Below are 55,816 nucleotides of genomic sequence, written 5' to 3' on the forward strand. Positions count from 1 at the left end.
GCATCCGACAGGGTCGCACGATGCGGCATCCGACAGGGTCGCACGATGCGGCATCCGACAGGGTCGCACGATGCGCCTCACGCCCCATATCGGGGCGAAGGGTTTCGCACCCGCGCCCCGGACGGTAAAGCCGCACCGGACCAGCCCGAGGAATTGTCTCGCGATGACCGGCACCACCCGCACCAGCGCCGACCTCGATCCGCGCCGCCGCCGCACCCTGTATCGCTCCTGGCACCGGGGCACCCGGGAGATGGACCTGATCATGGGCCGCTTCGCCGATGCCGAGATCGGCACGCTCACGGAGGAGGAGCTCGACGATTTCGAGCTCCTGATCGAGGTGCCGGACCGCGACCTGTTCCGCTGGATCACCGACGAGGTCGAGGCGCCGTCGAACTACGACACGCCGGTCTATCGCCGGATGAAGGCGTTCCATCAGCATGGGGCGCCTGTGGATCTGTGAGGCGCCACGCCCAACCCTCCCCCCTCTGCGGGGGAGGGTGCCCCGCGGATGCGGGGCGGGAGAGGGGCAGCGCGACGCTGATCCAGGTGGCGCCCTTCATGACGGTCGCGGCCTCTCCGGAAGCGGGGTCCCCTCTCCCGCCCCACTCCGTGTGGCACCCTCCTCGCAGAGGGGGGAGGGTTCAAGTCCGCGCCTTGTCCTGAGGCGCTGCGCGACACGCGAAACTAAATCCCCTGCGCGAGCAGGCCCCGCTGAAGACTTGAACAACAAGACCCGATGGCCAAGCCTGCTCCCAAGCCCCCCGCCCCACCCGCCGCTGTGAAAAAGCCTCCGGCCGCCCGCTTCGCCCTGCCGAAATCCGCGGCGCTGACCAAGGCCGCGGAGGCGCTGAAGGCCGGCGACAGCGCGACGCTGGCGCGCGTGCCGGACGGGTTCGACGCCCTGGTGGTGGCCGATCTCGCCCGCGCCCTGTCGCAGGTGTCGGAGGGGCCGGCGGTGCTGGTCCACGTCGCCCGCGACGGCACCCGTTCGGCGGCCTTCGCCAGCGCGCTCGCCTTCGTCGCCCCCGAGATCGAGGTGATGAGCGTCCCGGCCTGGGACTGCCAGCCCTACGACCGGATCTCGCCGAATCCGGCCATCGCCGCGCAGCGCATGACGGCGCTCTCGCGGCTCGCCCGCACGCGCTCCTCGGCCGAGAAGCCGCGCATCCTCACCACCACGGTCAACGCCCTGGTGCAAAGGGTGCCGCCGAAGTCGCGCATCGCTGTCGAGACCTTCTCCGCCGCGCCGGGCAACGCCCTCGACACCGACCAGATCGTCGCCTGGCTCGAAGCGAACGGCTTCCTGCGCACCGGCACCGTGCGCGACACCGGCGAGTACGCCGTGCGCGGCGGCATCATCGACCTGTCGCCGCCCGGGCTGCCGAACCCGGTCCGCCTCGACTTCTTCGGCGACACCCTCGAGTCGATCCGCGCCTTCGATCCCGAGACCCAGCGCACCATCGGGCAACTGCGCTCCCTCGACCTCGTGCCGATGAGCGAGGTGCAGCTCACCACCGAGACGATCCGGCGCTTCCGCCAGGGCTACGTCACGACCTTCGGCGCCGCGACCCGCGACGACCGGCTCTACGAGACGATCAGCGAGGGGCGGCGCTATGCCGGCCTCGAGCACTGGATGCCGCTGTTCTACGACCACCTCGACACGCTGTTCGACTACGTCGCCGGCGTGCCGCTGATCCTCGACCATCAGGTCGACGACGCGGTGGCCGAGCGCCTGTCCCAGGTCCAGGAATATTACGACGCCCGCTGCGAGGCCTTGAGGGAGCGCCAGAGCGGCACCGCGCCCTACAAGCCGCTCAAGCCCGACGCGCTCTACCTCTCGCCGAACGAGTGGGCGAAGCGCATCGACGGGGCCACGGTCGCCCGCCTCGCCCCCTTCGACGTGCCGGAGGTGACCGGCCGCCGGCTGATCGATGGCGAGGGCGTACCCGGCCGCAGCTTCGCGCCGGAGCGGGCCCAGGAGGGCGTCAACGTCTTCGACGCGGCGGTGACTCACGTCCGCGACCTGCAGGGCGCGGGTCACCACGTCGTCCTGGCGGCGTGGTCGGAGGGGTCGCGCGACCGGCTCTGCGGCGTGCTGACCGAGCACGGCCTGCCGAAGCCGAAGACCATCACGCGGCTCTCCGACATCCTGGCGATGAAGCGCGGCCAGGATATCGGCGTCGCGGTCTGGGGCCTGGAGGCGGGCTTCTCCGCCGGCCAGCTCGCCGTGGTGGCCGAGGGCGACATCCTCGGCGACCGGCTGGTCCGGCCGAAGCGCAAGGCCAAGCGCCCCCAGGACGTGATCCTGGAGGTGCAGGCGCTGGCGCCGGGCGACCTTGTGGTCCACGCCGATCACGGCATCGGCCGCTTCGTCGGCCTCAAGACCGTGACGGCGGCGGGCGCACCCCACGACTGCCTGGAGATCCAGTACAGCGGCGGCCTGCTGCTGCTGCCGGTCGAGAATATCGAGCTCCTGACCCGCTACGGCTCGGAGGATGCCGAGGTCGCCCTCGACAAGCTCGGCGGCGGGGCCTGGCAGGCGCGCAAGGCCAAGCTGAAGCGCCGGATCATGGAGATGGCCGGCGCCCTCATCAAGGTCGCGGCCGAGCGCTTCCTGAAGTCGGCGCCGAAGATGGCGCCGCCGGAAGGCACCTACGGCGAGTTCGCCGCCCGCTTCCCCTACGAGGAAACCGAGGACCAGGAGGCGGCGATCGCCGCCACCCTCGGCGATCTCACCTCCGGCCGGCCGATGGACCGTCTGGTCTGCGGCGATGTCGGCTTCGGCAAGACCGAGGTGGCGCTCCGCGCCGCCTTCGTCACCGCCCTGTCCGGCAAGCAGGTGGCGGTCGTGGTGCCGACCACGCTTCTCGCGCGCCAGCACGCCCGCACCTTCGAGGCCCGGTTCAAGGGCCTGCCGGTCAATGTCGCCCAGGCCTCGCGCTTCGTCGGCAACGCCGATTTGAAGAAGGTCCGCGAGGGCTTGGCCGACGGCTCGATCGACATCGTGGTCGGCACCCACGCGCTGCTCGCGAAGACCATCGCCTTCAAGGATCTCGGCCTCATCATCGTCGACGAGGAGCAGCATTTCGGCGTCGCCCACAAGGAGCGGCTGAAGGCGCTGAAGGCGGAAGTCCACGTGCTGACGCTCTCGGCGACGCCGATCCCGCGCACGCTCCAGCTCGCCATGACCGGGGTGCGCGAGCTCTCGATCATCGCGACGCCACCGGTGGATCGGCTCGCGGTGCGCACCTTCGTGATGCCGTTCGACCCGCTCTCGATCCGCGAGGCGCTGCTGCGCGAGCGCTACCGGGGTGGACAAGCCTTCTACGTCGTGCCGCGCATCGAGCACCTGGAGGAGGTCAAGCGCTTCCTCGACCGCGAGGTGCCCGAGGCCAAGGTGGCGGTGGCCCATGGCCAGATGGCGGCGGGCCAGCTCGAGGACGTGATGACGGCCTTCTACGAGGGCCAGTACGACATCCTGCTCGCCACCACGATCGTCGAATCGGGCCTCGACATCCCGACCGCCAACACGCTGATCGTCCACCGCGCCGACATGTTCGGCCTCGCCCAGCTCTACCAGCTGCGCGGCCGCGTCGGCCGCTCCAAGGCCCGGGCCTACGCCCTGTTCACGACCCCGGAGGGCAAGACCCTGACGGTGCAGGCGGAGCGCCGCCTCTCGGTGCTGCAATCCCTCGACACGCTGGGGGCTGGCTTCCAGCTCGCCAGCCACGACCTCGACATCCGCGGCGCCGGCAACCTGCTCGGCGACGAGCAATCCGGCCACGTCAAGGAGGTCGGCTACGAGCTCTACCAGCAGATGCTGGAGAGCGCGGTCGCGGCGCTCAAGTCCGGCAACGCGCTCCCGACCGACGAGCAATGGTCGCCGACCATCGCGCTCGGCGCCCCCGTCACGATGCCGGAGGAATACGTCTCCGATCTCTCGGTGCGCCTCGGCCTCTACCGCCGCCTCGCGACGCTGGAGAGCGACGGAGAACTGGAGAGCTTCGGCGCCGAGCTGATCGACCGCTTCGGCCCGATGCCGCCGGAGGTCGAGCAGCTCCTGAAGATCGTGACGATCAAGATCCTGTGCCGCGAGACCAACGTCGAGAAGGTCGAGGCAGGCCCGAAGGGCATCGTCATGCACTTCCGCGACCGTGCCTTCGCCAACCCGGCCAAGCTCGCCGGCTACATCGCCGACCAGCGCTCCTTCGCCAAGGTGCGGCCGGACATGAGCGTGGTATTCATCCGCGACCTCGCGACGGTGGCCGAGCGGCTGAAGGAGACCACCGCGATCCTGCGGGATCTGGTGAAGCTGATCACGAAGAAGAAGGCGGCGTGACGAAAAAAGGGGACGGCCCCGCGGCCGTCCCCTTTTGGCGGATCGCGGGCAATGCCTGCGTCAGGCGGCCTGCAGTGTCCGCAGGCCCGAGAACCCGATCAGCTTGCGGGCATCCTCGTCCCAGAGGGCAAGCCCGAGGCAGCGCAGGCTGTCGCGCAAAGTCAGCCGGCCGACCTCGCCGAGCGTCGCGTGGCCGTCCAGGCATTCCTGGAGGCGGTAGTTCGGGATGCGGCTGTTCACGTGGTGGATGTGGTGCAGGCCGACATTGCCGGTGAACCACTGCAGCACCGCCGGCAGGACGTAGTACGAGCTGCCGCCGAGCGCCGCGCGGTGGAAGTCCCAGGCCTCCGGCCCCTCCCAGACGGTCTCCTCGTACTGGTGCTGGACGTAGAACAGCCAGCCGCCGATCCAGGCGGCGACGCTGACGACCGGCAGTAGCACCCAGAGCACCGGCCCGATCCCGCCGCTCGCGACGGCGAGAACCGCCACCATCGCGGCGAGCGCGAGGTCGAGAGCCAGCACGTCCCGCCACGCGGTCCGCCAGGGCAGGCCGCTGCCGAAGGGAAACCGGTGCAGCACCAGGAAGTTGAGCGGCGAACCGAGGACGATCAGGATGAACGGGTTGCGGTAGAGCCGGTAGCGCAGCCGCTGCCAGCGCGACAGGGCGAGGTATTCGCGCACGGTCAGCGTGTGGATATCGCCCGTGCCGCGGCGGCTGAGATCGCCGGTGGAGGCGTGGTGGAGGGCATGCGCCCGCTTCCAGCTGTCGTAGGGGGTCACGGTCAGGAGGCTCAAGAGCCGGCCGAGCGCGTCGTTGGCGGTGCGCGAGGGCAGGAACGAGCCGTGTCCGCAATCGTGCTGGATGATGAACAGCCGGACTAGCAGACCGCCGGCCGGGACGGCGAGCGGAAGAACCCAGAGTTCATGGCCCTGCGCCGCCGCCCAGAGCATGAGTGCGCAGACGGCGAGGTACGGCAGGAGGGTGTTGGCCACCTGGCGGAGGGCGAGCCGCGGAACGGGGTCCCGATAGGCCGCGCAGTGGCGGGCGACCTCGCGCGCGAGCGCCGCGACGTCGATCCGGGACGCCTCGGTCTCGGTCCGGCTCGGGGCCGCAGGGTTCGTCGTGCTGTCTGTCACGGTGGGTCGGCAATCCTGTCTGCTGGTCGGTCGCGCGATGGATCTCGACCCGGTGCGACATCCGCGCGTGGCGGACGGAAGGCCGCCGACGGCGCCGAACCCGGGTGGGGCGATCCACGATCGAGGACGAGGGGGCAGAGGCCGGCCGGAAGGGCCGGGCCGCTGCCGGGTGGGACGCCCCCATAGCATCAATCGCGCGGGCAGGGGGACAGGACCGCGCGACGAACGCCGCGGCATGGTCGTCCCTGCCCGGCCGGTCGCAGGCGGACGAGGCGGACGCCCGCCCTCAGAACCGCGCGATCACCTGCACCCGCACCGTTCGCGAGGCACCGGGCGTGATGTTGTTGTTGGCATCCGCCGTCGCGATGTAGCGCCGGTCGAACAGGTTCTCGATGTTGACCTGCGCCCGCACCCCCTCGGTCACCTGGTAGAACAGGCCGAGGTCGAAGCGGGTGACGCTCGGCAGGCGCACGGTGTTGTCGGACGACGCGAAGGTGTGGGTCTGGTTGATGACGCCGATACCGACCGCGAAGTCCGGCGTGATCGCGAACTTGTTCCACAGGGTGATGGCATTGAACGGTACGAGGGCCACCGTGTTGCCGGCCCGGATCGCGGTCGAGCCGGAGCTGAAGTTGCTGACGATGCGGGCGTCGGTAAAGGCGTAGCCGCCGGCGATCTGCCACCTTTCGGTGACGAAGCCGTTGGCGCCGATCTCGGCGCCCTTGGTGTTGGTCTGCCCGGTGGTGAGGAAGTAGCCGGGCCGGTTCGGGTCGGCGAAGCGCTGGTTATAGCGGTCGAGGTCGTAGAGCGCTGCCGTGAGCTGGAGCACCGGCGAGACGTCCCACTTCGCGCCGACCTCGCGGTTCTCGAACCGCTCCGGCACCGCGATCGACAGGCCCGGGGTCAGGGAGGAGAACTGGTCGCCGGCCGAGGGCAGGTAGGAGACGCTGTAGCTGCCGTAGAACGAGAGGGTCTCCCACGGCTTGACCACGAAGCCGGCCCGCGGCGAAACGAGGTCGTCGACCCGCGCGGTGGTGATCTGCGTGCCACGGTCGGTCGCGGCGAAGTCGAAATGGTCGTAGCGCAGGCCGGCGATCAGCTGCAGGTGCGGCGAGATCTCGATCTGGTCCTGCACGTAGGCCGCGGCGAGGCCGAGGTCGTAGCGGCTGTTGTTGCCGCCGTTGTAGCGGAAATTCACCGGCACCCGCGAGACCGGCGAGAGCGGGTTCACCACCAGCGCGGTCGGGCCCGTGGTCGAGAAGAAGCCGTCCTGCCGGAAGGCGAGGCCGGTCTGGTAGCCGAGCTCGAACCCGCCGAGCAGGGTATGGCCGAGCGGGCCGGTGGCGAACTTGTAAGTGAAGTCGTTCTGGCTGAAGTAGTTCGTGCGCGGCGTAGCGTTGTTGTAGGCGCTCAGGCTCATGCTGGTGCCGGCGGCGTTGACGGCGCTGCCGGGAAAGACGTTCTGGTAGAACTTGTCGTAGTCGGCGAAGCGCAACTGACTGTGCATCTGCACGCCGGATTCGAAGCGGTGGTCGAGGGTCGCGGTGGCGATGTTCGCGTCGACCCGGGCGTAGCTGAGGTCCGGGTTGCCGAAGAAGGTCCGGGTGTTGTCGCGGTAGCGGTAGGGTCGGCCGAACTGCGAGGGGATGCCGCGGTCGGTGACGCGGTCGTCGTGAAAATACTCGTAGGAGAGCTTGAGCGTGGTGTCGGGCCCGAGCACCAGCGTCCCGGTCGGATTGATGCCGTAGCGGCGGATATGGCCGAAGTCGCGGTAGGTGCCGGTATCCTCGACGACGCCGTTGAGGCGGAAGAACGCGCTGTCCGAGAACCGGTCGCCGATGTCGAGAGAGAGGCGCTTGTTGTCGAAGGCGCCGCCTTGCGCGACGATCTCGCGGACCGGCACGCCGTCGGCCTCCTTCAGCACCCGGTTGATGACCCCACCGCCGCCGCCGCGACCGAAGATCATCGCGTTCGGACCTTTCAGCACCTCGATCCGCTCGATGTTGTAGAGATCGCGAAAATACTGCACGTCGTCGCGGATGCCGTTGACGTAGAAATCGGCGTTGGAGCGCTGGCCGCGGATCACCACGTCGTCGCGATTGCCCTCGCCCTGGTGGGGGATCACGCCGGGCACGTAGCGGATCGCCTCCGTCAGGCTCTGGAAGCCCTGGTCGCGGATCTGCTCGCGCGTCACCACGGTGACCGATTGCGGCGTGTCGATCAGGGGCGTGTCGGTGCGGGTCGCCGATGCGGTGCGCCGGGTGAGGTAGCCGACCGTGTCGCCGCGCCCGGCATTCCTCGCTCCGGCGACGTCGATCGTCTCGAGGGCGACCTCGCCCTCGGGCGGGGCGGGCTGCTGCGCGAGGGCGGCGACAGGCGCCAGCATCGTGGTGGCAAGCAACAGGGTGGCGCGGGCAGGCGCGGCCGGCTTCGTCATGGCGGATCGTCCGAGAGATAGAGCTGCGGCCTCGCGAGGGGCGCCCTGTTCTCGCGAGACCTTGCCGCCTTGGCAGCCGCACACTCCCTGCGCAACGGCGTGACTATCGGAAACAAACAGTTCTTGTTTTTATCTGTTATAAGATGAAGTCGTGATCCGGCGGCGAAGCGCTTGGCCGTGCTGCGTTAGCGCCCGCGCCTTGCAATCGTTCGAAGAAGCTTGGCCGTCGCGAACCGGCCTGGATGTTGCCGAAATGCATCATGTCGGCACCGTCGTCGTATCCGGCGGATTGCAGGGTGTGTCCCGGACGTGGGGGTTCAGGCGTCCAGGCGGTCCCGCGCCGGCATCGTCGCCGGACCGGTCGGGGTGGGCCCGACCTGCGCGGCCCGCAGGCCCGCCGCCATGGCCTGCAGGCGGGTCTGCGGGTCCTCGGGCTGGATCACGCCGGCCGACATCACCAGCTTGGCGGCGTCGTCGACGCTGATCGACAACTCGATCACCTCGGCGCGGGGCAGGTAGAAGAAGAAGCCGGTGGTCGGGTTCGGGGCGCAGGGCAGGAACACGCCGACATGGTCGTGCCCGGATCCGAGCGCCGTCTGCACGTCGGGTCCGGCCGGGGCCGACAGGAACACGATCGACCACGTGCCCTTCACCGGGAACTCGACGAGGCCGACGGTGCGGAACGAGGTCCCGCTGGTGGAAAAAAGCGTCTCGAACACCTGCCGCAGGCCGCGATACAGCCCGGAGATGACCGGGGTGCGGGCGAGCAGCACCTCGCCGAACTCCACCACCGAACGGCCGACGAGGTTGGCGGTGAGCGCGCCGAGGGTGGTCAACGCCACGAAGGCGATGACGAGGCCGAGGCCCGGCACGCTGAACGGCAGGTAATGGTCCGGCAGGTAGGCCGAGGGCACCAGCGGCTTGACCCAGCCGTCGATCAGGCTGATGCACCACCAGGTGATGTAGATCGTGATCGCCAGGGGGCCGGCGACGATGACGCCGGTGAAGAAGTAGTTCCGCAGGCGGCCGCGGACGCTGACCCGCTTGCGGGTCGCCGACGGGTCCGGATCGGGGATCAACGGCGAGGTTTCCGACACGATCTGCGATTCTCGACCCGGGCAGGCGCCCCCTGCCCTCGAAGAGGTAGCGGTTTGCTGCGCTGCGCTCAAGGCGGGGAAGACCCTTTGTCGGTCCGGCCTTCGTCGGATCCCGCCGCCCTGCGGGCGGTCCTGGCCCGGGCGCTCGCCGATCCGGCGGTGACCTGGAGCCTCGGCGGCTACGGGGCGGGCGCCACCTTCCGGCGCGATCCCGGCGAGGCGGCGGAGCCCCCGCGCGACGGGCGCCCCGGCCTCGTCACGCCCCGCGGCGCCCTGATCCTGGAGGGGGCCGGCACCCTCGTGCCGGTGGCCTACGAGACGGCGCTCGGCGGCGAATCCTGGAGCCAGGCCCTCGCGCTGTGCCGGCCGCTTCCCGACTTGCCGCCCTGCCCCGCCCCCTTCGTGAGCGAGTGCGGCCCCGACGAGGATGCGGCGCGGCCCGAGGATCGCGATCGCGTGCTGTTCTGCCTCGGGCTGCCCTCGCGCCAGGTCCGGCTCCTCGCCCGGGTGCGCGGTGCCGCCATCCCCGTCTTGCGCGCGGCCTGCGGCCGCCCGGCCGACGCCGCCCTCTGGGAGCGCCTGCCGGCGCTCGGGGCGACGCTGGTGGCGGCATCGCACCGCGCCCGCATCGAGGTCGCCCTGCCCGACGCGCATCCGGGACCGCGGGCGCAATGGTTCGACAAGCTCCTGCGCCAGGGCCGGCTGCACGCCGCCACCGCCCCGATCCCGGCGGGCTTCGCCCCGGTGATCCACCTGCACCCGCCCCATCCGCTGACGGAGGGCGGCTACGACCGCGAGCGCCACGCCGCGTTCCAGGACTGGCTGGCGCGCTGGGGCGATCCGGCGCTGGTCGCGCTCAAGGCCCGCATCCTCGCCGGGGAGACGATGGCCTTGCCCGGGACGCGGGCGGCGCGGGCCGCGGTCCGGGTGGGACTGGCGCAGCGGCGATGTCTCGCCGCGGACCGGCCTGCGCCGGCCGCTCCCTGAACGCGAGAAGGCGGGACGCTCGCACGCCCCGCCTCCCCTTCTCGATCGGTTCGAACTCAGTTGCTCGGCAAGTTCAGTTGCTCGCCAAGTTCAGTTACTCGCCAGGTGCGGGACCGGATCGACCGGGGTGGCGCCCTTCCGGATCTCGAAGTGGAGCTGCGGCGAGGTGACGTTGCCCGATGCGCCGGACTTGGCGATGGTCTGGCCGCGCTTCACCTTCTCGCCCGGCCGCACGTCGATCTCGCCGTTATGGGCGTAGGCCGAGACGTAGCCGTTGGAATGGCGCACCAGGACCAGCTTGCCGTAGCCCTTCACGTCGCTGCCGGCATAGGCCACGGTGCCCTCCTCGGCGGCCTTCACCGGGGTACCCTCGGGCACCGCGATGTTGATGCCCTCGTTGCCGCTCGAGCCGTAGCCCGAGATCACCCGGCCGCGGGCTGGCCAGCGGAAGCTCGATTGCGGATCGGGCGCGGGCGCCGCCGGGGCGACGGCCGGAGCCGGGGCCGGCTCGGGCGCCTTCTCGGGCAGGGCCGCGACCTTCACCGGCTTGACCGGCTCGGGCTTCGGCGCGGGCTTCACCTCGGCGACCTTCTTGACCTCGGGCTTCGGCGCCTCGGCGACCTTCGGCTCCGGCTTCTTGACCTCCGGCTTGGCCTCGGCCTTGATCTCGATCTTCCGTGGCTCGGGCTTGACCGCCTCGGCGACCTTCTTAGGCTCGGGCTTCGCCTTCTCGACGGCCTTCGGCTCGGGCTTCCTGTGCTCGGCCTTCTGCGGCTTGGCCGCGACGGTCTCGTCCCCGTCGTCGTCCTGCTGGCGCGCGGCCACCTTGGCGACGGGTTTCGGTTCGGGCTTGACGGCAACCTTCGGCTCGGGCCGCTGCGGCTTAGCCACGACCTTCTCGCCGTCCTCATCGCGCGGCTCGGGCTTGCGATGGTTCAGCTTGGCGGCGCGCTCGGCGGCGGCGGGTGCTACCGGCTTCGCCTCGGCCTGGCCGGGGCGGGTATGGGCCTTCCGGGCCGATTCCGCCTGTTGCTCGCGGCGTGCGGCCTCCTGCTCGCGGCGTGCGGCGTCCGCCTCGCGGCGCGCGGCCTCCTGCTCACGACGCGTGGCCTCCTGCTCGCGGCGCGCGACCTCCGGGTCGCGGCGCACGGGCTCGGGGCGGGGCGCGACCTCGGCGACCCGGCGCACCGGCTCGGCCGGGCGCGTCTCGGCGACTGGCACCCGCGGCGCGGGCGCCGCCGGGACCGTCCGGGCGCTCATCGCGGGGGCGCCGCCGGCATGGTAGACCGGGATCACGATCTGGCGGCCGGCGGTGACCTGCGAGGCGCTCGACAGGCCGTTGGCCTGGAGGATCGCCGCCGAGGGCACGCCGAAGCGGGTCGACATCTGGTTCAGGCTGTCGTTGGCGCCGACCGTGATGGTGGTGCCGCCGGCGGCCGACCAGCCGGCCGGACCGCCGGTGACCGGGGCCGCCGCGGCGACGCGCGGCGTCTGCACCGGGGTCGAGACCTGACGGTTCGAGAGCGGCGCGGCGGCCAGCGGGGCCGAGAGCGGCCGCGACTGGATCGGCGTCGAGCGCACCGCCGGCGCCACCGCCCCGCCCTCGGGCAGGCTGCCGGTGGCCCCCGGATCCCCGCTCGCACTCGATGAGAACGGGTTCGAGAACGGGTCGAGCCGCACCGCATCGGTGCTGCAGGCCGCCGAAGCACCCCCGATCAGCCCGATGAGGGCGAAGCGCGACAGCGCCCGCATCCCCTTGCCTGTCCCGCGTTCCGGCATCGACGCACCCGTACATCCACGCAACCGTATGATGCGGATTCAAAGCGGATTCAGGTTAAGCTTCCGTTGCGGGGCGGTTGTTTGCCTTCACGCTGAAGGCTGGATTCCGGCCTAGGCGGGGTGGAGCGGCGGCCCGGTCAGAGGCTGGCCGCGAGGCCGGGCGTCAGCGGGCCGATGCGGAGCGGCGTCTCGCGCACCTGCCGCCACGGGCCGTCCGCCTCCTGCGCGATGGCCACCAGACGGGGCCCGGCCGGCGTGCCGAGCGCACCGACGAGGCGCCCGCCCGGGTTCAGGCGCGCGATGAGGGCCTGGGGCAGGTCGGCGAGCCGGCCGTTGACGAGGATACGGTCGAAGCTGCCGGCCTCCTCGGGCGGTGCGCAGCCGTCGGCGAGCCCGACCATCGCGGCGCCGAAGCCGAGCGCGTCGAGGCGCGAGCGGGCGTTGCGGGCCAGCGTCGCGTAGCGCTCCAGGCTGACCACCTCGGCGGCGCCGAGACGCAGCAGCAGGGCCGTGGCGTAGCCCGAGCCGGTGCCGACTTCGAGCACCCGCGCGCCTTGCGGGTTGAGCGCCGCCAGCATCGTGGCGATGACGCTCGGCGCCGTCATGGTCTGGCCGCAGGGCAGCGGCAGGGCGAGATCGCGGCGGGCGAGATCGCGGAAGGCGAGCGGCGCGAAGGCCTCCCGCGGCACCCGCTCCATCGCGCCGAGCACCGCGGCGTCGCGCACCCCGCGGGCGCGCAGGCCCAGCACGAAGGCCGCGGTCTCGACCGCGCCGGACGCCGCCTCGGAATCCTCCCGGCCGGACCCGTCCGGCGCCTCTTCCTCGCTCACGCCAGGGCCTGGGCGAAGCGCGTCAGCGTCGGCTCGTCGGTGAGGTCGAGACGCAAGGGGGTCACCGAGATCTTCCCGTCGGCGATCGCCTTCAGGTCGGTGCCGTGGCCCGGCTCGAACCGCGCCTTGGCGAAGGCGAGCCAGAAATACGGGTTGCCGCGCCCGTCGACCCGCTCGTCGATCGACAGCAGGGCCTGGTTGCGCACCCCTTGCGCCGCCACCGCGATGCCCTGGACGTCGTCGGGCTCGCAATCCGGAAAGTTGACGTTGACCAGGATGCCCGGCTCGATTCCAGCCTCCAGGATGCGCCGCACCACCGACGCCCCGTGCTTCGCCGCCGTGTGCCACTTCACGTTGGCGCGCCCGCCGGCGCCGTAGGCCTGGCTCAGCGCCACCGCCTTCACGCCGAGGATCGTCGCCTCCATGGCGCCCGCGATGGTGCCCGAATAGGTCACGTCCTCGGCGACGTTCTGGCCGCGGTTGACGCCCGAGAGCACGAGGTCGGGCCCGTGCTCCTTCAGGATGTGGCGGATGCCCATGATGATGCAGTCGGAGGGCGTGCCCTTCACCGCGAAGCGCTTCTCGCCGGCCTGGCGCAGGCGCAGGGGATCGTTGAGCGACAGCGAGTGCGACACGCCGCTCTGGTCGGTCTCGGGGGCGACGACCCAGACGTCGTCGGAGAGTTGCCCGGCGATCTCCTCCAGGCAGCGCAGGCCCGGCGCGTGGATGCCGTCGTCGTTGGTGACGAGAATGCGCATCACCGGTGTCCTTCGATGCGGTTGAGCCCGCCCATGTAGGGCGCGAGGGCCGACGGGATCGTGACGCTGCCGTCGGGGTTCTGGTAGTTCTCCATCACGGCGATCAGCGCGCGGCCGACCGCGACGCCCGAGCCGTTGAGGGTGTGGACATAGGCGACGCCCTTGCCCTCCCGCGGGCGGTAGCGCGCCTCCATCCGGCGGGCCTGGAAGTCGCCGCAGACCGAGCAGGACGAGATCTCGCGATAGGTCTTCTGCCCCGGCAGCCAGGCCTCGATGTCGTAGGTCTTGGCCGAGGCGAAGCCCATGTCGCCGGTGCAGAGCGTGACGACCCGGAACGGGATGTCAAGGCGCTTGAGCACGGCTTCCGCGCAGGCCAGCATCCGCTCGTGCTCCTCGGTCGAGCGCTCCGGCGCGGTGACCGAGACGAGCTCGACCTTGCTGAACTGGTGCTGGCGCAGCATGCCGCGGGTGTCGCGCCCCGCCGCCCCGGCCTCGGCCCTGAAGCAGGGCGTGAGGGCGGTGAAGCGGAGCGGCAGCTCGTCCTCGGCGAGGATCGATTCGCGCACGAGGTTGGTGAGCGGGACTTCCGCCGTCGGGATCAGCCAGCGGTTCGGCGCGCCGCTCTCCTGCGCAGTCTCGGGCGAGCCCTGGACCGCCGCGAACTGGTCGTCGCGGAACTTCGGCAGCTGCGCCGTACCGAACATCGCCTCGTCGCGCACGAGCAGCGGCGGCACCACCTCGGTATAGCCGTGCTCAGCCGTGTGCAGGTCGAGCATGAACTGGCCGAGCGCCCGCTCCAGCCGGGCGATCTGGCCCTTCAGCACCACGAAGCGCGAGCCGGAGAGCTTCGAGGCGGTCTCGAAGTCCATCAGGCCCATGGCCTCGCCGAGCTCGAAATGCTGGCGGCCTTCCTGGGAGAGCCCGCGACCCTCGAAGCGGCTCTTCTCGACGTTGTCGTGCTCGTCGCGGCCCTCCGGCACGTCCGGACCCGGAATGTTCGGGATCGCCGCCAGGCGCTCGGCGAGCGCCTTGCCGGCAGTGTCGGCGGCGGCGTCGAGGGCCGGCGCCTCCTCCTTCAGCCGCGCGACCTCGGCCATCAGCGCTTGGGCCCGCGCCTCGTCCTTGGCCTTCTTGGCCGCGCCGATCTCCTTCGACAGGGCGTTGCGCTTCTCCTGGGCCGCTTGCGCCGCCGAGATCGCCGACTTGCGCTCGTCGTCGAGGCCGATCAGCGCCGAGGCGAGCGGCTCCAGCCCGCGGCTCGTCAGGCTCTTGTCGAAGGCGGCCGGGTTGTCGCGGATGGCCCGGATGTCGTGCATGGCGCAGTCCGAATCGTTCTTCTCAAGGCGCCGGAGGGTCCGGCGATGACGCCAGGACGCTTTGCAGCATCGGCCCGGCGGCGACAAGGGAGGAGCCTGCCTCGCTCTCGCGCCTCGAGCCGACCTCGAAATCCGGTCGTGACGTTCAACGTGGTGTCGAGATGCACCCTTTCCCCTGCCCGCGCAGAGACGGCCGCACCAGTTGCGCACAAGTCGGCTTTGCCGACACTCATGGTGCCGGCACGCGAGAGCCGCGGTCGTTTGGCGCTCTCCGGCAAGCGGCTCGCAGCCGTCATGCAGGTCGGGCTGTCCGCTGCTCCATCGCGGCCCGCTTCGCGGACAGGATGCGGCTGCGCCCGCTATCCGTTTCCTGCACGGTAACCGTGCAAAATCGTTGATCGATCGGGGCCCTGGCCCTACATTCGCGAAGTGATGGCCGCGGTGGCAGCCGCGACCCTCGTTAGGCGACTTGCTAGCTCGTCACCAGAGCCCGATCGTGATGGTCAGAGACCATCCGGTCGGGTTTTTGGCAACGATGACGGTGATCATCGGAAATCCGATCACGCCGCTCACCTCCCTTCCAGCCATACCTGCTCAGCCCTCGCGGGTTTCGGTGGCGGTCGGCAATCTCCGCCACAAGCCCCGCTCGCCACGGGGCTTTCGCGACTGGAAGGGTGTCGCCTGCGATAACAATATCAGGCCCTGCTTTCGCATCAAGTCGGAGATGTCAGAAATCTTGCTGCGATCCCAGCGGCGCGATGCCAATCATTGCATTTACAAAAATTAATACCGTTTACTGATTGCTTACTTTTGTGTTTTGCCGCGCCTGCGTGTGCCTTGGTATTTTGGCTTGGCGCCGATCGCCAATGCGCAACGTTATACGTCTTCTGTCATTTGCAGCCAGCCTGAACCCTTTTGTACAGAGAGTCGGCAAATTCAGCCGGTGATGCCAGGACGATTGGCAGCATCGGCCCGGCGGGGACAAGGGAGGAGCCGCCGCTCGCCCGAACCGCCCCGCTTGCAGCCGCCCGCCCCGGCGTGAGAAGAGCCCGGCGCGCTGGGCGCGGCTCACCCCCGCCTCCGGCCCGAACTTTGCAGAACTGGTCAACGCATGAACATCTTCGCCGCCTTCGAGGCCCGCATCGGCGAGGCGCTCGAGACGCTCACCCGCGCCGGCACCCTGCCGGAGGGGCTGGACCGCGCCCGCGTGGTGGTCGAGCCGCCGCGCGATCCGAGCCACGGCGACCTCGCCACCAACGCCGCCCTGGTACTGGCGAAGGAGGCGCGCACCAATCCGAAGGCCCTCGCCGAGGCGCTCGCCGCCGAGCTGCGCCAGGATCCCCGCGTGACGGAGGCCGCGGTCGCCGGGCCGGGCTTCATCAACCTGCGGCTGAACCCCGAGATCTACGCCGAGGTGGTGCGGGCGGTCCTGCGCGAGGGCGAGGCCTACGGTCGCGGCGCACCCGTGCCGGGCGGGGTCAACGTCGAGTACGTCTCGGCCAATCCGACCGGTCCGATGCATGTCGGCCACGGCCGCGGCGCGGTGTTCGGCGATGCGCTGGCCAACCTCCTGGTCGCCGCCGGCCGCGACGTGACGCGCGAATACTACATCAACGATGCCGGCGCGCAGGTCGACGTGCTCGCCCGCTCAGCCTTCCTGCGCTACCGCGAGGCGTTGGGCGAGACGGTCGCGATTCCCGAGGGCCTCTATCCGGGCGACTACCTCAAGCCGGTCGGCACGGCGCTGAAGGACCAGTACGGCGACACGCTCCGCGACAAGCCGGAGAGCGAGTGGCTGCCGCTGGTGCGCGACTTCTCCATCGACCGGATGATGGACCGCATCCGCGAGGACCTGGCGGCCATCGGCATCCACCACGACGTGTTCTTCTCCGAACGCACTCTCCAGGGCGGCGGCAACGGCGGGGCCGTCGCGGCGCTGATCGCCGACCTGCGTGAAAAGGGCCTCGTCTACGAGGGCCGGCTGCCGCCGCCGAAGGGCCAGCTGCCGGAGGATTGGGAGGACCGCGAGCAGACCCTGTTCCGCGCCACCGCCTTCGGCGACGACATCGACCGGCCGCTCCTGAAATCCGACGGCAGCTTCACCTACTTCGCCTCCGACATCGCCTATCACCGCGCGAAGGTGGAGCGCGGCGCCGTCGAGCTGATCGACGTGCTCGGCGCCGACCATGGCGGCTACGTCAAGCGCATGCAGGCGGCGGTGAAGGCGGTCTCCGACGGGAAGGCGGCGCTGGACGTCAAGCTGTGCCAGCTGGTGCGGCTCCTGCGCGGCGGCGAGCCGGTGAAGATGTCGAAGCGGGCGGGCGAGTTCGTCACCCTGCGCGAGGTGATCGACGAGGTCGGGCGCGACCCCGTGCGGTTCATGATGCTCTACCGCAAGAACGACGCGACGCTCGATTTCGACCTCGCCAAGGTGGTGGAGCAGTCGAAGGACAACCCGGTCTTCTACGTCCAGTACGCCCATGCCCGCGCGGCCTCGGTGTTCCGCCAGGCCCGCGAGGCGTTTCCCGACCTCGACCTGTCGCCGGCCGCCCTCGCGGGCGCCGACCTCTCGGGCCTGACCGATGCGGGCGAGCTCGAGATGATGCGCCTGATCGCCCAGGTGCCGCGGGTGATCGAGGCGGCCGCCGCCGCACACGAGCCGCACCGGATCGCCTTCCACCTCTACGAGCTCGCCAGCGCGTTCCATAGTTTCTGGAACAAGGGCAAAGACTTGCCGCAATTACGGTTTGTTAATCAAACCGACAGAAAGTCCACCGAGGCGAGGCTGGCCCTCGTCGCTGCCCTCAAGGGCGTGGTCGCGTCCAATCTCGGGATCCTCGGCGTCGGTGCGCCCGACGAGATGCGCTGAGGCGTCGCCCCGGGGACCGGAGCGCGACCGGACGTCGCGGTATGCCGCAAGGTGATGCCGCGACGGGACGCGAGCGATGGGATCTGACGGCCGCCCTTCCCATATCGGGAGCGGCGGCCGGTGCCGCCGAGCCGGGCCCGAGCGCGGTGAGGTGACGCGAGGGTGAACAGGATGGTGCTGCCATGACGACCAATGCTTCCCGGGTTCCCGTCGATTACGACGGCTACGAGCAGGATCGGCAGCCGGCTCCCACCCGCCAGGGTCATCCGGGCGCCCGGCCCGACCCCCTCGCCGAGCTCGCCCGCATCGTCGGCCAGGACGATCCGTTCCGCGCCCTGCTCGAGGCCAAGGAGGCCAAGGAGGCGACCCGCGCCGCCGAGCCGCCGCGCGGCCGCGTCGAGCCGGTGATGCCGAGCTACGGCGAGGCGCCCCTGCCCGAATCCGGCCTGTCCGCCACCCGCTCCGAGCCGACCCTCGGGGCGCCGATGCCGGCGCATACCCCGGCTTCCGCCTTCAACCAGTACCTCGCCGCGGTCGAGCGCGAGACCGATTCCGAGCCTGCGCCCGCCGCCCCCGAGCCGGAGACGAATCCCGAGCCGCGGCCGCGGGGCCGCCGGCGCATCGCCCTCGTCGGCACCGCGCTCGGCATCGTCGCCGCCTCGATCGGCGGGGCGCTGACCTGGAAGGCTTTCCACCACAGCCGCTCCGGCGCGCCGATCCTGGTGGTGGCCGACCAGACGCCCCTCAAGGTGGCGCCGCAGAATGCCGGCGGCGTCGAGATCCCGGACCAGAACAAGCAGATCTACGAGCGCACCGCGACCGCGCCGGCCAAGGACGGGCAGATCCGCATCGTCAACCGCGAGGAGCAGCCCCTCGACGTCAAGCAGGCGGCCCGCTCGCTCGCCGCCGAGGCCGGCGCGTCGGCGACGCCCGCCGCCCCGGGCAACGCCCTGACCGAGTCCCTCGGCGAGCCGCGCCGGGTGCGCACCGTCTCGGTCCGGCCCGAGCCCTCGCCGGCCGAGGCCCAGCGCGCGGCCCAGGCCGCCGCGCAGGCGCAGGCCGCGCAAGGCCCCGCGGCCTCGCCGATCCCGACCATGACCCTGCCGAGCGAGGCGACGGGTTCGACCCCGGCGCCGATCACCCCGCGCGGCCCGCGCACCATCGCGACCGCCCCCGTGTCCCGCACCCCGGTCGCCGAGGCGCCCGCCGAGACCCCGGTCGCCGAGCCGCGGCAGAAGCCGGTGCAGCGCGTCGCCTCCGCCGAGGCGCCGACCACCACCCAGGCGGTGCCGACGCCCCAGGCGCCGGTCGGCGGCTTCTCGGTGCAGCTCTCGGTGCGCGCCACCGAGAAGGAGGCCGAGGTGGCGTTCCGCCAGGCCCAGGAGCGCTACGGCGCCGTGCTCGGCGGGCAGTCGCCGCTGATCCGCCAGGCCGAGGTCAACGGCAAGTCGATCTACCGCGTCCGCGTCGGGCCGATGGCGAAGGACAGCGCCGACAGCCTGTGCGGCAAGCTCAAGGCCGCAGGCGCCGCCTGCTTCGTCGCCAAGAACTGATATCGAGAACTGAGCCGCCGGATCTCGCGGGCCGAGGCGCCCCGGTCGCGGGCCGGGCGTCGGAAAACCCTCCGGCTGTGGCGCATCGCCGACAGCCGGGGCCGGCGAATCGCCTAAATTCTCCGCTCTTTGCGCTTGCGTTTCCCGAATCACCGGCGCCCGTCATGGGCGCCGGGCGGGACCGCGCGATCGTTCCCTTCCTCTCAACCGCCGAGAGCCGCCGTCGATGACCCTTGCCCTGATCCTCGGTTGCGCCGGCCCGACCTTGAGCCCCGAGGAGGCCGCCTTCTTCCGCGCGGTGCGGCCCTGGGGCTTCATCCTGTTCAAGCGCAACGTCGAGACGCCGGAGCAGGTCCGCGCCCTGACGGCGGCGCTCCGCGACACCGTCGGCCGGGCCGACGCGCCGATCCTGATCGACCAGGAGGGCGGCCGGGTGCAGCGCATGACGCGGCCGCACTGGCCGGCCTACCCGTCCGGCCGGGCCTATTTCCGTGCCGGCGGTCCCGAGACCGGGCCGACGCTCGCCCATCTCGGCGCCCGCCTGATGGCCTACGACCTCGCCGAGGTCGGCATCAACGTCGATTGCGCACCGGTCCTCGACGTGCCGGTGCCGGGCGCCCACGACGTCATCGGCGACCGGGCCTACGGCACCGACCCGGGGGTGGTCGCGGCCTTCGGGCGGGCGGTGGCCGAGGGGCTGATGGCCGGCGGTGTGCTGCCGGTGATGAAGCATATGCCCGGTCACGGCCGCGCCGGCGCCGACAGCCACCACGCCCTGCCGGTGGTGGAGGCGTGCCTGGAGACTCTCGACGCCCACGACTTCCGGCCCTTCCGGGCGATGGCCGACCTGCCGATGGCGATGTCGGCCCACGTGGTGTTCCGCGCCCTCGACCCGGAGAACCCCGCCACCACCTCGGCGACGGTGATCCGCGAGATCGTGCGCGGCCGCATCGGGTTCGACGGCCTCCTGATGACCGACGACCTGTCGATGAACGCCCTCTCCGGCAGCTTCCGGGATCGCACCGCCGCCGCCTTCCGGGCCGGCTGCGACGTCGGCCTGCACTGCAACGGCGTCCGGGCCGAGATGGAGGAGGTGGTGGCCGCCGCGCCCGTCCTCGCCGGCGAGGCCCTGCGCCGGGCGGACACCGCGCTCGCCCGCCTGACCCCCGCCGCCCCGGCCTTCGACCCGGCCGAGGCCCGCGCCCGCCTCGATGCCGGGCTCGCCGCCGCGGCCTGAGGTGGCGCAAGAGTTTGCCGACGCGTTGGCCGACGAGTTCGCGGAGGCCGAGGACGCCGCCGACGGCGCGGCCTTCGTGGTCGACGTCGACGGCTTCGAGGGTCCCCTCGACCTGCTGCTCGAACTGGCCCGGCGCCAGAAGGTCGACCTCGCGCGGATCTCGATCCTGGCTCTGGTCGAGCAGTACCTCGCCTTCATCGACGAGGCGCGCCGCCTGCGGCTGGAACTGGCGGCGGATTACCTGGTGATGGCGGCTTGGCTCGCCTACCTGAAGTCGCGCCTGCTGCTGCCGGCGGCGCCCCGCGGCCCCGAACCCGCCGCCGGCGACCTCGCCGAGGCCCTGAGCCTGCGCCTGCGCCGCCTCGAGGCGATCCGCGCCGCCGCCGCGATGCTCTCCGGGCGGGCCCAGCTCGGGCGCGACGTCTTCGGCCGCGGCGCCGTCCCGCCGGAGCCCGCCGCCGCGCCGGGCTCCTTCGCCGTCACCCTGCACGACCTGATCGCGGCTTATGCCCGCCAGCGTCAGGAGCAGGCGCGGGCGCAGGTGACGCTGCCGCCGCGCAGCGTGTGGTCCCTGGTCGATGCCCGTGCCGCGCTGGAGCGGCTGATCGGCCCGCAGGACGACTGGACCGACCTCGAATCCTGCCTCGCCCAGTACCTCGCCGACCCGAAGCGCCGCGCCACCGTGCGCGCCTCCTCGCTCTCCGCCGTGCTGGAACTCGCCCGCGAGGGCCAGATCCTGCTGCGCCAGGACGGCCCCTTCGCGCCGATCCAGATCCGCGCCGCGGGACCTTAGAGCCGCGTGGCGAAGGCTCTCCGCTTCCCCGGCCCGCCTCCCCCCTCCGAGGCCGCCCGCCTCGCCGAGGCGCTGATCTTCTGCGCGCCCGCGCCCCTCTCCGAGGCCGACCTCGCGGCCCGGCTGCCGCCCGGCACCGACGTTCCGGCGGTGCTCGCCGAGATCGCGGACGCCTACGCGCCCCGGGGCATCACCCTCGCGCGGGTGGCCGGCGGCTACGCCTTCCGCACGGCGCCCGACCTCGCCCCCGCCCTGCGGGGCGGCGTCCCGGAGACGCGCAAGCTGTCGCGGGCCGCCCTCGAGACGCTCGCCATCGTCGCCTACCACCAGCCGGTGACCCGGGCCGAGATCGAGGAGATCCGCGGCGTCAGCACCTCGAAGGGCTCCCTCGACCTGCTGCTCGAGACCGGCTGGGTGCGCCTGCGCGGCCGCCGCCGCACGCCGGGGCGGCCGGTCACCTACGGCACCACCCCGGCCTTCCTCGACCATTTCGGCCTCGACGCCGTCTCCGACCTGCCCGGCCTCGACGAGTTGAAGGGCCTCGGCCTGATCGAGGGCCGGCTGCCGGCCGGCTTCCGGGTGCCGCAGCCGGGTACGGCCGAGCGCGACGAGGATCCGCTGGCCCCCGGCGACGCCGCAGAAGACTGAATTCCCGGGTGGGGCATTCCGCCAGCCCCCGAGGAAACGCTTGTTTTCGCCTCCTGCCGTCCTTACGTTCCGGCCGCACCGCAGGCGCTCGGATCGCCGTTGGGCCTGCGGGAACAGAGGTTTGGGGCGTCGCACGACGCCCCGCGAGAGTGCCGCGGCGACGTGAACGCCGCGCGGGAGAGAACCATGGGCGGCGCGAGTATCTGGCACTGGATCGTCGTCGGCGTGATCATCATGCTGCTGTTCGGGCGCGGCAAGGTGTCCGACCTGATGGGCGACGTCGCCAAGGGCATCAAGGCCTTCAAGAAGGGCATGGCCGACGAGGATCAGGCCCCGACCACGACGGCGCAGGTCCCCCACGCGCAGGTCCCGCCGGTGCCGGTGGCGCCGCCGGTCGTGCAGCCGACCCCGGTCCAGCCGGTTCACGTGCAGCCGACCCCGGTTCAGCCGACCCACGTCCCGACCGCGCAGATGCCGCCGGTCTCCACCACCGAGCCGAACGTCGACCGCAAGGTCGGCTGAGCCGTCCGTCACCATTCTTTCGCGCAGGAGCGCGCGGCCGCCGGCCCGCCTCCGCGCCTTGCGCGTTCCCTGCAAGGTCATCCCGGCACTTGTCCCCGTCCATGCGCCCCGAAGGGCGCGTCCCGGCGGGAACCTGCGCGGCGGTGACTGGCGCCGGCGCACCGGCGTGCTAGACAGCCCGCGCGAGGCGCCCGCTCAAGAGTCGCGCCGCGCGAGTAGCAGGGCCGTCACGCCATGTTCGATATGAGTTGGGGCGAGGTGATGCTGATCGGCGGCGTCGCGCTCGTCGTCATCGGCCCCAAGGACCTGCCCAAGGCCCTGCGCACGGTCGGCCAGGTCACCTCCCGGCTCAAGCGCATGGCCGGCGAGTTCCAGAGCCAGTTCAGCGAGGCGATGCGCGAGGCGGAACTCGACGAGGTCCGCCGCGAGGTCGAGGGCATCAACCGCAGCGTCTCGTCCGCGACGTCGACCGGCTTCAACCCGGTCCAGACCATTCGCAACGAGATCAAGGGCGCCGTCGACGGCGTGCCGAAACCCGCGACGGCGGCGATGCCGGGGACCGATTCCCTCGTCTCCGAGCCGTACGCGGCGCTGCCGGAGCCGCATTCTCTGATCGATCCTGCGCCGATCGACCCCGCCCCCGTCGATCCAGCGGCCCCGCCCGCCTACACGCTTCCGGAGCCCGCGGCCGAGAAGCCGTCGGTCTCGGCGCTTGCCGCGGCGACCGCGCAGCTCAAGGCCGACGCGGCCCGCGCCGCGCCCGATTCGCCTCACCCCACCGCCAGCACGAGCCCGACCGCATGATGACCGAGGCCGATGAAGCCGAGATCGAGGCCTCGCGCGCGCCCCTGATCGAGCACCTGATCGAGCTGCGCTCGCGGCTGATCAAGTCGCTGCTCGCCTTCGGGGTGATGTTCTTCGTCTGCTTCTTCTTCGCGCAGCATATCTACAACATCCTGGTCCACCCCTACGTGACCGTGGTGGGGGCCGAGAAGGCGCGGCTGATCGCGACCCACTTCCTCGAGCAGGTGTTCACCAACATCAAGCTCAGCGTGTTCGGCGCCGGCTTCCTGTCCTTCCCGGTCGTGGCGACCCAGCTCTACGCCTTCGTGGCGCCGGGCCTCTACCGCAACGAGCGCCGGGCCTTCCTGCCCTACCTCGTCGCCACGCCGGTCTTCTTCCTGCTCGGCGCCCTCGTCGTCTACTTCCTGGCGATGCCGCTGCTGATCAAGTTCTCGGTCAGCCTGCAGCAGATCGGCCAGCCCGGCGAGGCCACGATCGAGCTCCTGCCGAAGGTGGACGAGTACCTCTCGCTCATCATGACGCTGATCTTCGCCTTCGGGATCGCGTTCCAGCTGCCGGTGATCCTGACCCTGCTCGGCCAGATCGGGCTGATCGACTCGAAGTTCCTGAAGGATCGCCGGCGCTACGCGATCGTGCTGGTCTTCGTCGCCGCCGCGGTGCTGACCCCGCCCGACGTGATCAGCCAGCTCTCGCTGGCGATCCCGATGCTGCTCCTCTACGAGGCCTCGATCTTCTCGGTGCGCGCGATGGAGAAGCGCCGCGAGCGGGCCCGGGCGGCGGAGGACGCGGCGGGGGAGTGAGGGCTGACCCTCCGCCTCCTCCCAGGGTCCTGCCATCCTCCGGGTCATCCCGGGGCCGCTGAAGCGGAACCCGGGATCCATAACCAGCCGAGGGCCGCAGGATTGAGCGGAGCACGATCCCGCCTCATTCTAGAACGTCGGCGGTTATGATTTCCCGGGTTCTCGCCTGCATCGGGCCCCGGGAAGACGCAGAGGGTGTCACGTTCGTCGAGGGCTGATCGACCCGGCTCTCTCTCAACCCCGTGTCGCCCGATCCGAAGGCCCGCCCCGCCCGATCCGCGGCAGGTCGCTCGCGCCGCTGCCCGGCACCACGACGAGGCGGCGGACCTCGCCGCGCAGGAAGGCCTGCAGGAAGCGGTCGTAGTTGCGGAACGAGACGCAGCCGTTCGAGGCGCCGCTCGGGCCGAGCATGTAGGTATGGGCGAGCAGCCCGACCCGGTTGTGGATGGCGCCGCTGCCGCCGACCGGGTTGAGCCGGATCGCCCGGACGCCGTGGAACAGCGCCTCGCGCTCGGTGAGGTCGTAGGTGCCGGGCGGCGTGGCGCCGCGCATCTTCAGGTGGACGTTGCGCGGGTCGTCCATGTGCGGGCCGAGGCCGGAATGCGCCTCCAGCGACTCGCCGCTCGGCAGGGTCACGGTGCGGGCGCTGATGTCGTAGACCGCGATGCCGGGGCTGGCGCTCAGGCGCGGGCGCGGGCTCGGATCGAGGCCGCCGGGGGCGGCGTAGGCGAGGGTCTGCGTCGGGACGCTCGTCCCCCCTCCCCCGAAGATCCGGTCGAACAGCGACGGCTCCTCCGGCAGCGCGGCCTTGAACACGCTCTGGGTCGAGGCCATGGCCTGGGCGGCGCGCCGCGGCACGCGGGTGGCCAGCACGGTCGGCGCGGACCGTGTCTCGGAGGGGCGCAGCTCGGGCGGGCGCGGCACCGGCAGGGGAACGGCGAAGAGCGGCGTGGTGGCGGGCTGCACCGCCGCGGACGGCGCGGCCTCGCGCGGGTCGGCATCGGGGCGCAGGACCGCGATCGGGGAGACGTCCCGCTCGACGAGGACGGCCGGCGCGGCCTCGGCGAGGCGCTGCGGCGTGGGGACCGGGGTCGCAGCCGCGACGAGCGGGTTCGCCTCGGGCGGGCTCTCGCGGGTGAAGCCCGCCGCGTCGCCCCCGAGGGTCGGCACCGGCGCGAGCATCCAGCCGAGCTCGGCCGGGGAGATGCGCGCCTCGCGCAGCGGCGCGACCGGATCCGCCGCGAGGCCCGCCACCGGGGGCCGGGCCGCCTCGCGCGGCATCAGGCCGGCAGCGGCGCCGATGCCGCCGAGCACCGCGGCGATGCCGAGGAGCCGCCGGTTGCGGCGGCGGCGGCGGAGGGAGCCCGGGGCGAGGCGACCGGACGAATACGCGACGAGGTCCATGCGGCCTGTACTCGATGGCTTGTCCCGCACGGACCCGCCCGGCCGGCCGCCGGCGCGCGAGCGCCCGACGGGCCGGTGAGATCGGCCGTTTAGGAAAGGATCAACCTTAAGCCCTCGTATTGAGCGGTCTCTTGGTTAATCCCGGCTAAATGACCCCGACCAAATTCCAAGAATTCGTGGCACGCTGATGGCGAGAAGGATCGGCGGCTCTCGGGCCGGGGCGACCGTCGTCACCCCGCTTCGGCACGCCGCGGCGCGCGGCCGGCAGGGCCATCCGGGGGAAAAGAAACGGCGCGGGTTTCTCCTCTCCCCGCGGGCGGGGAGAGGCCTGAGCTCCGAAGGGGCTCAGGGAGCAGCGAACCGAAGGTTCGCTGCGAGGGTGAGGGGGTCTCGACGAGCGAGGCTCCTTCGAAAATACCCCCTCACCCTCGCTCCGGCTGCGCCTCCGCTTGCCGTATCGCCTGAACGGCGACACGGCCCTCTCCCCGCCCGCGGGGAGAGGTGAAACCCCCGCCTCGTCCTTTCCCCAGACAGCAGGGGACGTGCAGCGATTTCCCTCGCACCGCGCGCCTTCGTCGGACCCAGACACGAAAAAGCCCGGCGCGCAGGCCGGGCCATTTCCTCTCGTCTCTCGGACCGGTCACGCCGTGCCGGCGCGGGTCCGCGAGGCCGAACGTTCGACGGTCGCTCAGGACCCAGGCGTTACGCCTGGGCGGCCTGCAGGCCCTTCACGCGGGCGGCGAGGCGCGAGACCTTCCGCGAGGCGGTGTTCTTGTGCACGATTCCCTTCTGGGACGCGCGCATGATCTCCGGCTCGGCGGTCCGCAGGGCGGTCAGCGCGATGCCGTGATCGCCGGCCTCGATCGCCTCCTCGACCTTGCGGATGAAGGTGCGCATGCGGCTGCGGCGCGAGCGGTTGACTGCCGTACGCTTGGCAATCTTGCGGGTCATCTTCTTGGCCGACACGGTGTTGGCCATCGGCGTTCCTCATTCAAAAAGGCGAGGCCCGAGCGATCCCGGCGGGATCGTGGCGTCGCGTGTCAGGGCATGGAAGCACGGGCAACCCGCCGGGCGAAAGCCCGCAGGTCCGCGAGCCGCGGTCTATAGACGCGAGCGGCCGGAACGTCAACGCCGGACCCGAAAGCCGGCTTCGGAACGCTCTCCCCGCTCAATGGTTGAGGTTCTAACACATTCAAGGGAGTTCAGCATGATCCGGTCCGCTTCCCTCCTCGCCGCCGGCCTCCTCGCGGTCTCGTTCGTCGCTGTGCCGCACCAGGCCGAGGCCAAGGGCTGCATCAAGGGCGCGATCGTCGGTGGGCTCGCCGGCAAGGCGGTCGGCCACGGCAAGGCCGGCGCGGCGGCCGGCTGCGCCGTCGGCCACCACAACGCCAACAAGAAGGCGAGCCAGGCGCAGGGCCAGTAGAACGCGGGGCCAGTAGGCTCGCGCGGCGCTCCGGGCGTATAGGAAGGGCGGTCCCGTGGATGGGGCCGCCCTCTTCTGTTTGGAGCCCGCATGACCTCGTCCGACGGCGCCCTGGTGCTGTTCTCCGGCGGGCAGGATTCGGCCACCTGCCTCGCCTGGGCCCTCGACCGGTTCGACCGCGTCGAGACCCTCGGCTTCGATTACGGCCAGCGCCACCGGATCGAGCTCGATTGCCGCGCGACGCTGCGCGCCGAGATGTCCCGGATCGTGCCCGCCTTCGCCGGGCGCCTGGGCGACGACCACACGCTGAACCTCGACGCCCTCGGTGCGGTCTCGGAGACCGCGCTGACCCGCGACACCGCCATCGCCATGGAGGCGGGCGGGCTTCCCAACACCTTCGTGCCCGGCCGCAACCTCGTCTTCCTCACCTTCGCGGCGGCGCTCGCCTACCGACGGGGCCTGCGCCACATCGTCGGCGGCATGTGCGAGACGGATTTTTCCGGCTACCCCGATTGCCGCGACGACACGATCAAGGCGCTGCAGGTCGCGCTCAACCTCGGCATGGACCGCCGCTTCGTGCTGCACACGCCCCTGATGTGGATCGACAAGGCCGAGACCTGGGGACTCGCCCGCGACCTCGGCGGTGAGCCCCTGGTCGACCTCATCGTGCGCGAGAGCCACACCTGCTACCTCGGCGAGCGCGGCGCCCTCCATCCCTGGGGCCACGGCTGCGGCACCTGCCCGGCCTGCAGCTTACGCGCCGCGGGCTATGCGCGCTTCCGTGCGGAGGATGCGTGAGCAGCGCTTGCAGGCGGTCCTTCCGTTGCGCACATTGCACCGCAAACACCGGGAGGAGAGAATCATGACCGCCTGCATCGTCGGCTGGAGCCACACGCCCTTCGGCAAGCACGACGCCGAGACCGTCGAGAGCCTGATCGTCCGCGTCGCCAACGAGGCGATGGCCCATGCGGGGATCGGCCCGCAGGACGTCGACGAGATCGTGCTCGGCCACTACAACGCGGGCTTCACCCCGCAGGACTTCACCGCCTCCCTGGTGCTCCAGGCCGATGACGGGTTCCGGTTCAAGCCGGCGACCCGGGTCGAGAATGCCTGCGCCACCGGTTCGGCGGCGGTGCACCAGGGCATCAAGACCATCGAGGCCAAGCGCGCCCGGGTGGTGCTGGTGGTCGGCGTCGAGCAGATGACCCGCACGCCCGGCCCCGAGATCGGCCGCACCCTGCTGAAGGCCTCCTACCTGCCGGAGGACGGCGACAACCCGGCGGGCTTCGCCGGCGTGTTCGGCAACATCGCCGGCGCGTACTTCCAGCGCCACGGCGACCAGTCCGACGCGCTCGCGATGATCGCCGCCAAGAACCACCATAACGGCGTCCAGAACCCCTACGCGCAGATGCGCAAGGATCTCGGCTTCGAGTTCTGCCGCACCGAATCGGACAAGAACCCCTTCGTCGCCGGCCCCCTCAAGCGCACCGATTGCTCGCTGGTCTCGGACGGCGCCGCGGCCGTGGTGCTCGCCGACACCGAAACGGCCCTGCGGATGCGCCGCGCCGTCGCCTTCCGGGCCACCGCCCACGCGCAGGACTTCCTGCCGATGTCGAAGCGCGACGTGCTGAAGTTCGAGGGCGCCGCCACCGCCTGGGCGAAGGCGCTGGGCCAGGCCGGCATCACCCTCGACGACCTGTCGCTGGTCGAGACCCACGACTGCTTCACCGTCGCCGAGCTCATCGAGTACGAGGCGATGGGCCTGACCAGGGAGGGCCGCGGCGCCGACGCGATCCGCGAGGGCTGGACCACCAAGGAGGGCAAGCTGCCTGTCAACCCGTCCGGCGGCCTGAAGGCCAAGGGCCACCCGATCGGCGCCACCGGCGTGTCGATGCACGCCCTCTCGGCGATGCAGCTCGTCGGCGAGGCCGGCGGCATGCAGATCCCGGACGCGACGCTCGCAGGCGTGTTCAACATGGGCGGCGTCGCGGTGGCGAACTACGTCAGCGTGCTCGAGCGCATCAAGTAACCGTAAGTACCCCCAACAACCGGAGCGGCAGGACCGTGACATCCTTCCTGGTCCTGCTGCTCACCTACACGATCAGCCAGTTCGACCGCGGCTTCCTCGCCATGGTCGCGCCCGATCTCGGGCCCGACCTCGGTCTCCAGCCCTCCGACCTCGCGCTCCTCTCGGCGGGCTGGTTCCTGGCCTTCGCGGCGGGCCAGGTGCCGACCGGGCTCCTCCTCGACCGCATCGGGCCGCGGCGCACCGTAGCGGGGTTCCTCGTCGCCGCCGCCCTCGGCGCAGCCTGCCTCGGGCTCGCGCAGGGGTTTTCCGGTGCCGCCGCCGCGATGGCGCTGATCGGGCTCGGCTGCGCGCCGGCGCTGATGGGCGGGCTCTACCTGTTCGGCCGGGTCTATCCGCCCGAGCGCTTCGCCATGCTCTCGTCGCTGATGATCGGCCTCGGCACCGCGGGCGACCTTCTCGGCTCGACGCCGCTGGCGCTGGCGAGCCACGCGCTCGGCTGGCGCGCGATCCTGTTCGGGCTCTCTGCCGTCACCCTGGCGGCGGCCGGGCTGGTCCTGTGGCTGATCGTCGATCCGCCGCGCCTCGCCGATCCGCCCCGTACCTCGGTCTGGCACGGCTTCGCCGAGGTCGCACGGATGCGGGCCCTGTGGCCGGTCTTCCCCGTCGTGTTCGTCAGCTACGCCGTCGTCATCGCCACCCGCTCGCTCTGGGTCGGCTCCTATCTCGGCAGCGTCCACGGCCTCGATGCGCTCCAGCGCGGCAACGGCACGCTGGCGATGAGCGCCGCGATGGCGGCGGGCGCCATCGGCTACGGGCCCCTTGAGCGGCTGGTGCGCGATCCGAAGCGCACGGCGCTCGGTGGCTGCCTCGTCACCGGCCTGGCCCTCGCCAGTCTCGGCCTGTTCGGCGGCAGCTCGACGGCGCTGGCGGTCGCGCTCCTGGCGCTGACCGGCGCGGCGGGCCTGAGCTACGGCATCCTGATGGCCCATGCCCGGCTTTTCTTCCCCGCCCACCTGCTCGGACGCGGCGTCGCCTTCATGAACATCGTCTTCATGGGCGGAGCAGCGGCTTTGCAGGGACTGTCGGCCCTGTTCGTGCTGGGCACCGGGGGGCTTTCCCCGGACGCGCTCTACGGCCGGCTGTTCCTGGCCTACGGGCTGGCGCTGCTGGCGGCCACGGCGGTGTATGCGTTCGCGCCGCGGGAGCCGGCGTATGAGCCGGTCGATCCGGGTCGGGGATCGTTGCCTACCCCGCCTCCCCCGGCGTCCGCGCCCGCAGGGCCAGGGCGTGCAGGCCGCGCTTGAAGGCGTCGTCGAGGAGCGCGTTCACCATGCGGTGGCGCTCGACCCGGCTCTTTCCCTCGAAGGCGGCCGACACCACATCCAGTCGGAAGTGAGTTTCCCCCCCCTCTCGCCAGCCGGAATGGCCGGCATGCTGGTGTGATTCGTCGACGACGCTGAGTGCCGTCGGCGCCAGCCGCTCCTCCAGCGTCGTCCTGATCCAGTCGCTCAGGCTCATCGCGCACCCGTCCTTAACCTGCTTCGGATCGAGTGACCGGAGCGGGCCCCGCCCGTCAAGCCGTCCGGTTCCGCCTGCGGCATCAGGCCCGAAGCCCTTGTGCCCATCCCGCCGCCCCTCATAATCGCCCCATCATGGATCTGAACTCGCCCCTGTTCGACCGCATCCGCATCCGGCCCTCCTGCGACGAGCCGAAGAAGGCCGAGGGTCCGGCCTGCGAACGGCCGGGCTGCACCCAGCCCGGGCTGCACAAGGCGCCCAAGGGGCGCAAGCAGGAGGGCCAGTACTGGCGCTTCTGCATGCAGCACGTGCGCGAGTACAACGCGTCCTACAACTACTTCGACGGGATGAACGACGCCGCCGTCCAGGCCTACCAGAAGGACGCGGTGATCGGGCACCGCCCGACCTGGACGATGGGCGTCAATCCTGGCGGAAAGACCGGCCCGAAGCCGGACGCCGCCCAGCGCGACTGGGACTACGTCGATCCCCTCGGCATCCTGCGCGGCGAGGGCGCCGGCCCGGCCTCGCGCCGCGCCCGGGCCGAGCCGCCGCCCCCGCGCTACTCGGCCCCGGTGCGCAAGGCCCTCGACGTGCTTGGTCTCGACGAGAGCGCCGACCCGGCCGCCGTCAAGGCGCAGTACAAGGTGCTGGTGAAGCGCTTCCATCCCGACGCCAACGGCGGCGACCGCTCGTTCGAGGACCGCCTGCGCGACATTATCAAGGCCCACGACACCCTGCGGGCCGCCGGCCTGTGCTGACGCGAGGGGGCGAACCCGGTCGGGCACGGATCTCGCATCCCTGATCCGCGGCGGGGGGGCTCGAAACCGGGCGCCTCCCCCATATATCCGGGTCAGGCACGTTTGCGCCGGCACTCCCCGCAGATTAATGACATGCGGCGCCCGCCGGTCACCCCGCGCCGTCGCGACATCCGCAGGACGCCCATGGAGGGCCAGGCCTGCCCCGACGAGGCTCCGTATGCTTGCTGAGAATACGCCACCCGCACTCCCGGACACGACCGTCTCGGTGCGCAAGGTGTTCGGGATCGATTCGAACCTCGAGGTGCCGGCCTTCTCGGCCACCGACGAGCACGTGCCGGATCTCGACCCCGACTACCTGTTCGACCGTGAGACCACCCTGGCGATCCTGGCGGGCTTCGCGCGCAACCGCCGGGTGATGATCACCGGGTATCACGGCACCGGCAAGTCCACGCATATCGAGCAGGTCGCCGCCCGCCTGAACTGGCCCTGCGTGCGCATCAACCTCGACAGCCACGTCTCGCGCATCGACCTCGTCGGCAAGGACGCGATCGTGCTCAAGGAGGGCAAGCAGGTCACCGCCTTCCAGGACGGCATCCTGCCCTGGGCGCTGCAGAACAACGTCGCCCTCGTCTTCGACGAGTACGATGCCGGCCGCCCCGACGTGATGTTCGTGATCCAGCGCGTGCTGGAGGTGTCGGGCCGCCTGACGCTCCTCGACCAGAAGCGGGTGATCCGTCCCCATCCCGGCTTCCGGCTGTTCGCCACCGCCAACACGGTCGGCCTCGGCGACACCTCGGGTTTGTATCACGGCACCCAGCAGATCAACCAGGGCCAGATGGACCGCTGGTCGATCGTCACCACGCTCAACTACCTGCCGCACGACCGCGAGGTCGACATCGTGCTCTCCAAGGCGCAGCACTATCGCGGCGACGGCGGGCGCGACATCGTCAACAAGATGGTGCGCGTCGCCGACCTCACCCGCAACGCCTTCATCAACGGCGACCTGTCGACCGTGATGAGCCCGCGCACGGTGATCACCTGGGCCGAGAACGCCGACATCTTCAACGATATCGGCTTCGCCTTCCGGGTCACCTTCCTCAACAAGTGCGACGAGCTGGAGCGCGCCCTGGTGGCCGAGTTCTACCAGCGCTCCTTCGGCAAGGAGTTGCCCGAGAGCGCGGTGAACGTCGCGCTGAGCTAAGCAATCAGGAGGTCGTCCGATGGCGGACCCGGTCTTGAGCGAGCAGCGTTCCGACGAGGCGCGGCCGTCGCGGGACCAGGCCCGCTATGACGACGACACCTATGCCTGGGCGTTGGAGCAGGCCAAGCTCCTGCGCTCGGGCCGCTTCGACGCCATCGATGTCGAACACGTGGCCGAGGAGCTGGAGAGCTTGGGTAGAAGCGAGTTCGCCAAGCTGCGCAGCTGTCTGCGCGTGCTCGTGATGCACATGCTCAAATGGGACCAGCAGCCCGAGCACCGGACGGCGAGCTGGATCTTCTCGATCCGCGAGCAGCGGCGGCGCTACCGTGACGTGCTGGCCGACAATCCGAGTCTCAGACCTCGCCGTGACGAGGCCTTGCGGCGCTGCTACCCGGATGCGCGGGACTGGGCCAGCAACGAGACACACATTCCCTCCGACGAATTCCCGCGCACCTGCCCCTACACCTGGGACGACCTGCTGGACCGCCCCTTCGACTTCGACTCGCTGAAGAAGTAGCCTCGCCATGTCCATCTCCAACCGCAAGCCCGGCGAGAAGCGCGAGTCCGTCGCCGAGCCGCTGAAGCGCTCGGTGGCCGGGACGCTGCGGGCCATCGCCCGCAAGGCCGAGATCGAGGTCACCTTCGCAACCGACCGGCCGGCCCTCACCGGCGACAAGGCCCGCCTGCCCGAGCCGCCGCGCAAGCTCTCCCCCGGCGACGTCGCGATCCTGCGCGGCCACGCCGATTCGATGGCGCTGCGGCTCGCCTGCCACGATAACGCCGTCCACCGGCGCCTCGCCCCCGAGAACGCCGCCGCCCGCGCGGTCTTCGACGCGGTCGAGCAGGCCCGGGTCGAGGCGATCGGCTCGCGCCGGATGGCCGGCGTGGCCGGCAACCTCACGGCGATGCTGGAGGACCGCTACCACCGCGGCGGCAAGTACGAGGAGATCACCGACCGCGCCGACGCGCCGATGGAGGACGCCATCGCCCTGATGGTGCGCGAGCGCCTGACCGGCCAGGCCCCGCCGCCTGCGGCGCAGCGCATCGTCGGCCTGTGGCGGGAATTCATCGAGGACCGGGCCGGGCGCAACCTCGACGGGCTGCTCGGCACCCTGGAGGACCAGCGCGCCTTCGCCCGCTCGGTGCGCGACCTGCTCTCCTCCCTCGACATGGCGGACGAGGCCCCCCTCGATCCCGACGACGAGGAGAACGACGACGAGAACGAGGCCGAATCCGACGAGCAGCAGGCCGGCGAGGGCGAGGCCGAGCAGCAGAGCCAGGGCGACCGGGCCGAGATGGAGGTCTCGGACGAGGCCTCCGACGAGATCGAGGAAGGCGCCACCGAGGCCGCCGACGCGCCCTCCGGCGAGCTGCCGGAGGATGCCGAGGATGCCGATTCGGAGGAGGCCTCCGAGTCCTGGCGCCCGCCGGGCCCGCGCGCGAACGAGCCCCGCGGCCCCGACTACAAGGTCTTCTCGCAGAAATACGACGAGGTGGTCCACGCCGAGGACCTGTGCGACGCCGACGAATTGGCGCGCCTGCGCTCCTACCTCGACAAGCAGCTCGCCCATCTCCAGGGCGTGGTCGGGCGCCTCGCCAACCGGCTGCAGCGGCGGCTCCTGGCGCAGCAGAACCGTGCCTGGGAGTTCGACCTGGAGGAGGGCCAGCTCGACCCGGCGCGCCTGGTGCGCGTGGTGATCGACCCCTTCCAGCCGCTCTCGTTCAAGCACGAGAAGGACACCAATTTCCGCGATACGGTCGTCACCCTGCTCCTCGACAATTCGGGCTCGATGCGCGGCCGGCCGATCACCGTGGCGGCGACCTGCGCCGACATCCTGGCCCGCACGCTGGAGCGCTGCGGCGTCAAGGTCGAGATCTTAGGGTTCACGACGCGGGCCTGGAAGGGCGGGCAGTCGCGGGAATCCTGGCTGCAATCGGGCAAGCCGCCGACCCCGGGCCGGCTCAACGACCTGCGCCACATCGTCTACAAGTCGGCCGACGCCCCGTGGCGCCGGGCGCGGAAAAATCTCGGGCTGATGATGCGCGAGGGCCTGCTCAAGGAGAACATCGACGGCGAGGCCCTCGACTGGGCCCACAAGCGCCTGCTCGCCCGGCCCGAGCAGCGCCGGATCCTGATGGTGATCTCCGACGGCGCGCCGGTCGACGATTCGACCCTCTCGGTCAATCCGGGCAACTACCTCGAGCGCCACCTGCGCTACGTGATCGACGAGATCGAGAATCGCTCGCCGGTGGAGCTGCTCGCCATCGGCATCGGCCACGACGTGACCCGCTACTACCGCCGGGCCGTCACCATCGTCGACGCCGAGGAGCTCGGCGGCGTGATGACCGAGAAGCTGGCCGAATTGTTCGACGAGGATGCCGGGACGATGCCTGTGCGCCGGATGGCGGCGGGCGGGCGGCGGTAGGCAGAGGTCAGCCCTCCCGCCCACGACCTCGTTCAAACCCTCCGGGTCATCCCGGGGCCGCGAAGCGGAACCCGGGATCCATCACCGCCGAGAGTTCAGAAGAGGTCGACTGCGCTCCGTCTCATTCTTCGATGGCAGCGGTTACGGATCCCGGGTTCTCGCCTCCGGCGAGCCCCGGGACGACGCAGAGAGATGTAGACTTGCGTGCCCAAACACGAAAAACCCCCGGGCGCCATGGCGCATCCGGGGGTTTTTCGCGATCGACGCTGACCGATGGAGGCGCTATGCGCCTCCCGACCGGCTCAGGCCGCCTCGGCGAGCTTCTTCTCGATCTCGCGCTTCAGCAGGCGGGCGTTCTGCGACAGGTCGGTCTCGCCGGCCTTGATCAGGAACGCGTCGAGGCCGCCGCGGTGCTCGACCGAGCGCAGGGCGTTGGCCGAGATGCGCAGGCGCACCGAGCGGCCGAGCGTGTCGGAGAGCAGGGTGACGTTGCACAGGTTCGGGAGGAACCGGCGCTTGGTCTTGTGGTTCGAGTGGCTCACGAGGTGGCCGGTGAGCACCCCCTTACCGGTGAGCTCGCAGCGACGCGACATGGTCTTCAATCCTCAACTGGTCTTGGTGCGGAGAGGGACCACGCAACGCGAGAGCCGGGCGTGCTGCGCACCCCGGCCTGAACCGGACCCCGCGAAGTCCCTGGAAAGCACGCGCCTATAGAGGGAGAGTGCGGGTCTCGTCAAGGTACGGGCTCTGAAGCGGGCCCGCGCCGCCGGGAGCGGCCGCCCGGGCTCCGAGACGACTCCGAGACAATCCGTTAACCCTAATCGCGTCACGATAGGGCCAGATTCTCCCCGCTTCATCGGGGCTGGGCGACGGTGATCGAGATCGGTTCCCTCATGCGTTCCAAGGCCTTCCTCTCGCTCGCCCTCGCGGCGGGGCTCGCCCTTCCGGCCGGCGAGGCGACGCCGGCAAAAGCCGCGCGGGGCCGCGCACCGAAGGCCGGCGAGACCGCCGTCACGGTCGATTACGGCATCATGCTCGCCGGGATGCCGATCGGCACCGCGCAGGTCACCGGCTCGGTGCAGGGCCAGCGCTACACGATGGATGTCAGCGCCCGCCTCACCGGCCTCGTCGGGGCGATCACCGGCGGCTACGGCTCGGGCCGGGCGAGCGGCGCGGTGGCGGCCCGGCCGGTGCCGGCCGCCTTCGCCCTGTCCTCGCACAGCGCCTCCGCGTCGATCACCGTGCGCATGGCGCTCGCCCGCGGCAACGTGGTCGCCTCCGACATCGCCCCGCCGCTGGTACCCGATCCCGAACGCGTCACCGTCGGCGAGGCGCACAAGCGCGGCGTCATCGATCCGGTGAGCGCCCTGATGATGCCGGCGCAAGGCCGCGGCGACCTCACCGACCCGCAGAACTGCAACCGCACCATCCCGGTCTTCGACGGCGCGAGCCGGTTCAACGTGGTGCTGAGCTACGCCGAGACCCGCAGCGTGCAGAAGCCCGGCTATGCCGGCCCGGTCCTCGTCTGCAACGCCCGCTACCAGCCGATCGCCGGCCACCGGGCCGACAAGCCGGGGGTGAAGTTCATGGAGGACAACACCGAGATGTCGGTGTGGCTCGCCCCCGTCGAGGGCGCGCGGGTGCTCCTCCCGCTGCGCATCGCCGTGCGCACCCAGCTCGGCCTCAACATCATCGAGGCGACGCGCTGGGCGCAGACCGGCCAGGGCGCCCCGGAGACGACCGTGCAGGCGGCCGCCGCGGCCCAATCTTCCGGAATGCCTACCCCCGAGACGCCGGCGGGCGGGCGCTAGAGACCCGTGCGGCGCGCCCTCTCCCTCCTCCTGCTGCTCGCCCCGCTCCCGGCGCTGGCGAACGGGCACGATTGCGGCGGCGACGCCTATTCGTCGGCGACGATGGGCGCGAACCCGCCGGGCCCGCTCACCGCCGTGCCGGACACCCTCTGCGCCGACCTCGACCAGGGCCGGGCGCCCGAGACCCGCATCGAGGTCTACGCCCCCGGCGTGGCGCCCTCGCCCTACGGCGATCGGTCCCCGTATGGCGATCGGTCGGCTCCCGCCCCATATGAGAGGAGGCCGCTGCCCGGGCCACGGCCGCGGAGTGGCCGCGATCCGGAGCGCTAGACGGGGTCCTGATCCTTGGGTTCGGGACGGCGCGGCGGCCACCGCCGCTTTACGCCCCGAGGATGTCAGTCCAGCCCGATGACGCGCCGCTCCCTCTCACCGCAGGCCCGCTTGCGCGGCGCCACGGCGGTGCTCGGTCCCACCAATACCGGCAAGACCCACCTCGCCATCGAGCGGATGCTCGGCCACCCGACCGGCATGATCGGCCTGCCGCTGCGGCTGCTCGCCCGCGAGGTCTATCACCGCGTCGTCGAGCGGGTCGGCCCCGAGCGGGTCGCCCTGATCACCGGCGAGGAGAAGATCAAGCCGAACCGGCCGAGCTACTGGATCTGCACCGCCGAGGCGATGCCGCGGGACAACACCGTCGACTTCGTCGGCATCGACGAGATCCAGCTCGGCGCCGACCGCGACCGCGGCCACACCTTCACCGACCGGCTGCTGCACCAGCGCGGCCGCGAGGAGACGCTGCTGATCGGTTCGGCGACGATGGAGCCGCTGGTCAAGGCGCTGATTCCCGGCATCCACGTCACGACGCGCCCGCGCCTGTCGCAGCTGAGCTTCGCCGGCAGCCGCAAGCTGTCGCGCCTGCCCCAGCGCAGCGCCATCGTGGCGTTCTCGGCGGAGGAAGTCTACGCCATCGCCGAGTTGCTGCGGCGCCAGCGCGGCGGCGCCGCGGTGGTGCTGGGCGCGCTGTCGCCGCGCACCCGCAACGCCCAGGTCGAGCTCTACCAGTCCGGCGAGGTCGACTACCTCGTCGCCACCGACGCGGTCGGGATGGGGCTCAACCTCGACGTCGACCACGTCGCCTTCGCGTCGAACCGCAAGTACGACGGCACGCGATTCCGTGACCTCTCCCCCTCCGAGATGGCGCAGATCGCCGGACGCGCCGGGCGCCACCTGCGCGACGGCACCTTCGGCACCACCGGGCGCTGCCCGCCGCTCGAGGCCGAGATGGTCGAGGCTCTGGAGAGCCACACCTTCGATCCGCTGCGCGTGCTGCAATGGCGCAACCCGGACCTCGATTTCGGCTCGGTCGACGCGCTCCGCCGCAGCCTCGCCGAGCATCCGAGCGAGCGCGGGCTGATCCGGGCGCCGACCGGCGACGACGAGGCGGCTCTCGACCTCCTGGCCAAGGAGGACGACATCCGCGACTACGCGACCTCGAAGAGCGCGGTGGAGCGGCTCTGGATGGTCTGCGGCGTGCCCGACTACCGCAAGTCGGCGATCCAGACCCATGCCGACCTGATCGCCCAACTGTTCCGGTTCCTGATGCGCGGCATGGCCGGACGCATCCCGGTCGACTGGTTCGCCCAGCACGTGGCGATGGTCGACCGCACCGACGGCGACATCGACGCCCTGTCGCAGCGCATCGCCCACGTGCGCACCTGGACCTTCGTGGCGAACAGACCGGACTGGCTCGCCGACCCGGAGCATTGGCAGGGCGAGACGCGTCGGGTAGAGGACAGGCTGTCCGACGCCCTGCACGAGCGGCTGGCGAGTCGATTCGTCGATCGGCGCACCAGCGTGCTGATGCGGCGCCTGAGAGAGAATACCATGTTGGAAGCTGAGATCACCGCGGGCGGCGACGTGACGGTCGAGGGACAGCACGTCGGCCATCTGCACGGATTCCAGTTCGTGCCGGATCCCGGCGCCGAGGGCCAGGAAGCCAAGACCCTGCGCAGCGCCGCCGAGAAGGCGCTGGCGAGCGAGATCGAGGCGCGGGCCGACCGGTTCGCCGCCGCGGCGGACGCGGCCCTGGTGCTCTCGAACGACGGCACGATCCGCTGGACCGGCAACCCGGTCGCCAAGCTGGTCCCGGGCGAGAAGCTCTACGCCCCCGGCCTGCGCCTGCTGGCCGACGAGCAGCTCAGCGGTCCCGCCCGCGAGAAGGTCGAGGCCCGGCTCGAGGCCTGGCTCAAGGCCCACATCGTGCGCCTGCTCGGGCCCGCCCTCGAGCTCGAGACCGCGGCCGACCTGACGGGGCTCGCCCGCGGCATCGGCTTCCAGGTCGCGGAGGCCCTCGGCGTGCTGGAGCGCGCCAAGGTCCTCAACGAGATGCGCAGCCTCGACCAGGAGGGCCGCGCGGCCCTGCGCAAGCACGGCGTGCGCTTCGGCGCCTACCACATCACCATGCCGGCGCTGCTGAAGCCCGCGCCCCGGACGCTCGCGGCGCAGCTCTGGGCGCTGCACAACGGCGGCCTCGACCAGCGCGGCCTCGACGAGATCGCGCATCTCGCCGGCTCCGGCCGCACCTCGATGCCGGTCGATCCCGAGATCGCCAAGGGCCTCTACCGCGCCGCCGGCTTCCGGGTCTGCGGCGGCCGGGCGGTGCGCGTCGACATCCTCGAGCGCCTGGCCGACCTGATCCGCCCGGCGATCGCCTACGTGCCCGGCACCACCCCCGGCGAGCCGCCTCCGGGCACCGCCGACAAGGACGGCTTCGTGCCGACCGTCGGCATGACCTCGCTCGTCGGCTGCTCGGGCGAGGACTTCGCCTCGATCCTGAAGTCGCTCGGCTACGTCGTCGACCGCCGGCCCGGCCCGGCGATCACCGTGGCCCTGCGCCCCGCCGCCGCGACGGTGCCGGTGCAGGCGAAGCCCGCCGAGAGCGCCGAGGCGGGCGAGGCCGCCGACGCCGCGTCCGAGGCGCAAACCGAGGCCGTGACGGCCGAGGCGACGGGCGACGATGCCCCGGCCGGGGAGACCGCGCCGCACGAGGTCGCCGGCGACGAGGCCGCCGAGCCGGTCGAGGCCGAGGCGGCGGAGCCCGCGCCCGAGGCGGCCGCTCAGGAGACGCACGACCAGGACGCGCCGGCTCAGGCTGCGGCGGCTCACGACGCTCCGGTCGACGGCGCCGTGGTCGAGGAGGCGCCCGTCGAGGCGCCCGCGGGCGAGGAGACGGCTCCGGTGGAAGCCGAGGCTGCGCAGGTCGAGGCGGGCGAGCCCGTCATCGAGACCGCGGCCTCCGGCGAGACCGCGGAGTCCGAGGCCTCTACCGAGGAAGCCTCTGCCGCCGAAACTCCTGCCGGAGAGACCGCCGAGGCCGCGGGCGAGCCCGCCGCGCCGGCGGAGCCGGTCGTGATCGAGGTGTGGCGGATGCACCGCCATCAGCGCAGCCACGCCCCGCGCCATCAGGGCCGCGGCCGGCCCGAGGGCCAGGGACAACGTGAGGGACAGCGCGAGGGCCAGCACGGCCGTCCGCGCGGCGGCTTCCCGCGGCCGGAGGGGGCTGAGGGCGCGCCGGCGGAGCAGCGTGCCCATCGCGCGCCCCGCGACGGCCAGCGCTGGGGCGACCGGCGCCCAAATGAGAACAGGGGTGGCGAGAACAGGGGCGGCGAGAACCGTCCCGCCGGCGAGGGCCGGCCGGAGCACCGCTTCGAGGGCCGTGGACCGGAGAACCGGGGCGAGGGCCGCCGCGACGGTCGTCCGCCGCGCGGGCCGCATCCGGGCGGGCGCGAGGGCGGCCGGCCGCCGCAGGACCGGCGCGACGGCGCCCCCCGCAACGGCGGCATGCACGATGCCCGGCCGCCGCGGCGCGAGCGCGCCCCGGATCCGGATTCCCCCTTCGCCAAGCTTCTCGCCCTCAAGGCGCAGATGGAGGCGAGGGACGGCGACAAGCGCTGACCGGGCGCCATGCGCGCGGACCGGCAGCGCCTCGACAAGTGGCTGTGGTTCGCGCGCTTCGCCAAGACGCGCTCCCTCGCCGCGCGCCTGATCGAGGACGGCTTCGTGCGGGTGAACGGCCAGCGGGCCGACGCCCCCTCGAAGGCCGTGGCGGTGGGCGACGTGGTCACGGTCGCGGCCCAGCACGTCACGGCGGCGGTGCGGGTGCTCGACCTCGGCGAGCGCCGGGGCCCGGCACCGGAGGCCCGGCTGCTCTACGCCGACCTCTCGGCCGTGTCCCCGGCGGGCCCCGCGCCCGGCGGGACGGCCCGACCGGCCCGCCTGCGGAAAGCGTGACGCGAAGGCGACGCCTCCCGGCAACCGGGGCCGCCCCGCAACGGGCGGCTTGCAAGCCCGCCCGGCCGGGTCTAAGGCCGCCCCATACGCCCGGGCGCCAGCCGCGCCCCTCACAGCCTTCGAGGTTTCACCGGCCCATGACCTACGTCGTCACCGACAACTGCATCAAGTGCAAGTACATGGACTGCGTGGAAGTGTGTCCGGTCGACTGCTTCTACGAGGGCGAGAACATGCTCGTCATCCAGCCGGACGAGTGCATCGATTGCGGCGTGTGCGAGCCCGAATGCCCGGCCGAGGCGATCAAGCCCGACACCGAGCCGGGCCTGGAGAGCTGGCTGAAGCTGAATGCCGACATGGCCAAGAGCTGGCCCAACATCACCCAGAAGAAGGCCGCGCCGGCCGACGCCAAGGAGTGGGACGGCAAGCCCGGCAAGCTCGAGGCCCATTTCTCGGCCAATCCGGGCTCGGGCGACTGAGCGGGTCCGCGCCGGATCGTTACGGCTTCGTAACGATCCCTGCCGGGACCGCATGACGGGTCTGCGATCCCCCGCCAAGCTGGTGAAACATGGTGCAAGGTGCCCGCGCAGCCATGCCGGGCGCCTGAATTTTTTTGATTTTCAGGCCTCTTCGTGCTAGGTTCCTGATCGCCGTCGCTTTTCGTCCGACGTGCAGCCTTCGTCCTCCGAGCGGGAATTTTTTCGATGGGACGAGGCTGCATGCGATCAGCCAAGGTGGATCTCGCGTGGTCCGCCGTGCGTTCGGACGTTCCGTAGCTATGGTTTGACAGGGACTGACGGGCATCCCGCGGGACGTCCGGCAGGCGCGTATTTTTCGCCGGGTGCCCTGACCCGGATGAATGATCCGGTCGCGGACATTGCCGCGAACGGTGACCTGGAGGCCACCCCCGCATGACGACCGCCAAGAAGACGACAGCCGCCCGGCAGGGCTTCAAGACCGGCGAAGCAGTCGTTTACCCGGCCCACGGTGTCGGCCGCATCACGGCCATCGAGGAGCAGGAGATCGCCGGCTACAAGCTCGAGCTGTTCGTGGTGTCGTTCGAGAAGGACAAGATGGTCCTGCGGGTCCCGACCGCCAAGGCGAATTCGGTCGGCATGCGCAAGCTCGCCGAGCCCGAGCTGGTCAAGAAGGCGCTCGACGTGCTCACCGGCCGCGCCCGGGTGAAGCGCACGATGTGGTCGCGCCGGGCCCAGGAATACGAGGCGAAGATCAATTCCGGCGACCTGATCGCCGTCACCGAGGTGGTGCGCGACCTCTTCCGCTCCGACGCCCAGCCCGAGCAGTCCTATTCCGAGCGCCAGCTCTACGAGGCGGCCCTGGATCGGGTGGTGCGCGAGATCGCGGCAGTGAACCGCATCACCGACACCGAGTCGCTCAAGCTCATCGAGCAGAGCCTCGCCAAGTCGCCGCGCCGGGCTAAGGGCGCTGAAGCCGAGGCCGACGGCGAGGACGTGCAGGACGAGGCAGAGGCCGCCTGAGCCTCCACGCCTCTCCCGGACGACAAAACCTGAGACGACCGAAAGCCCGGCCCTCGCGCCGGGCTTTCGCGTGACCCGACGCCCCTTCGCCGAACCGCCCTCCCCGCCCCCGCGTTGCTACCTGCGCCTGACACCCAGTCCGGGCGCGCTGTCCGCAAGGTAACCCCGGAGCCGTTGCGTCCGCCAAAGAATCGTGCCGCCGACGATTTTTTCGCAATGCGGGAACCGATCGGGTGGTCCCGCCGTTGTCGCAGGCCTTGCGGTGTAACGGGCGCGCTCCACGCGCCGCCCCGGCCTCATCGCGACACACAGCGCTCACCACAATGGCGGAGGCGGGGATGGCGGAAATCGCAGGCATACGTCGGCAGTTCGTTCGCGTCGCGATGGATGCCCCCTTCCTCGAGAGGGAAGAGGAGCGCGGCCTCGCGGTGCGCTGGAAGGACGAACGGGACGAGGTGGCGCTGCACCGTCTGATCTCCGCCCATATGCGGCTCGTGATCGCCCTCGCCGGCCGCTTCCGCCATTACGGCCTGCCGATGGCGGATCTGGTCCAGGAGGGCCATGTCGGCCTGATGGAGGCCGCCGCCCGCTTCGAGCCCGAGCGGGACGTGCGCTTCTCGACCTACGCCACCTGGTGGATCCGGGCCTCGATCCAGGATTACATCCTGCGCAACTGGTCGATCGTCCGCGGCGGCACCTCGTCGGCCCAGAAGGCCCTGTTCTTCAATCTCCGGCGGCTGCGCGCCCGACTGATGCAGTCGACCGACGAGCGCGTCGGCGACGAGATCCACCGCCGCATCGCCACCGCCATCGGCGTGTCCCGCGAGGACGTGGCCCTAATGGATGCCCGCCTCTCGGGCCCCGACATGTCGCTCAACGCCCCCGTCGGCGACGACGGCGAAGCCTCCGCCGAGCGGGTCGATTTTCTGGTCGACACGTCTCCCCTGCCCGACGAGACCGTTTCCGACGCCGTCGACAGCGAGCGCAGGCTGACCTGGCTGCGTCAGGCACTCACCGTGCTCTCCGAGCGCGAGTTGCGCATCCTGCACGAGCGGCGCCTCGCCGAGGATCAGGCGACCCTGGAGGCCCTCGGCCACCGCCTCGGCATCTCCAAGGAGCGCGTGCGCCAGATCGAGAACCGCGCCCTCGAGAAGCTGCGCCGCGCCCTCGCCGAGCGCTTCCCGCAATCGAATGCCGGAATGAGCGCTTACGTCTGAAGACCCCAGGATCTGCTCGACAGGATCAGCACGCTCCATGTCATTCCGGGGCCGCGCAGCGGAGCCCGGAATCCAGATCCGCAGGACGTCCAGAATGGAGCGGCACGCGGGCCGCTTCGTTCTGCACCAATTGTGTTTCTGGATTCCGGGCTCCGCTGCGCGGCCCGGAATGACGTGGAGGCTGTGAAACTCGTAGAGGCAAACCTGGAATTCGCATCCTACCTCGACCGATCGTCCGGGTCAGACCGCCACCACGACAGCCACCTCCATCCCCTCCTCCGCCGCCCAGGCGAACCGAGCCCCGTCCGGCAGCAGCCGCGACGCCGCCCGCAGGGACAGGCCCGCCCGCGCCAAGCGCCAACCCGCTCCCTCCGGCGTCAGCCGGACCGAGTTCGGCTCGGCGACCAGGCCCTCGCCGGTCGCCTTCAGGCAAGCTTCCTTGACCGACCAGTATTCCAGCGCCTGCCGCGGCCGGGCGCCGGCCGGAAGGCCACGGTAGGCGGCGAGCTCGACCGGGTGCAGAAAGACCGGCGCCACGCCGTCCCAGTCGACCGGCCGGGCGGCGCCCTCGACGTCGATGCCGATCCGGCCGTCGCTCGACAGCCCGACCGCGACCCAGCCGCCGCCGTGGCTGAGATTCAGGTCGATGCCCGGGATCCCGGGCAGGAACGGCCGGCCGCCGGGCTCCCGCGCCAGGACGATCCCGGAGGGCTCGCGGCCGAGCCAGGACCCGAGCAGGTGGCGCAGCAGCCCGTGCGCCGCAGCACGCTCGTGACGGTCCTGCGCCTGACGGAAGCGGGCGATGCGCGCGGCCTCGTCCGGGGGAAGCTCCAGGCGCCCCGCCGGCAGGGCCGCGATCGCATTGGCCGGGGCTGCCACCGCCAGCGTCCCGCCCGCGAATACAAGATCCGAGATGTCCGTCACCACAGGCTCCGTGCGCCCCGTCGCGAGCTAAAGCACGGGTCCCTCGGGCGCGTCACGCCTCCTGCAGGTCGTAGAGGGCGGTGAGCTCGGCCTCGTCCAGGGTGACGCCGCGCGGCGCCAGCTGCTCGGCGAGCCGGCGCGAGGCGAAGGCGATGAAGCTGCGGGTCTTGGCCGGCAGCAGCCGCGAGGTCGTGACGAGGTAGATCGGGCTCGGCAGGCCGTGCCACTCGGGCAGCACTCGCTCCAGGCGGCCGGCCTCCACGTCCCGCTCGACGTCGATCACCTGGAGGAGGCCGATGCCGTGCTCCGCCAGGGCCAGGCGCCGGGCCATGCCCTGACTGTTGCTGGTGACCGCGCGCGCCACCGACGCCGACACCATCTCGTCCTGCCGTTCGAGTGGCCAAGTACCCGACGCAGACGTACCCGACGCAGACGAACCCGAGGCGGAGGGGCCCGACGCCGAGGTGGCCGATGCGGAGGGCGGGCCGACCATCACCGCCTGATGCCGCGCGAGGTCGGCCGGGGTCTCGGGCCGTCCGGCCCGGTCGAGGTAGCCGGGCGCAGCGAACAAGCCGTTCTCGAGCTGCGCCACCTTGCGGGTGATCATCGAGGTCTCCCGCGGCGCCCCGACGGCGAGGGCGAGGTCGTAGCCGTCCTGGGCGAGGTCGACGAAATGCGGCCAGAGATCGAGATGCACCCGCACCTGGGCGTAGCGCTGGGCATAGTCCCGCGCGACGACCGAGAGGTGGTGCAGCACCCACGGATCGGGCGGCGCCGCGATCTTGAGGAGGCCGCTCGGCCCCTTCGCCTGGGCGATCAGCTCGTCGAAGGTGCGCTGCGCCTCCTCCACCAGGCGCGTCGCCTGCTCGTAATAGGCTTCGCCGTGCGGGGTCAGCACCAGCTTGCGGGTGGTGCGGTCGAGCAGGCGCAGGCCGATCGAGGTCTCGAACTGGGTGATGCGCCGGGAAAGGGAGGAGATCGGCACGTCGAGCGCCACAGCCGCCTGGCTGAAGCTCTTCCGTTTTGCAACCTCGACGAAGAGCGCCATGTCGCGAAGGACTTGCGGGTGGGCCAAACGGGAACCTCCGGACGGCGGACGGGGACGTGCGGGCGCGCGTCCCGTGCCGACTCCTCTAGATAACAATGTGCAACTCTAGATAAGAGAACGCCGTCCCGCCCCAGCGTCAACTCCCTGCCGAAAACATTTTTCCACGGGCCCGCCGCCCCTACGTGGTCGCTGCACCGGCTCCGGAGCCGGCTTCTCAACTCGGACATGCACAACCGGAGACACAACCGATACCGCGAACCGGCTCGGGCCCGGTTGACGCAGGGCGCCTCGGCGGGGCAACACCGCCGCGCCGACGCGGACGACGAGGTGTCGGCGGACCGGAGTCTCGCATGTCTCACCCCGTCTCGCCGCTCGCGCCCAAGCACCAGCCCGCCCTGCCGCCGATCGCGGGCGTGCGCCTCGCCACCGCGCAGGCCGGGATCCGCTACCGCGGCCGCACCGACGTGCTGCTGGTCCTGCTCGATCCTGGCACCCGGGCGGCGGGCGTGTTCACCCGCTCGAAATGCCCGTCGGCGGCCGTCGACTGGTGCCGCGAGACCCTGCGCGGCGAAAAGTCCGCCCGCGCGCTGGTGGTCAATTCCGGCAACGCCAACGCCTTCACGGGCCTCAAGGGCCGCGAATCGGTGCGCCTCACCGCCGAGATCGCCGGCAAGGCGGCGGGCTGCGCGCCGTCCGAGGTCTTCATCGCCTCGACCGGCGTGATCGGCGAGCCCCTCGACGCCACCAAGTTCGACGGCGTGCTGGCCGATTGCGCCGGCCGCACCGGCCCCGGCGCCGAGCGCTGGACCGAAGCCGCCAGCGCGATCATGACCACCGACACCTTCCCGAAGCTCGCCACCCGCCGGGTGCGGCTCGGCGGCACCGAGGTGACGATCAACGGCATCGCCAAGGGCGCCGGCATGATCGCCCCCGACATGGCGACGATGCTCTCCTTCGTGTTCACCGATGCCGACCTGCCGGCGGAGGTGCTGCAGGCGCTGCTCACCCGCGGCGTGGCGAAGAGCTTCAATTGCTGCACGGTCGACGGCGACACCTCGACCTCCGACACCCTGATGCTGTTCGCCACCGCCAAGGCCGGCAACGCCCCGGTCGCCTCCGCGGAGGATCCGGCTCTCGCCGAGTTCGCGAACGGGCTCGACGACCTCCTGGTCGAGCTCGCCCAGCTCGTCGCCCGCGACGGCGAGGGCGCGCGCAAGTTCGTCACCGTCGAGGTGGGCGGCGCCACCGATGATGCCTCCGCCCACCGGATCGCGATGTCGATCGCCAACTCGCCGCTGGTGAAGACCGCGGTGGCGGGCGAGGATGCCAATTGGGGCCGCGTGGTGATGGCGGTCGGCAAGGCCGGCGAGCCCGCCGACCGCGACCGGCTGGCGATCTGGTTCGGCGACGTGCGGGTCGCCGTCGAGGGCGCCCGCGACGCCGGCTACGACGAGGAGGCGGCCTCGGCCGCGATGCGCGGCGACGCGGTGACGATCCGGGTCGATCTCGGCCTCGGCGCCGGCACCGCCCGGGTCTGGACCTGCGACCTCACCAAGGCCTACGTCGAGATCAACGGGGATTACCGCTCGTGAGGGCGGTCGCACTCCTGCTGGCGCTCGGTCTCGCGGGGCTTCCCGTCCTGGCGGGGCCCGCCCTTGCCGAGGACGCGCCCGGCCGGATCAGCGTGATCGGCCGGGCGAGCCGGGAGGTGGCGCCCGACTTCGCCACGGTGGAGATCGCGGTGGAGAGCCGCGGCCAGACCCCGGCTGCGGCTCTCGACCAGAACTCGGCCGCCGCCCGCAAGGTGGCGGAGCTCGCCGGCGAGTTCGGCATCGCGGGGCCCGACCTCGCCACCGCCGCGGTGTCCCTGCGCCCAGCCAGCAAGACGGTGCGCGAGTCCAACGGACAGATGCGGGATGTGCCCGACGGCTACCAGGCCAGCAACGCCGTCTCGGTGCGGGTGCGCGATCTCAAGCGCCTCGGCGCCCTGATGCGGCGCCTGCTCGACGGCGGGGCCGACCGGATCGGCGGCGTCGCCTTCGGGCTGTCGGATCCCGGCCAGACGGAGAACGCCGTCCGGGCGGACGCGGTGCGGGATGGCAAGCGCCAGGCCGAGATCCTGGCGGAGGCGGCGGGCACCCGCCTCGGGCGCCTGGAGAGCCTCGTCTCGCCGCCGCGGGAGACCGCACCGGCGCCGATGCACGCCCGCACCTTCGCGAAGGCCGCGCCCGGCGGCCTCGCCGTCCCGATCGAGCCCGGCACCCTGACGGTCGAGGCCGCCGTCGAGGTCACCTATCAGGTCGCGCCCTGACGGGCGCCGCCTCCCCTCTCGTCAGGCGAGCCGTTCCCCATGGCAGATCCCCTCAAGCTTCTCCTCGTGGTGGCGGTCGCCCTCGTCGATCCGGACGGACGCGTGCTGCTGGCGCAGCGCCCGCCCGGCAAGCAGCTCGCCGGCCTTTGGGAATTCCCGGGTGGCAAGATCGAGCCCGGCGAGCGCCCGGAGGAGACGCTGATCCGCGAGCTGGCCGAGGAGCTCGGCATCACCGTCAAGGCGGAGTGCCTGGCGCCGCTCAGCTTCGCCAGCCACCCCTACGAGACTTTCCACCTCCTGATGCCGCTCTATGTCTGCCGGCGCTGGGAGGGGTTCGTGCAGTCGCGGGAGGGCCAGGCGCTCAAATGGGTCCGCCCGCGCGACCTCGCGAGCTATCCGATGCCCCCGGCCGACCTGCCGCTGCTGCCGGCGATCGTCGATTTGCTGGGGCCGTGAGGACGGTCCGGCTCACCTCCGCCGACCGTATGTCTCACCGGACGTGAAACCCTCCATGTCATCCCGGGGCCGCGCAGCGGAACCCGGGATGACATGGAGGGTTTCAGATTGTCGGATCAATCTCACCCGACGATCGTCAATCCTTGAACTCCTCGATCGCGTCGACCTTGTTCGGGTAGAAGGCGAGGTGATCCTTGATCGCCGCCACCGCGGGGAACGGCGCCTCGTAGCTCCACACCGCGTTCGCCCGCTCGACCCCGCCGGCGGTGAGCGAGTAGTAGCTCGCATCGCCCTTGTGCGGGCAGTGCGTGCGGTGCTCGGTGCGCGCGAAGAGGTCCATCTCGGCATCCTCGCGCGGAATGTACTGGACCGGCGGCATCGTGCCCTCGCGCAGGGTGAGGGCGCGGGTGGTCTCGGCGACGATCGTGCCGCCGAGCATCACGCGGATGCGGTGCGGGTTCGGGGTGATGGTGATGTCCGTCATGACGGCTCCTTGCGTTCGACGGTGCCGAGGGCGTCGGCCAGCCGCGCCTGGGCGCTGCCCGGCCGCAGCGGCTTCTGCTGGCTCTCGTGCGGCACCCAGCCCGAGAGCCAGATCAGTTCGAAGGTCGCACGCAGGCGCCCGTCCGGATCGGCGAAGCGCTCGCCGTAGAGCTGGGCGGCCCGCATCAGGGTCGCGCGGCGCAGCGTCCCGCGGCGCTCCCGCAGGGCGTTGGTGAGCCCCATGGCGCGCAGGTCGCGCATCAGCCCGAACGGGTCGCCGTAGCGCACCGTCACGGTCTCGACGTCGGTGACCGGGAGGGCGAAGCCGGCGCGCTGGAGCAGGCCGCCGAGGTCGCGCACCTCCGCGAAGGGGGCGACCCGCGGGCTCACCCCCCCCTCGACCTCGCTCTCGGCCTGGGTGAGCACCTGGCGCAGCTCCGTCAGGGTGCGGCCGCCGAGGAGGCAGCCGACGAACAGGCCGTCGGGCCTCAGCGCCCGGCGGATCTGGACGAGCGCACCCGGCAGGTCGTTGGCGTGCTGGAGCGCGAGCAGCGACACCGCGAGGTCGAAGCTGCGATCGGCGAAAGGCAGCGCCTCCGGATCGCCGACCGCGACGCCGGGGCTGCCGGGCTCGAAGGTGGGGGCGAGGCGCGTGACGGCGCCGGCCCGGCCGCTGGCCCGGAGCCAGTCCGCCGCCGCCGGCACCGGGGTGGCGAGGTCGAGGGCCCGGGGAAATTCCCGCAGCACCGCGCCGAGGCGGTCCGACAGGTCGTCGACCGCCCGCGCGACCAGGAAATCGGCGAAGCCGGCGCGGCGGGCGCGGGCGAGGCGCTGGCGGATCAGGGCGGAGTCGAACAGGAGCGGCGAGGACATCGACCGCTAGATGGCGCCCCGGGACGCCCGGCGCCAGGGCCCCGCGCGGCGCGGGCCCGCGAAACGCCCGCTGCGACGATCGCACTTTGCCGAATCGTTCAGCGAATCGCGGTAAAGCTGCATCCGTGACCCGCATCGCCCCCCTCCTCGTCCTCCTCGCCCTGGCCCTCGCCTCCCCGGTGCGGGCCGCCCCGGCGGCGCCCGCGCCGGCCGCTGCCGCCGCCGAGAGCAAGGAGGAGACGGTGGAGCAGGCCCTGTGCCGGCTGATCGAGGGGGCGGCCAAGTCCAAGGGGCTGCCGGTGGCCTTCCTGACCCGGCTGATCTGGCGCGAGAGCAGCTTCCGGCCCGGCGTGGTCAGCCGCGCCGGCGCGCAGGGCGTGGCGCAGTTCATGCCCGGCACGGCGCAGGAGCGCGGCCTCCTCGATCCGTTCGATCCCGAGCAGGCGATCCCGGCGGCGGCGCGGTTCCTGATCGACCTGCGCGGGCGCTTCGGCAATCTCGGCCTCGCGGCGGCCGCCTACAATGGCGGGCCCGGCCGCGTCTCGGCCTGGCTCGCCGGCACCGGCGGCCTGCCGGCCGAGACCCGGGCCTACGTCGCGGCGATCACCGGGCGCAGCGCCGAGGACTGGGCCGCCGCCGCCAAGGGGGACGTCAAGAGCGACCTCTCCGAGCCGGAAGGCACCCGCTGCCTGCAGGTCACGGCGTCCTTGCGCATCCGCGGCCGCACCGAGACCTTCTTCGCCGACGCTGCGGCGGTGCTCGCGCCCTGGGGCGTCCAGCTCGCCGGCAATTTCTCGAAGTCGATCGCGCTGGCGAGCTTCGGCCGCGCCCGCGACCGCTACGCCGCGATCCTCGGCGACGTGCGCCCGATGATCATCGGCACGCGGCTGCGCCACCGCGGCACGCGGGCCTTCTACCGCATCCGCGTGCCCTCCGAGACCCGCGCCAGCGCCGAGGCCCTGTGCGGCCGCATCCGCGGCAGCGGCGGCGCCTGCATCGTCTTGAAAACCTGAGGTTGATGACATTTCACCCAAACGGGTGATGACAGGGGGGATCACCCCTGTTTCGTTCACAATGCGACAACATTTGCGTCGTGGGCGAGCAGGGAGGGAAGCCCCATGAAGTTCGGCGATGGCGTGCCCCGTTGGGCGCGGAGGCGGGTCGAGCGGCACTTGGCGCGCAACCAGGACGGCAAGGTCGTCCGCTGGATGTCGTTCGAGACGGGATCCCGGCAGGTTCGGACCGGAGCGGAGCCGGTCGAGGCCGCGGGGAACGTCCTGCCCTTCCTCCGCCGGGCCCCGGTCGCGGAGCCCAGCCGCGCGGCCCCGATGCTCGACGCGACGGGATCGTGATAGACACCTAGAGTGACAGGAGGCCGGCGCCGGGGGCGACGCCGGCTCTCCTCGCCGGTCTCGCCGTCAGTGCGGCCGCTCCTGACCGATCTGGTCCAGCAGCGCGGTGAACCACGGTACGGTCGGATCGAAGGCCTTGCCCCCGCGGATGCGCGGGAACTCGATCGCCCGCAGGCGGCCGCCCTGGTCCTCGTCGTGGCCGATCACCCCGGAGACGCCCTTCAGGCCGCACTCGACCGCGAGGTCGACCATGCCCTGGATCAGCCGCAGGTCGTCCGGGTTCGGCGCGGCCGAGCGGCAGAAATGGCCGGATTTCAGCACCAGGGTCTTTTCCGCCCCGATCATCGGCGCGAAGCGGTCGGCGAACCACTTGCCGACATTGACCGTGTCGATCTTGACGTGGCCGAACGGATCGCGGCCCAGGACCTCGCCGCGCCCCTCGATCTCGGCCACGATCTCGTCGAGGCCGGCGCCCTCGCTCAGGAAGACCGTGACGCAGTCCTTGGCGTCGAGCCGCTCTCTGAGCCGCGCGGCCTCGCGCGCGATGTCGAGGGGCATCTCCGGCAGGTAGACCGCGTCCACCTCCTTGTGGGCCCGGTCGAGCCCGAATTCCGGCAGGAACGCCGTGCGGTTCAGGCGCTCGCGATAGGCCTTGGCCGTCGCGGCGGTCAGCCAGCCGCATTTGCGGCCCATGATCTCGTGGACGATCAGCATGCGCGGGTTGGCGCTCTGCTCGTTGACGATGTTCTCGGCGAAGAGCGCGCCCTGCTCCGCGGCCGTCCAGGCGCCGAGCGTCTGGCGGATCGGCACCACGTCGTTGTCGATGGTCTTCGGGAGCCCGACCACCGTCAGGTGGTAGCCGTTCGCCTCGAGATAGGCCGCGAGATCGGCCGCCGTGGTGTTGGTGTCGTCGCCGCCGATCGTGTGCAGGATCGTGACCCGGTCGCGGGCGAGCTGCTCGGCCGCCACCTTCAGCGGGTCCTGGCCTTCCTTGACGAGGCCGCGCTTCACGCAATCCTCGACGTTGGTGAGCTTGATCCGGCTGTTGCCGAGGGCTGAGCCGCCGTGGCGCAGGAGCACGCCGGCGTTCGCCCGCACCTCGGGCGTGACGGTGAGGTGGTCGCCGAGCAGCAGGCCCTTGTAGCCGCTGCGATAGCCGATGATCTCGGTCTCGGGCGAGAGGTCGGTGTAGCGGGCGATCAGCCCGCCGACCGCCGCCGACAGGCAGGGGGCGAGGCCGCCGGCGGTGAGCATGGCGATCTTCTGGCGAGAGTCGCTGGGGATGGACATGGTGGGCTCCGCATGACGACGCGACGCCCACATTGGGCCGGACGGCCCGCCGGTCCAGCCCCGAACCCCGGTGTCGCCCACAAAACTCCCGTTCGCCGCCGCTCGCTCCGGCGATGTCGGCGCAGCGAGAGTTCTGCGAGGCGCCCTCAATCCTTGTCGATGCTGAGGTCCGGCGCCTCGGGATTCTTCATGCCGACGACGTGGTAGCCGGCATCGACGTGCAGGATCTCGCCGGTCATGCCGCGGGACATGTCGGAGATCAGGTAGGCGGCGGTCTCGCCGACCTCGTCGATCGTCACCGTGCGCCGCAGCGGGGCGTTGTACTCGTTCCACTTCAGGATGTAGCGGAAGTCGCCGATGCCGGAGGCGGCGAGCGTCTTGATCGGGCCGGCCGAGATCGCGTTGACGCGGATCTTCTGGGGACCGAGATCGGCCGCGAGGTAGCGCACGGAGGCTTCGAGGGCCGCCTTGGCGACGCCCATCACGTTGTAGTGCGGCATCCACTTCTCGGCGCCGTAATAGGTCAGCGTGAGCAGCGAGCCGCCGTTGGGCATCAGCTTCTCGGCGCGCTGGGCGACCGCCGTGAACGAGTAGCAGGAGATCAGCAGCGACTTCGAAAAGTTCGCCTCGCTCGTCTCGATGTAGCGCCCGGTCAGCTCGTCCTTGTCCGAGAAGGCGATGCAGTGGATGACGAAGTCGATCCCCTCGGGAAAATGCCGGCCGGCGGCCTCGAAGACCGCATCGATCGAGGCCGGGTCGGTGACGTCGCAATGCCCGACGACCGCCGCGTCGAGCTCGCGGGCCAGCGGCTCGACGCGCTTCTTCAGGGCCTCGCCCTGGTAGGTGAAGGCCAGCTCCGCGCCGTGCTGGTGCGCGCTCTTGGCGATGCCCCAGGCGATCGAGCGGTTGTTGGCGACGCCGAGCACGAGGCCGCGCTTGCCGGCGAGAAGCCCGGTGCGGGGCTGCCCGCCATCCTGTACCTGTGCCCGGTTCGAGTCAGCCATGTGTCACCCAAAGAACAGCCGCCACGGGGGCCGGTCTCGGCCGGTCGGACCCGGCCGTGCATGGCTCCCCAACGGTTTCCTTAACCGACGCCCGCGGGCGACGGAAGTGCGCCGGCTCCGGTAAAGCCGCACGCCTCCGGCCGCGCTCAGCTCGCGGCGGTCGCGGCCCGGCGCTTGCGGGCGAACTCGGTCAGGGCCTCGTCGGCATTGGCCGGCAGGGTGACGGCGATGGTGGCCAAGAGGTCGCCGCGGGTGCCGTCCTTCTTCGGCAGGCCCTTGCCGCGCAGGCGGAAGACCCGGCCGGAGCTGGTCATCGGCGGGATCTTCATCTCGACCGCGCCGGTCATGGTCTGGATCCGGATCGGCCCGCCCAGGACCGCGTCCTCGAGCGGGACCTCGGCGGTGGTGCGCAGGTCGGAGCCCTCGATCTGGAAGCGGGAATCGGCGGCGAAGCGGATGGTCAGGAGCGCGTCGCCCGGCTCGGCGCCGTGGGCGCCCGGATAGCCGAGGCCGCGCAGGCGGATCACCTGCCCGTCGACCACGCCCTTCGGGACCACCACGTCGACCTCGCGGCCGCTCGGCAGGTTGAGGCGCAGCTTGGCCTCGCCGGCGACCTGGTCGAGGGTAACGGTCAGCTCCGCGGCGACGTCCTCGCCCTTCTGCGGCGCGGCGCGGCCGGCCCCGCCGGCGGAGCGGAACGTCTCGCCGAACAGGTGCGAGAAGATGTCCTCGCCGAAGCCGCCGGCGCCGCCGGCCCCGCCGCGGGCCCGGGCCATCGACTCGAAGTCGAACCCACCCCCGCCGCCGCGGCCGGCGCCACCTCCACCGAAGCCCTCGAAGCCGGTGAAGCGGGGCTTGCCGTCGCCGTCGATGGCGCCGCGGTCGAACTGCTCGCGCTTCTTGGCGTCGCCCAGGATCTCGTAGGCCTGGTTGACCTCGGCGAAGCGGTCCTGCGCCTTGGCGTCGTTCTTGTTGCGGTCGGGGTGGTAGGCCTTGGCGAGCTTGCGGAAAGCCTTCTTGATCTCCGCCTCGTCGGCCGAGCGGCTCACGCCGAGTACGTCGTATGGGTTGCGCATGGCGATCCGATGGCGATTCGAGCGGCACTGGCCCGGGTCCGTGACCGCCTGGGCGATTCCGCTCTCGTGAAACGATTGAGCCGTATCTGGCGACCGTGTTGCCGGATTGCAACGCAGGCGGCGCAGGAAGAGGTCAGGTTACGTCACTTCCCGCGACGGCGCCATTTCCCCGTCACGGCGGCTCCGGCGCCGCCGGTTTCACCCCGGCTTCGTCGTCGTCTTCACGCTCTTCAGCTCCCAGGCGCCGCCCGAGGGCCGGCAGCCGGTGCCGCGCACGAAGCGGTTGCGGCCCGGCCCGATCACCGAGGCGAGGAAGCCGCGGCAGATCTCGTCGTTCTTGACGAAGGGCAGCCCGGTCGGGTTGACCATGCCGCGCATGCCCGAATCCGGGTTGTCCCACTTCACCGGCTGGCCGTTGCCCTGCGGATCGAGGGCGACGGAGAGCGCCGCCTTGGCGCGGCGCCAATCCTCGCCGGAGAGGTCCGGGCCGAAGCCGAGTTCCCGGTCTCTCCGGGGGGCCGCAGGCTCGATGCTGCCGGTGCTCTCCGGCTCCGGCGGCGCCACATCCGCCTGCGGCGTGAACATGATGAGCGGCTGGCTGCAGCCGCCGATCGCCAGGACGCTGCCCAAGGCGCTCGCCGCGACGACGAGCCCGAGCGTCACCGAACCGACTTTACACGCACCGCGACGCATTACACCTGTTCTCACGACCGGACGGCCCGCCGCGACGCATGAGAGTGCGACGCCGGCCCGCCCCCGGTTCCGGTTGTCACATGGGCACAGGGCCGGTCGGGCCCTGGTGCCACTTGGGTAAGGACGATGCCGTGGACGGGTTAACGAAAGATGATTTCACCCAGAACCCGGATCCCTGGGGACTGTTCCGGCAATGGTTTGCCGACGCGCAGGCCTCGGAGCCCGAGGATCCGAACGCCATGGCGCTCGCCACCTGTGGCGCCGACGGGCTGCCGGACGTGCGCATCGTGCTCCTGAAGGACGCCGACGAGCGCGGATTCGTGTTCTACACCAACACCCTGTCGATGAAGGGGCTGGAGCTCGCGGACAACCCGCGCGCCGCGATCGTGCTGCACTGGAAGAGCCTGCGCCGCCAGGTCAGGGCCCGCGGGACCGTGACGAAGGTCGAGGATGCGGAGGCCGACGCCTATTTCGCCACCCGCGCCCGCGACAGCCGCCTCGGCGCCTGGGCGAGCCGGCAATCGCAGCCCCTCGACGGCCGCGAGACCCTGATGCGGGCGGTGGAGGAGGTGGCCGCGCGCTTTCCCGGCGAGACCGTGGCGCGCCCGCCCCACTGGACCGGCTACCGCATCGCCCCGGTGACGATGGAGTTCTGGCAGGACGGCGCCTACCGCCTGCACGACCGGGTGCGCTTCACCCGCGAGGGCGAGGGCTGGCAGAGCAACCGCCTCTATCCTTGAGGGGCAAGCATCGAGGGGCAAGCATCCCCGACAGGCAAGCCCGTCCTGCGCGGGCAAGCTTTGCTGCGGCGCGGCGAGCCCTGGATT

Annotated in this window: 52 protein-coding genes; 33 read left to right on the top strand and 19 right to left on the bottom strand. The window is 71.4% G+C overall.

The features are described 5' to 3' along the window. The first annotated feature begins 163 nt into the window (after positions 1-163). Together BM430_RS12270 and mfd are read left to right on the top strand one after the other, a co-directional pair. Positions 164-460 carry an FAD assembly factor SdhE gene (locus BM430_RS12270; RefSeq protein WP_093567541.1) on the top strand — a complete coding sequence of 99 codons (297 nt, stop codon included), beginning with the start codon at positions 164-166 and terminating at the stop codon, positions 458-460. A 276-nt stretch (positions 461-736) separates the two neighbouring features. Further along, positions 737-4,339: a transcription-repair coupling factor gene (gene mfd / locus BM430_RS12275; RefSeq protein ID WP_093567542.1), complete on the top strand. Its 3,603-nt coding sequence runs from the start codon at positions 737-739 to the stop codon at positions 4,337-4,339. 60 nt (positions 4,340-4,399) lie between these two features. Here mfd and BM430_RS12280 read toward each other — a convergent pair whose 3' ends face one another. From BM430_RS12280 to BM430_RS12290, 3 genes are all read right to left on the bottom strand, one after another. After that, complete coding sequence (locus BM430_RS12280) at positions 4,400-5,476, bottom strand: fatty acid desaturase (protein ID WP_093567543.1); 1,077 nt, start codon at positions 5,474-5,476, stop codon at positions 4,400-4,402. 286 nt (positions 5,477-5,762) lie between these two features. Further along, on the bottom strand, positions 5,763-7,862 hold the full coding sequence (locus BM430_RS12285; RefSeq protein ID WP_244539472.1) for a TonB-dependent receptor: 2,100 nt from the start codon (positions 7,860-7,862) through the stop codon (positions 5,763-5,765). Between the two features lie 368 nt (positions 7,863-8,230). Next, complete coding sequence (locus tag BM430_RS12290; RefSeq protein ID WP_244539457.1) at positions 8,231-8,992, bottom strand: DUF502 domain-containing protein; 762 nt, start codon at positions 8,990-8,992, stop codon at positions 8,231-8,233. 105 nt (positions 8,993-9,097) lie between these two features. Between BM430_RS12290 and BM430_RS12295 the strand changes: the two genes are divergently transcribed. Next, a complete protein-coding gene (locus BM430_RS12295) occupies positions 9,098-9,997 on the top strand; it encodes a DUF6925 family protein (protein WP_093567546.1) in 900 nt (299 codons plus the stop codon). A gap of 90 nt (positions 9,998-10,087) precedes the next feature. Here the strand turns inward: BM430_RS12295 and BM430_RS12300 are convergent, their stop codons facing one another. From BM430_RS12300 to serS, 4 genes are all read right to left on the bottom strand, one after another. Continuing rightward, positions 10,088-11,749: a peptidoglycan DD-metalloendopeptidase family protein gene (locus BM430_RS12300; RefSeq protein WP_244539458.1), complete on the bottom strand. Its 1,662-nt coding sequence runs from the start codon at positions 11,747-11,749 to the stop codon at positions 10,088-10,090. A gap of 164 nt (positions 11,750-11,913) precedes the next feature. Beyond that, positions 11,914-12,606 (bottom strand): protein-L-isoaspartate O-methyltransferase family protein, encoded by a 693-nt coding sequence (locus BM430_RS12305; RefSeq protein WP_093567548.1) that lies wholly within the window; start codon positions 12,604-12,606, stop codon positions 11,914-11,916. Continuing rightward, positions 12,603-13,364: a 5'/3'-nucleotidase SurE gene (gene surE, locus BM430_RS12310; RefSeq protein ID WP_093567549.1), complete on the bottom strand. Its 762-nt coding sequence runs from the start codon at positions 13,362-13,364 to the stop codon at positions 12,603-12,605. Before surE ends, BM430_RS12305 begins: the two co-directional genes overlap by 4 nt. Next, the gene (gene serS / locus BM430_RS12315; protein ID WP_093567550.1) at positions 13,364-14,680 is read right to left on the bottom strand and encodes a serine--tRNA ligase; all 1,317 of its coding nucleotides are present in this window, start codon (positions 14,678-14,680) and stop codon (positions 13,364-13,366) included. The genes surE and serS overlap by 1 nt, the downstream gene beginning before the upstream one ends. A gap of 496 nt (positions 14,681-15,176) precedes the next feature. On the opposite strand from serS, the gene BM430_RS33935 reads away from it, so the two are divergent. From BM430_RS33935 to tatC, 9 genes are all read left to right on the top strand, one after another. Further along, on the top strand, positions 15,177-15,467 hold the full coding sequence (locus BM430_RS33935; RefSeq protein WP_143132015.1) for a hypothetical protein: 291 nt from the start codon (positions 15,177-15,179) through the stop codon (positions 15,465-15,467). A 324-nt stretch (positions 15,468-15,791) separates the two neighbouring features. Beyond that, positions 15,792-17,549: an arginine--tRNA ligase gene (argS, locus tag BM430_RS12320; RefSeq protein WP_093567551.1), complete on the top strand. Its 1,758-nt coding sequence runs from the start codon at positions 15,792-15,794 to the stop codon at positions 17,547-17,549. Positions 17,550-17,731: 182 nt separating this feature from the next. Next, the gene (locus BM430_RS12325; protein ID WP_093567552.1) at positions 17,732-19,102 is read left to right on the top strand and encodes an SPOR domain-containing protein; all 1,371 of its coding nucleotides are present in this window, start codon (positions 17,732-17,734) and stop codon (positions 19,100-19,102) included. Between the two features lie 226 nt (positions 19,103-19,328). After that, positions 19,329-20,339 carry a beta-N-acetylhexosaminidase gene (nagZ, locus tag BM430_RS12330; protein ID WP_093567553.1) on the top strand — a complete coding sequence of 337 codons (1,011 nt, stop codon included), beginning with the start codon at positions 19,329-19,331 and terminating at the stop codon, positions 20,337-20,339. Between the two features lie 25 nt (positions 20,340-20,364). Beyond that, positions 20,365-21,132 (top strand): segregation and condensation protein A, encoded by a 768-nt coding sequence (locus tag BM430_RS12335; protein WP_244539459.1) that lies wholly within the window; start codon positions 20,365-20,367, stop codon positions 21,130-21,132. A 6-nt stretch (positions 21,133-21,138) separates the two neighbouring features. Continuing rightward, a complete protein-coding gene (gene scpB, locus BM430_RS12340) occupies positions 21,139-21,780 on the top strand; it encodes an SMC-Scp complex subunit ScpB (RefSeq protein ID WP_093567554.1) in 642 nt (213 codons plus the stop codon). A 186-nt stretch (positions 21,781-21,966) separates the two neighbouring features. Next, complete coding sequence (locus BM430_RS35245; RefSeq protein ID WP_244539460.1) at positions 21,967-22,302, top strand: twin-arginine translocase TatA/TatE family subunit; 336 nt, start codon at positions 21,967-21,969, stop codon at positions 22,300-22,302. A gap of 234 nt (positions 22,303-22,536) precedes the next feature. Then, the gene (gene tatB / locus BM430_RS12350) at positions 22,537-23,106 is read left to right on the top strand and encodes a Sec-independent protein translocase protein TatB (protein ID WP_093567555.1); all 570 of its coding nucleotides are present in this window, start codon (positions 22,537-22,539) and stop codon (positions 23,104-23,106) included. Then, positions 23,103-23,906, top strand: a complete 804-nt coding sequence (gene tatC, locus BM430_RS12355; protein WP_093567556.1) for a twin-arginine translocase subunit TatC — start codon at positions 23,103-23,105, stop codon at positions 23,904-23,906. Before tatB ends, tatC begins: the two co-directional genes overlap by 4 nt. A gap of 234 nt (positions 23,907-24,140) precedes the next feature. On the opposite strand, the gene BM430_RS35250 is transcribed toward tatC, so the two are convergent. Further along, on the bottom strand, positions 24,141-25,310 hold the full coding sequence (locus tag BM430_RS35250) for a tlde1 domain-containing protein (RefSeq protein WP_244539461.1): 1,170 nt from the start codon (positions 25,308-25,310) through the stop codon (positions 24,141-24,143). A gap of 702 nt (positions 25,311-26,012) precedes the next feature. Further along, positions 26,013-26,288, bottom strand: a complete 276-nt coding sequence (rpsT, locus tag BM430_RS12365) for a 30S ribosomal protein S20 (RefSeq protein WP_093567557.1) — start codon at positions 26,286-26,288, stop codon at positions 26,013-26,015. A gap of 229 nt (positions 26,289-26,517) precedes the next feature. Here rpsT and BM430_RS12370 point away from each other — a divergent pair, with 229 nt between their 5' ends. The 4 genes from BM430_RS12370 to BM430_RS12385 all read left to right on the top strand — a co-directional run bounded on the left by BM430_RS12370 (position 26,518) and on the right by BM430_RS12385 (position 30,066). Beyond that, the gene (locus tag BM430_RS12370; RefSeq protein ID WP_093567558.1) at positions 26,518-26,733 is read left to right on the top strand and encodes a hypothetical protein; all 216 of its coding nucleotides are present in this window, start codon (positions 26,518-26,520) and stop codon (positions 26,731-26,733) included. 90 nt (positions 26,734-26,823) lie between these two features. Next, a complete protein-coding gene (queC, locus tag BM430_RS12375) occupies positions 26,824-27,531 on the top strand; it encodes a 7-cyano-7-deazaguanine synthase QueC (protein WP_093567559.1) in 708 nt (235 codons plus the stop codon). Between the two features lie 64 nt (positions 27,532-27,595). Then, positions 27,596-28,762: an acetyl-CoA acetyltransferase gene (locus tag BM430_RS12380; RefSeq protein WP_093567560.1), complete on the top strand. Its 1,167-nt coding sequence runs from the start codon at positions 27,596-27,598 to the stop codon at positions 28,760-28,762. A gap of 35 nt (positions 28,763-28,797) precedes the next feature. After that, on the top strand, positions 28,798-30,066 hold the full coding sequence (locus BM430_RS12385) for an MFS transporter (protein WP_093567561.1): 1,269 nt from the start codon (positions 28,798-28,800) through the stop codon (positions 30,064-30,066). Here BM430_RS12385 and BM430_RS12390 read toward each other — a convergent pair. Next, positions 30,008-30,280 (bottom strand): BolA family protein, encoded by a 273-nt coding sequence (locus BM430_RS12390; RefSeq protein ID WP_093567562.1) that lies wholly within the window; start codon positions 30,278-30,280, stop codon positions 30,008-30,010. The genes BM430_RS12385 and BM430_RS12390 overlap by 59 nt on opposite strands. A gap of 134 nt (positions 30,281-30,414) precedes the next feature. On the opposite strand from BM430_RS12390, the gene BM430_RS12395 reads away from it, so the two are divergent. The 4 genes from BM430_RS12395 (at position 30,415) to cobT (ending at position 34,665) form a co-directional block, all read left to right on the top strand. Then, entirely contained in the window at positions 30,415-31,038 is a 624-nt protein-coding gene (locus tag BM430_RS12395; RefSeq protein ID WP_093567563.1) for a J domain-containing protein, read from the top strand. Between the two features lie 217 nt (positions 31,039-31,255). Beyond that, positions 31,256-32,239: a cobaltochelatase subunit CobS gene (cobS, locus tag BM430_RS12400; RefSeq protein WP_093567564.1), complete on the top strand. Its 984-nt coding sequence runs from the start codon at positions 31,256-31,258 to the stop codon at positions 32,237-32,239. Between the two features lie 19 nt (positions 32,240-32,258). Then, complete coding sequence (locus BM430_RS12405) at positions 32,259-32,756, top strand: DUF29 domain-containing protein (protein ID WP_093567565.1); 498 nt, start codon at positions 32,259-32,261, stop codon at positions 32,754-32,756. A gap of 7 nt (positions 32,757-32,763) precedes the next feature. Continuing rightward, positions 32,764-34,665: a cobaltochelatase subunit CobT gene (gene cobT, locus BM430_RS12410; protein ID WP_093567566.1), complete on the top strand. Its 1,902-nt coding sequence runs from the start codon at positions 32,764-32,766 to the stop codon at positions 34,663-34,665. A gap of 302 nt (positions 34,666-34,967) precedes the next feature. On the opposite strand, the gene rpmB is transcribed toward cobT, so the two are convergent. Further along, complete coding sequence (gene rpmB, locus BM430_RS12415; RefSeq protein ID WP_093567567.1) at positions 34,968-35,258, bottom strand: 50S ribosomal protein L28; 291 nt, start codon at positions 35,256-35,258, stop codon at positions 34,968-34,970. 300 nt (positions 35,259-35,558) lie between these two features. Here rpmB and BM430_RS12420 point away from each other — a divergent pair, with 300 nt between their 5' ends. From BM430_RS12420 to BM430_RS12450, 7 genes are all read left to right on the top strand, one after another. Then, entirely contained in the window at positions 35,559-36,476 is a 918-nt protein-coding gene (locus BM430_RS12420; protein WP_093567568.1) for a DUF3108 domain-containing protein, read from the top strand. A gap of 6 nt (positions 36,477-36,482) precedes the next feature. Further along, on the top strand, positions 36,483-36,806 hold the full coding sequence (locus tag BM430_RS12425) for a hypothetical protein (protein ID WP_093567569.1): 324 nt from the start codon (positions 36,483-36,485) through the stop codon (positions 36,804-36,806). Between the two features lie 78 nt (positions 36,807-36,884). After that, complete coding sequence (locus BM430_RS12430) at positions 36,885-40,430, top strand: helicase-related protein (protein ID WP_093567570.1); 3,546 nt, start codon at positions 36,885-36,887, stop codon at positions 40,428-40,430. A gap of 9 nt (positions 40,431-40,439) precedes the next feature. Further along, a complete protein-coding gene (locus tag BM430_RS12435; protein ID WP_093567571.1) occupies positions 40,440-40,766 on the top strand; it encodes an RNA-binding S4 domain-containing protein in 327 nt (108 codons plus the stop codon). Positions 40,767-40,903: 137 nt separating this feature from the next. Next, positions 40,904-41,242, top strand: a complete 339-nt coding sequence (gene fdxA, locus BM430_RS12440; RefSeq protein WP_093567572.1) for a ferredoxin FdxA — start codon at positions 40,904-40,906, stop codon at positions 41,240-41,242. A gap of 432 nt (positions 41,243-41,674) precedes the next feature. Beyond that, entirely contained in the window at positions 41,675-42,262 is a 588-nt protein-coding gene (locus BM430_RS12445) for a CarD family transcriptional regulator (RefSeq protein WP_060848844.1), read from the top strand. A gap of 338 nt (positions 42,263-42,600) precedes the next feature. After that, a complete protein-coding gene (locus BM430_RS12450; protein ID WP_093567573.1) occupies positions 42,601-43,479 on the top strand; it encodes an RNA polymerase factor sigma-32 in 879 nt (292 codons plus the stop codon). Positions 43,480-43,719: 240 nt separating this feature from the next. Here the strand turns inward: BM430_RS12450 and BM430_RS12455 are convergent, their stop codons facing one another. Both BM430_RS12455 and BM430_RS12460 read right to left on the bottom strand, forming a co-directional pair. Continuing rightward, positions 43,720-44,403 (bottom strand): 4'-phosphopantetheinyl transferase family protein, encoded by a 684-nt coding sequence (locus tag BM430_RS12455; protein WP_244539462.1) that lies wholly within the window; start codon positions 44,401-44,403, stop codon positions 43,720-43,722. A gap of 52 nt (positions 44,404-44,455) precedes the next feature. Beyond that, positions 44,456-45,478 (bottom strand): LysR family transcriptional regulator, encoded by a 1,023-nt coding sequence (locus BM430_RS12460; protein WP_093567575.1) that lies wholly within the window; start codon positions 45,476-45,478, stop codon positions 44,456-44,458. A gap of 323 nt (positions 45,479-45,801) precedes the next feature. Here BM430_RS12460 and argJ point away from each other — a divergent pair, with 323 nt between their 5' ends. Genes argJ through BM430_RS12475 form a run of 3 tightly spaced genes read left to right on the top strand, consistent with a single transcriptional unit; the run spans position 45,802 to position 48,218 of the window. Continuing rightward, positions 45,802-47,043 (top strand): bifunctional glutamate N-acetyltransferase/amino-acid acetyltransferase ArgJ, encoded by a 1,242-nt coding sequence (gene argJ, locus BM430_RS12465; RefSeq protein WP_093567576.1) that lies wholly within the window; start codon positions 45,802-45,804, stop codon positions 47,041-47,043. Then, positions 47,040-47,762, top strand: coding sequence for an SIMPL domain-containing protein (locus BM430_RS12470; RefSeq protein WP_244539463.1), 723 nt, complete (start codon positions 47,040-47,042; stop codon positions 47,760-47,762). Before argJ ends, BM430_RS12470 begins: the two co-directional genes overlap by 4 nt. A gap of 39 nt (positions 47,763-47,801) precedes the next feature. Then, positions 47,802-48,218, top strand: a complete 417-nt coding sequence (locus BM430_RS12475; RefSeq protein WP_093567577.1) for a (deoxy)nucleoside triphosphate pyrophosphohydrolase — start codon at positions 47,802-47,804, stop codon at positions 48,216-48,218. A gap of 136 nt (positions 48,219-48,354) precedes the next feature. Here the strand turns inward: BM430_RS12475 and BM430_RS12480 are convergent, their stop codons facing one another. Continuing rightward, complete coding sequence (locus BM430_RS12480; protein ID WP_093567578.1) at positions 48,355-48,702, bottom strand: DUF427 domain-containing protein; 348 nt, start codon at positions 48,700-48,702, stop codon at positions 48,355-48,357. Further along, positions 48,699-49,574, bottom strand: coding sequence for a methyltransferase domain-containing protein (locus BM430_RS12485; RefSeq protein WP_093567579.1), 876 nt, complete (start codon positions 49,572-49,574; stop codon positions 48,699-48,701). The genes BM430_RS12480 and BM430_RS12485 overlap by 4 nt, the downstream gene beginning before the upstream one ends. 134 nt (positions 49,575-49,708) lie before the next feature. Between BM430_RS12485 and BM430_RS12490 the strand changes: the two genes are divergently transcribed. Then, a complete protein-coding gene (locus BM430_RS12490) occupies positions 49,709-50,587 on the top strand; it encodes a lytic transglycosylase domain-containing protein (protein ID WP_244539473.1) in 879 nt (292 codons plus the stop codon). A gap of 105 nt (positions 50,588-50,692) precedes the next feature. Then, positions 50,693-50,926, top strand: coding sequence for a hypothetical protein (locus BM430_RS12495; RefSeq protein ID WP_093567581.1), 234 nt, complete (start codon positions 50,693-50,695; stop codon positions 50,924-50,926). Positions 50,927-50,992: 66 nt separating this feature from the next. Here the strand turns inward: BM430_RS12495 and BM430_RS12500 are convergent, their stop codons facing one another. The 4 genes from BM430_RS12500 to BM430_RS12515 form a co-directional block, all read right to left on the bottom strand. Further along, positions 50,993-52,216 (bottom strand): pyrophosphate--fructose-6-phosphate 1-phosphotransferase, encoded by a 1,224-nt coding sequence (locus BM430_RS12500; protein WP_093567582.1) that lies wholly within the window; start codon positions 52,214-52,216, stop codon positions 50,993-50,995. A gap of 146 nt (positions 52,217-52,362) precedes the next feature. Beyond that, entirely contained in the window at positions 52,363-53,220 is an 858-nt protein-coding gene (gene fabI, locus BM430_RS12505; protein WP_093567583.1) for an enoyl-ACP reductase FabI, read from the bottom strand. Between the two features lie 146 nt (positions 53,221-53,366). Continuing rightward, positions 53,367-54,296: a DnaJ C-terminal domain-containing protein gene (locus BM430_RS12510; protein ID WP_093567584.1), complete on the bottom strand. Its 930-nt coding sequence runs from the start codon at positions 54,294-54,296 to the stop codon at positions 53,367-53,369. Between the two features lie 198 nt (positions 54,297-54,494). Then, a complete protein-coding gene (locus BM430_RS12515; protein WP_093567585.1) occupies positions 54,495-54,989 on the bottom strand; it encodes an RT0821/Lpp0805 family surface protein in 495 nt (164 codons plus the stop codon). Between the two features lie 131 nt (positions 54,990-55,120). Between BM430_RS12515 and pdxH the strand changes: the two genes are divergently transcribed. Next, positions 55,121-55,729: a pyridoxamine 5'-phosphate oxidase gene (gene pdxH / locus BM430_RS12520; protein WP_244539464.1), complete on the top strand. Its 609-nt coding sequence runs from the start codon at positions 55,121-55,123 to the stop codon at positions 55,727-55,729. Positions 55,730-55,816: the final 87 nt, after the last annotated feature.

This window comes from Methylobacterium sp. 174MFSha1.1, assembly GCF_900116815.1.
Classification (GTDB): domain Bacteria; phylum Pseudomonadota; class Alphaproteobacteria; order Rhizobiales; family Beijerinckiaceae; genus Methylobacterium.

What these genes read in the sequence shown, in the direction of transcription:
- BM430_RS12270 (WP_093567541.1), top strand. Translation starts at nt 164, where the DNA reads ATGACCGGCACCACCCGCACCAGCGCCGACCTCGATCCGCGCCGCCGC.
- mfd (WP_093567542.1), top strand. Translation starts at nt 737, where the DNA reads ATGGCCAAGCCTGCTCCCAAGCCCCCCGCCCCACCCGCCGCTGTGAAA.
- BM430_RS12285 (WP_244539472.1), bottom strand. Translation starts at nt 7,862, where the DNA reads ATGCTGGCGCCTGTCGCCGCCCTCGCGCAGCAGCCCGCCCCGCCCGAG.
- BM430_RS12300 (WP_244539458.1), bottom strand. Translation starts at nt 11,749, where the DNA reads ATGCGGGCGCTGTCGCGCTTCGCCCTCATCGGGCTGATCGGGGGTGCT.
- surE (WP_093567549.1), bottom strand. Translation starts at nt 13,364, where the DNA reads ATGCGCATTCTCGTCACCAACGACGACGGCATCCACGCGCCGGGCCTG.
- serS (WP_093567550.1), bottom strand. Translation starts at nt 14,680, where the DNA reads ATGCACGACATCCGGGCCATCCGCGACAACCCGGCCGCCTTCGACAAG.
- argS (WP_093567551.1), top strand. Translation starts at nt 15,792, where the DNA reads ATGAACATCTTCGCCGCCTTCGAGGCCCGCATCGGCGAGGCGCTCGAG.
- BM430_RS12325 (WP_093567552.1), top strand. Translation starts at nt 17,732, where the DNA reads ATGACGACCAATGCTTCCCGGGTTCCCGTCGATTACGACGGCTACGAG.
- nagZ (WP_093567553.1), top strand. Translation starts at nt 19,329, where the DNA reads ATGACCCTTGCCCTGATCCTCGGTTGCGCCGGCCCGACCTTGAGCCCC.
- BM430_RS35245 (WP_244539460.1), top strand. Translation starts at nt 21,967, where the DNA reads ATGGGCGGCGCGAGTATCTGGCACTGGATCGTCGTCGGCGTGATCATC.
- tatB (WP_093567555.1), top strand. Translation starts at nt 22,537, where the DNA reads ATGTTCGATATGAGTTGGGGCGAGGTGATGCTGATCGGCGGCGTCGCG.
- tatC (WP_093567556.1), top strand. Translation starts at nt 23,103, where the DNA reads ATGATGACCGAGGCCGATGAAGCCGAGATCGAGGCCTCGCGCGCGCCC.
- BM430_RS35250 (WP_244539461.1), bottom strand. Translation starts at nt 25,310, where the DNA reads ATGGACCTCGTCGCGTATTCGTCCGGTCGCCTCGCCCCGGGCTCCCTC.
- rpsT (WP_093567557.1), bottom strand. Translation starts at nt 26,288, where the DNA reads ATGGCCAACACCGTGTCGGCCAAGAAGATGACCCGCAAGATTGCCAAG.
- BM430_RS12370 (WP_093567558.1), top strand. Translation starts at nt 26,518, where the DNA reads ATGATCCGGTCCGCTTCCCTCCTCGCCGCCGGCCTCCTCGCGGTCTCG.
- queC (WP_093567559.1), top strand. Translation starts at nt 26,824, where the DNA reads ATGACCTCGTCCGACGGCGCCCTGGTGCTGTTCTCCGGCGGGCAGGAT.
- BM430_RS12380 (WP_093567560.1), top strand. Translation starts at nt 27,596, where the DNA reads ATGACCGCCTGCATCGTCGGCTGGAGCCACACGCCCTTCGGCAAGCAC.
- BM430_RS12390 (WP_093567562.1), bottom strand. Translation starts at nt 30,280, where the DNA reads ATGAGCCTGAGCGACTGGATCAGGACGACGCTGGAGGAGCGGCTGGCG.
- BM430_RS12395 (WP_093567563.1), top strand. Translation starts at nt 30,415, where the DNA reads ATGGATCTGAACTCGCCCCTGTTCGACCGCATCCGCATCCGGCCCTCC.
- cobS (WP_093567564.1), top strand. Translation starts at nt 31,256, where the DNA reads ATGCTTGCTGAGAATACGCCACCCGCACTCCCGGACACGACCGTCTCG.
- BM430_RS12405 (WP_093567565.1), top strand. Translation starts at nt 32,259, where the DNA reads ATGGCGGACCCGGTCTTGAGCGAGCAGCGTTCCGACGAGGCGCGGCCG.
- cobT (WP_093567566.1), top strand. Translation starts at nt 32,764, where the DNA reads ATGTCCATCTCCAACCGCAAGCCCGGCGAGAAGCGCGAGTCCGTCGCC.
- rpmB (WP_093567567.1), bottom strand. Translation starts at nt 35,258, where the DNA reads ATGTCGCGTCGCTGCGAGCTCACCGGTAAGGGGGTGCTCACCGGCCAC.
- BM430_RS12420 (WP_093567568.1), top strand. Translation starts at nt 35,559, where the DNA reads ATGCGTTCCAAGGCCTTCCTCTCGCTCGCCCTCGCGGCGGGGCTCGCC.
- BM430_RS12430 (WP_093567570.1), top strand. Translation starts at nt 36,885, where the DNA reads ATGACGCGCCGCTCCCTCTCACCGCAGGCCCGCTTGCGCGGCGCCACG.
- BM430_RS12435 (WP_093567571.1), top strand. Translation starts at nt 40,440, where the DNA reads ATGCGCGCGGACCGGCAGCGCCTCGACAAGTGGCTGTGGTTCGCGCGC.
- fdxA (WP_093567572.1), top strand. Translation starts at nt 40,904, where the DNA reads ATGACCTACGTCGTCACCGACAACTGCATCAAGTGCAAGTACATGGAC.
- BM430_RS12445 (WP_060848844.1), top strand. Translation starts at nt 41,675, where the DNA reads ATGACGACCGCCAAGAAGACGACAGCCGCCCGGCAGGGCTTCAAGACC.
- BM430_RS12450 (WP_093567573.1), top strand. Translation starts at nt 42,601, where the DNA reads ATGGCGGAAATCGCAGGCATACGTCGGCAGTTCGTTCGCGTCGCGATG.
- argJ (WP_093567576.1), top strand. Translation starts at nt 45,802, where the DNA reads ATGTCTCACCCCGTCTCGCCGCTCGCGCCCAAGCACCAGCCCGCCCTG.
- BM430_RS12475 (WP_093567577.1), top strand. Translation starts at nt 47,802, where the DNA reads ATGGCAGATCCCCTCAAGCTTCTCCTCGTGGTGGCGGTCGCCCTCGTC.
- BM430_RS12480 (WP_093567578.1), bottom strand. Translation starts at nt 48,702, where the DNA reads ATGACGGACATCACCATCACCCCGAACCCGCACCGCATCCGCGTGATG.
- BM430_RS12485 (WP_093567579.1), bottom strand. Translation starts at nt 49,574, where the DNA reads ATGTCCTCGCCGCTCCTGTTCGACTCCGCCCTGATCCGCCAGCGCCTC.
- BM430_RS12495 (WP_093567581.1), top strand. Translation starts at nt 50,693, where the DNA reads ATGAAGTTCGGCGATGGCGTGCCCCGTTGGGCGCGGAGGCGGGTCGAG.
- BM430_RS12500 (WP_093567582.1), bottom strand. Translation starts at nt 52,216, where the DNA reads ATGTCCATCCCCAGCGACTCTCGCCAGAAGATCGCCATGCTCACCGCC.
- fabI (WP_093567583.1), bottom strand. Translation starts at nt 53,220, where the DNA reads ATGGCTGACTCGAACCGGGCACAGGTACAGGATGGCGGGCAGCCCCGC.
- BM430_RS12510 (WP_093567584.1), bottom strand. Translation starts at nt 54,296, where the DNA reads ATGCGCAACCCATACGACGTACTCGGCGTGAGCCGCTCGGCCGACGAG.
- BM430_RS12515 (WP_093567585.1), bottom strand. Translation starts at nt 54,989, where the DNA reads ATGCGTCGCGGTGCGTGTAAAGTCGGTTCGGTGACGCTCGGGCTCGTC.